The sequence below is a fragment of the Hoeflea marina genome (assembly GCF_003182275.1).
Taxonomy (GTDB): domain Bacteria; phylum Pseudomonadota; class Alphaproteobacteria; order Rhizobiales; family Rhizobiaceae; genus Hoeflea; species Hoeflea marina.
Map to the genome: position 1 here is coordinate 564,347 of NZ_QGTR01000002.1, position 56,218 is coordinate 620,564.

Consider the following 56,218-nt stretch of genomic DNA (forward strand, 5'->3'; position numbering starts at 1 on the left):
CTTGGCCAGCCGCCGGTAGGCGAGCTTGATGTCATTGGGTTCAGCGCCTTGGGGGACGCCCAGAACAGCATAGGGGCTACGCATTACAAGTTCCCGATCAGCTAGGTTCCCCGAGCGTAGCGATGATTTGCTAACCATCAGTGTATGAACGCAAAAGCCGGGAACAAATCGCCGGGTCGGCTCACTCGGACTGGGGCACCAGACTGACCAGCCATTCGCCTTCGCGGTCCCGGCAGGCCTGTCCCATGAACAGCGCGATGCCGTCGAAGGCGTGGCGGCTGGTGCGGAACTCCCGGCATGTCCGCCCGGTCGCGGTCTTGTCGACCAGTGTGGTGATGACGCCGGCGGAGCCGGTGGCGGGATTGGACCAGGGCAGGGGCTGGTTGGAGGGTGCGTCGGCAATCACTTCGGCAATCGCCGCCTCGTCGGCCTGCATCTCCGCATCCATGCTCAGCGGCTGGATCGTGCTCGTCGAGATCGGATCGACCGAGAGGGCCGACAACGGATCGGCGCCCGTGCGCATGCAGCCGGTCGAGGCGAGACATGCCATCACCCAGAGGCCGCGGGCGAGGGCACCGCTGCGCCACCCCTTTCCGGCTTTGTCGGGTTCTGGTAGGCCGTGAATCGACATATCTATCCGTGCGGAACTGGGACTCGAGGCTCACTATGACAGAAGCGTGGTTAACGACTGGTGACTTCACGACGGCGGAGGAGCCCTTTGCCCTCTTCGCGGACTGGCTGCAGGACGCAACCAAGTCTGAAGTCAACGATCCCAATGCATTGGCTCTGGCAACGGTCGACGGCGACGGGCTGCCGGATGTCCGCATGGTGTTGCTCAAGGGCTTCGATGCACGCGGCTTCGTCTTCTACACCAATCTGGAAAGCGCCAAGGGCGTCGAGATCCTCGGTTCGATGAAGGCGGCGATGTGCTTCCACTGGAAGTCGCTGCGCCGCCAGGTGCGCGTGCGCGGCACGGTGGAGCAGGTCAGCGACGCCGAAGCCGATGCCTATTATGCATCGCGGCCGCGCGGCAGCCGCATCGGCGCCTGGGCGTCGAAGCAGTCGCGGCCGCTCGAAAGCCGCTTCGCGCTGGAAAAAGCCGTCGCCGAATTCACCGCCAAGCATCCGATCGGGGAGATCCCGCGTCCGGCGCACTGGTCGGGCTTCCGCATCGTGCCGCGGCAGATCGAGTTCTGGCACGACCGCCCGTTCCGGCTGCATGACCGGCTGCTGTTCAGCCGCGGATCGGAAGCCGAAGAGTGGGGAAAGACCAGGCTCTATCCGTGACAGGCCCCGATCCATTCCCGACGGCGGAGCGCCTCGCTCAGGCGGCGGCGTTGCGCATGAACGGAATCCCCGACGCCAGCGCCTCCACATATCGGGTCTTCTGATAATAGCCGTTGAGCGATGTCCGGTTGAGCGAGAGCAGATTGCCGAGGCTCGAGCGTTGCAGAACACCCGGTACGGTGGTGACGGCGATCTTGAAGCCCAGCTCTCGCGCCGCCTCGAATTCGCGTGTGCCTGCCGCCGACCTGTCGCCATAGGGATAGGCCAGCGTCACCGGCCGCTCGCCGGTGATTCTTGCCACCCGGTCGGCGGAACGGTCGAGTTCGTCGCGAAGCCTTGCCGGGTCGGTCTGAGCCAGGTTGGCATGGCTGATGGTGTGGGCGCCAAGCCGCGCCAGCGGGCTGCCGATGAGGTCCCTCAGTTCGCCGTCATCCATGACTTCCTCCCGGACAATGGCCTCGGGGCTGACGCCGCTGCTGCGCGCCAGCTCGTCGAGCCGGGTGGCGATTGCGTCCTGGTCGGGACCGGCCATCGCCAGGGCAAGCGCGTCATAGGCGGTGTATTTTTCACCGAAATTGCGCGCCGGCAGCGACACCGGGCCGCCTCCGAAGTCGAAATCGAAGCGGTCGACCTTGTTGAGCAGCGCCTCCGCGGTCTCCCACCAGATCGTGTGGGTGCGATCGACGAAGCCGCCGGCCACGAAGATCGTGTAGGGCACGCCATGCTTCTCGAACACCGGCCGGGCATGGACGGCGTTGTCGCGATAGCCGTCATCGAGCGTGAACACCATCGCCGGCGCTGCATCCTTGCCGAGCGCCAGATGCCCGGGCAGATCCTCCAGCGCCACAGCCACATGGCCGGCGGCTTTCAGAGTGGTGATGGCGGCATCGAGAAAGTCCGGCGTGATCGACAGATGCTCGGACGGGTAAAAGCTCTTTTCCACCGCCGGGCGCACATGATGCAGGGTGAAGATCGAGCCGCGGCCGCGGGCGCCGGAAAACAATCCGGCCGAGGCGGCAAGTGACACCGCTTCAAGCCCGCTCTGGATGATGGTGCGCTTGATCAGCCGTCTTGCGGTTATCGTTCTCGGACCCTGCATGGTCTTCTCCCCGGATGGTTTCCTGGCCGGAGATATATCATTCAGGGTTTAACCGTTGTTGAATCCGCGCAAACACCATCGGGATGCAGCCGCAAGCTGCAGTCTTCGAGCGGCAGATGGCCAACTCAGGTCTGGGTGCCGCCGACGGTCATCGCATTCATCAGCAGGTGCGGCTGGCCGACGCCGACCGGCACGCTCTGACCGGCCTTGCCGCACATGCCGATGCCGGTGTCCAGCGCTGAATCATTCCCGATCATCGAGATCCGCTGCATCGCCTCGGGTCCGTTGCCGATCAGCATGGCACCCTTGACCGGCGCGCCGATGCGGCCGTTCTCGATCATGTAGGCCTCGGTGCAGCCGAAGACGAACTTGCCCGAGGTGATGTCGACCTGGCCGCCGCCGAAGGATACGGCGTAGAGACCCTTCCTGACCGAGGCGATCATCTCTGCCGGGGTCTTGTCGCCCGACAGCATGTAGGTGTTGGTCATCCGCGGCATCGGCTGGTGCGCGTAACCCTGGCGGCGGCCGTTGCCCGTGGGCTTCATGCCCATCAGCCGCGCGTTCTGCCTGTCCTGCATGTAGCCGACCAGAATTCCGTCCTCGATGAGCACGTTGTTGCCCGAAGGCGTGCCTTCGTCGTCGACCGACAACGAGCCGCGGCGACCCTCGAGCGTGCCGTCATCGACCACTGTCACACCCTTGGAGGCCACCCGCTGGCCCATCAGTCCGGCAAAGGCCGAGGTCTTCTTGCGGTTGAAATCGCCTTCCAGGCCGTGGCCGACGGCTTCGTGCAGCATGACGCCGGGCCAGCCGGCGCCCAGCACCACGTCCATAGTGCCGGCGGGAGCGGCGACTGCGTCGAGATTGACCAGCGCCTGACGCAGCGCCTCGTCGGCGCCGTGCTGCCAGCTTTCGGTGGTGAGGAAGTCGCCGAACAGCTTGCGCCCGCCGATGCCGTAGGAGCCTGATTCCTGACGGTCGCCTTCGCCGACCATCACGCTGAGGCTCAGCCGGGTCAACGGCCTCACGTCGCGAACCCTGTGGCCGTCGGCGCGAAGGATCTCCACCACCTGCCAGCTGGCACCCAGCGAGACCGAGACCTGGCGGACCCGGGCATCCTTGCCGCGCACATAGGCGTCGATGTCCTGCAGCATCTTCACCTTCGCCTCGAAGCCCGGCGCGGCGATCGGGTTATCGGCGGTGTAGAGCACGCGGTTGGTCCGCTGCGGCGCCTCCGAATAGATGCCGGACGCGCCCCGGGTGACGGCCGAGACCGCATCGGCGGCGCGCCGCAGCGCTGCCTCCGAAAGATCTCCGGCATGGGCATAGCCGGATGCCTCGCCCGCCACGACCCGCAGGCCGAAGCCGCGATCGGTGGAATAGTTGCCGGCCTTGAGCTTGCCGTTGTCGAAGACCAGCGATTCGGTCTCCTCGAATTCAAGAAACAGCTCGCCGTCATCGGCGCCATGCAGGGCATCGGCAACGATGCGCTGGATCCGGGTTTCGTCGATGTCGAAGGATGAAAGCAGATCGTGGGACATGGGATTTCCAATGATTGAGGGCCAGTCGGTCATGGCCGGTAATTCAGGGGTTGCCAAACTTGGGCACCGGAAGGCTGTGGGCTCGACCCACTATGTAATAGGTCTCGACGTCAAATCCAGCCGTGCCGCACCTGCCGCCTGCGAACAACCGGTGTCCGTGCCGGCCGGACAGGCAGGCCTGGCCGGGCCTGCCGCGAGATGCGTTGCCGCTGTCTGGTTTCAAGGCGGCCCTGCGGCATGGAATGACGGAGCGATGGTGACTGCGTGCATCCGGATGGCCGTCGGCATGGTTTCCGGCGCAGTCACAGGTCTTCCGCTCGGGACAGAGGCGATGATCGTCACACTGTTGGCCGGCGCATTCGGCGGCTATCTGCTCGGTCGATCGGGCAAGCGGAAATAGACGCGGGGCGCCCGACGGCGCAGACGGTCCGGGTCACGGCAGAGCGGCATAGCCCTCGGTGAAGCCGTTGAGGTCGACCGGAATGCCGATGCCTTCCTCGGGCGTCTGGAAGACGATGAACGTTGCCTGGGTGCCCGACCGCAGCGTGACCAGAAGCGTCTCGTCGAGAATCACTTCCGCATAGCAGCCATCGGCAAAGCAGCGCACGAAATAGGCGCGGCCAATATCCTTGCCGTCGACATTGAGCCCCAGGCCCGACGGCAGCAGCACGCCGAGCGGTGCCAGCACCCGCAGGATCTTGGCCTTCTGGTCGGCAGTCTTGATCACCACCACCGACAGCCCGACCTCGGGCCGGTCATCGGCGACGACGTTCTGCATGAGCGCGCATTGCTCGCCCGGCGCTCCTGCCGGCGTGTCGCAGACGATCGACCAGGCGCCGTGGGTGGACTGCACCTTGCCCTTCTGCTGCGCGGCAACCGGCACGGCCGAAGAGACGAATGCCGCGACAACAGCCGTCATTGCAGCGAGCAACTTGCGATGTGAAAATGTCATAGTGTCTCCGCAAAACGGCGAATCATTGTTCTAGTTTGTAGATGGCTCTGGCCGAATTGTAACCCACCGACCGCACACTCTGCCCGGGAGTGCGGCAAAATTGCGTCCCGGCGGATGCGTGAAAGCCCGGATGCAAGGCCCGGAGGCGGCAGCCGGCCGTTTGATCGCCAAACCGCGTGATATTGCCCAAAACCGATGCGCGGGTGACCGCCGCGCAAAAATGCCGCATGATGTTGTGCTTCCGACAGTTGCGGGCGGTGCTAAACTGTGGTTTGAAGCGGCCATCAAATTGAGGGATTCCGCCTTTTCGAAGGCGCGGCTAAACGCTCGAGGGAGACACACACGTGACAAACAAGCTTTTGGCAGGGCTGGCCGCGACGGCGCTGACGGGTTTCGCGGCCCCGGCGATGGCGGCACAGCCTGTTGCATGGCAGACGGCCTTCCAGCCTGCCGCCACGCAGATGATGGAGCAGATCACCAGCTTCGAACACTACACATTGTGGTTCATCGTTCCGATCACACTGTTTGTCCTCGTCCTGCTCATCTATGTGATGGTCAAGTTCAGGGCAGGCGCCAACCCGGTTCCCTCCAGGACCAGCCACAACACCGCCATTGAAGTGGTGTGGACGCTCGGGCCCGTGATCATTCTTCTCGCCATCGCCATTCCGTCCTTCGGCCTGCTGACCGCGCAGTACTCGCCGCCGGCCACCGACCTTACCGTCAAGGCCACCGGCTATCAGTGGTATTGGGGCTACGAGTATCAGGGCGACACGGAAGTTTCGTTCGACTCGCTGCTGATGCAGGACGGCGAACGCGCCGCCGCCGGCAAGGAAGACCGCGCCGTGTATCCCCGCCTTCTGACCGTCGACAACGAACTGGTCGTGCCCGTCGGCAAGACCGTTCGCGTTCTGGTCACCGCCGCCGATGTGCTGCACGCCTACGCCATGCCGTCCTTCGGCATCAAGATCGATGCCGTGCCTGGCCGACTCAACGAGACCTGGTTCAAGGCCGAGCAGGAAGGCCTGTTCTACGGTCAGTGCTCGGAACTGTGCGGCAAGGATCACGCCTACATGCCGATCGCCATCCGCGTCGTCTCGGAAGACAAGTTCAACACCTGGCTGACCGCCGCCGCCGAGAATCTCGGCGACGCCAACCGCAATCTGCTGGCCTCGATCGATGCCGACCGCAAGGTCGTTGACGTCGCCGCCAACGCCGCACAATAACACGAGGGAGTGGGAAATATGGCCGGTTCCGCCGCAGCTCACGACGACCACGACCACAAGCCCAAGGGTTTTGTGCGTCGCTGGATGTATTCGACCAACCACAAGGACATCGGCACGCTCTACCTGATATTCGCGATCATCGCGGGCGTCATCGGCGGCGCGCTGTCGATCGCCATGCGCATGGAGCTCCAGGAGCCCGGCATCCAGATCTTCCATGGCCTTGCGGCCATCGTGTACGGTTTTGAGGGCGATGCGGCCATCGACGGCGGCAAGCACATGTACAATGTGTTCACCACCGCCCACGGTCTGATCATGATCTTCTTCATGGTCATGCCCGCGCTCATCGGCGGCTTTGCCAACTGGATGGTCCCGATCATGATCGGCGCGCCGGACATGGCGTTCCCGCGCATGAACAACATCTCGTTCTGGCTGCTGCCTCCTGCGTTCATCCTGCTGCTGCTGTCGATGTTCGTGGAAGGTCCCACGGGCGGCTTCGGCACCGGCGGCGGCTGGACCATCTACCCGCCGCTCTCGACCACCGGCCAGCCCGGACCCGCAATGGATTTCGCCATCCTGTCGCTGCACATTGCCGGCGCCTCGTCGATCCTCGGCGCCATCAACTTCATCACCACCATCCTGAACATGCGCGCGCCGGGCATGACCCTGCACAAGATGCCGCTGTTTGCCTGGTCGGTGCTGATCACCGCCTTCCTGCTGCTTCTGTCCCTGCCTGTGCTCGCCGGCGGCATCACCATGCTGCTCACCGACCGCAACTTCGGCACGGCGTTCTTTGCGCCTGACGCCGGCGGCGACCCGATCCTGTTCCAGCACCTGTTCTGGTTCTTCGGCCACCCGGAAGTGTACATCCTGATCCTGCCGGGCTTCGGCATCATCAGCCACATCATCTCGACGTTCTCGCGCAAGCCGGTCTTCGGCTACCTGGGAATGGCCTATGCGATGGTCGCCATCGGCGCGGTGGGCTTCATCGTCTGGGCTCACCACATGTATACGGTCGGCCTGTCGCTCAACACGCAGCGCTACTTCGTCTTCGCCACCATGGTGATCGCGGTGCCGACCGGCGTGAAGATCTTCTCCTGGATCGCGACGATGTGGGGCGGCTCGATCTCGTTCCGCGCCCCGATGCTCTGGGCCATCGGCTTCATCTTCCTGTTCACCGTCGGCGGTGTGACCGGGGTGCAGCTCGCCAATGCCGGTCTCGACCGGTCGATGCACGACACCTACTACGTGGTGGCGCATTTCCACTACGTGCTCTCGCTGGGCGCCGTGTTCGCGATCTTCGCCGGCTGGTACTACTGGTTCCCGAAGATGACCGGCTACATGTACAACTCGTTCGTCGCCCGGCTGCATTTCTGGATCACCTTCGTCGGCGTCAACGTGATCTTCTTCCCGCAGCATTTCCTCGGCCTCGCCGGCATGCCGCGCCGCTACATCGATTATCCCGATGCCTTCGCAGGCTGGAACTACGTCTCTTCGATGGGTTCCTACATCTCCGGCGTCGGCGTGCTGGTGTTCCTGTACGGCGTCTGGGAAGCCTTCCGCGTCAAGCGCGTGGCCGGCGACAATCCCTGGGGCGAGGGTGCGACCACGCTGGAGTGGCAGCTGACTTCGCCGCCGCCGTACCATCAGTGGGAAAAGCTGCCGCGCATCAAGTAAGCGCCGCATCATCAACCACAGGCCGCCGGATCCACCGGCGGTCTGTCCTACTGTCCGGGAGATCAATCCGGACGCAAGCGAAAGTGGACCGCCTGAATGGCCATGACTGCTGAACACGATATGGGAGCGGCGCCGACCGAAGCCCTGTTCTCCGAAGGCAATGCGAGCGATTATTTCGCCCTGCTCAAGCCGCGGGTGATGTCGCTGGTCGTCTTCACGGCATTTGTCGGCCTGCTGCTCGCTCCCGGTTCCATCCATCCGGTCCTCGGCTTCATCTCGATTCTCTGCATCGCGGTGGGCGGCGGCGCCTCGGGCGCGCTGAACATGTGGTACGACGCCGATATCGACGCGGTCATGACCCGCACGGCCAACCGTCCGGTTCCCGCCGGCCGCATCGACGCCAGCTCCGCGTTCGGATTCGGCCTGTTCCTGGCCATCTTCTCCAGCGTCATGCTCGGTCTGATGGTCAACTGGGCAGCCGGCGCCCTTCTGGCCTTCACCATCTTCTTCTACGCCGTGGTCTACACGATCTGGCTCAAGCGCTCGACGCCGCAGAACATTGTCATCGGCGGCGCCGCCGGCGCCTTTCCTCCGATGATCGGCTGGGCCTGCGTCACCGGCACGGTGTCGGTCGAAAGCATCATCCTGTTCCTGATCATCTTCCTGTGGACGCCCGCCCATTTCTGGGCACTGGCGCTGTTCAAGTCGGGCGACTACGGCAAGGCCGGAATCCCGATGCTGCCCAACGTATCGGGTGAAAGCGTCACCAAGACCAACATCGTCGTCTATGCGGTGCTGACCGCCATCGCCGCCGTGCTTCCGACCGTGGCGGGATTTGCGAGCCTCGGCTATGGCGCCGTCGCCGCCGCTCTCGGGCTGGCCTTCATCTGGTACGCGGTGCAGGTGCGCCGCATGCCCGAGGGCGATGTCGCCATGATCGCCGCCAAGAAGATGTTCCGTTATTCGCTGGTCTATCTCTTCGTCATTTTCACGGCCCTGCTTGCGGACAATCTGCTGGCCCGCCTTTTCGCATGGGTGGCCTGAATGATCGATCGCGTTGAAATGACCGAAGCCCAGAAGAAGGCCCGCCGCAGCCGATCGGCCGCCATCGGAATCGCGCTCGCCATCCTGGTGGTGCTGTTTTACGTCGTGACCATCGTCAAGGTCGGTCCGGGCATCCTCAATCGGCCGCTGTGAGAGGGACCGGCATGACAGAGCAGAATCACCCCAATGAGCAGAAGCCCGGTCGCGGCCAGATGGGCATCGTCGTCGTCTGCTGCGCGTTCGTGGTCGGCATGGTCGGCATGAGCTATGCGGCCGTGCCGCTCTACAAGGCGTTCTGCCAGGCCACCGGCTACGGAGGAACCACCCAGCGGGTGGAGCAGGCGTCGGACCGCATTCTCGAACAGACGATCAATGTCCGTTTTGATTCCAATGTCGCGCCGGGCCTCGACTGGTCGTTCAAGCCGGACCAGCGGCAGGTCAAGCTGCGCATCGGCGAGACGACGCAGATTTCCTACACGGCCACCAACAATTCCGGCACCGCCGTCACCGGCCAGGCGACATACAATGTCACCCCGCAGGCGGCCGGTGCCTACTTCAACAAGATCCAGTGTTTCTGCTTTACGGAAACCACGCTGCAGCCGGGCGAGACGCTCGACATGCCGGTGGTGTTCTTCGTCGATCCGGCGATCGTCGATGAGGCGGAGACCAGGGACATCGGCACAATTACGCTTTCCTACACCTTCTATGCCCATGAGACGGAGAAACCCGTTGCAGCCTTGGCGGAGCCGGTGCAAGAGAAAGACAGTCTTTGAAACCTTGCAGCGCCGGGCGCCGTGCGCCCAGCTGGAAATGATGACTATCGGGGATGAGTGACATGGCAGACGCACACGAGACGCACCACGACTACCACATTATCGACCCGAGCCCGTGGCCGTTCATCGGCTCGGTCGGCGCGCTGATCATGGCCTTTGGCGGCATCACCTACATGCGCTATCTGTCCGATGACCAGATGCGGATGTTCGGCGTCAACATGGCGCAGCCGTGGATCTTCTACATCGGGCTCGCCGTCGTGCTCTACACGATGTTCGCCTGGTGGGCGGACACGATCAAGGAAGCCCATCAGGGCCACCACACCCGGGTCGTGTCGCTGCATCTGCGCTACGGCATGATCATGTTCATCGCCTCGGAAGTGATGTTCTTCGTCGCCTGGTTCTGGGCCTTCTTCGATGCAAGCCTGTTCCCGAACGAGGTTCACCAGGTCGCCCGAGCTGCCTTCACCGGCGGCCAGTGGCCGCCGGCCGGCATCGAGGTGCTCGATCCGCTGCACCTGCCGCTCTACAACACGGTGATCCTGCTGCTGTCGGGCACCACCGTGACCTGGGCGCACCACGCGCTGCTGCACAACGACCGCAAGGGCCTCGTCAACGGTCTCGTCCTGACCGTTCTGCTCGGCCTGTTTTTCTCGTCCGTGCAGGCCTACGAATACATCCACGCACCGTTTGCCTTCAAGGATTCGATCTACGGCGCGACCTTCTTCATGGCCACCGGCTTTCACGGTTTCCATGTCATCATCGGCACGATCTTCCTGATTGTCTGCCTTGTCCGCGCGATGAAGGGTGATTTCACCCCGAAGCAGCATTTCGGCTTCGAGGCGGCCGCCTGGTACTGGCACTTCGTCGACGTGGTCTGGCTGTTCCTGTTCTTCTCGATCTATGTCTGGGGTTCGTGGGGCGCGGCGCTGCACGTCGAATGACACCGGCCTCGGCCGATTGAAAATGCGGGGGGCGGCCGGGTGACCGGCCGCCTTCTTTTTTCACGGCCGCCGATGCGGTCAAATCTGGGAGTGCCGGATGTCCGAAGATGAAGCCCGTTTCCCGCCGGTGGATGCTGTCTCGGTGGGACTTCGCGGAATGTGCCCCCGCTGCGGTCAGGGCAAGTTGTTTGACGGGCTGCTCAAGCCCAAGGACCACTGTGCCAATTGCGGGCTGGATTACAACTTCGAGGATGCCGGCGACGGACCCGCGGTGTTCGTGATCCTGATCATGGGTTTCGTCATCGTCGGAATGGCGCTCTGGCTGGAGGTCAACTACGGTCCGCCGCTGTGGCTCCATATGCTGCTGTGGGTTCCCCTTGCCACCGTGCTGTGCCTTGGTCTGCTGCGCATGCTCAAGGGCCTGATGATCGCCCTGCAGTACCGCAACAAGGCAGCCGAGGGAAAGATCGACCATGGCTGACCGCGTCGTCCGGACTGGCCCCCGGAGGCCGGGACCCGTTGCCGTCATCGTTGTGCTCGCGCTCTTTGGCGTGCTCGTAACGCTCGGCACGTGGCAGGTCCAGCGGCTTGCATGGAAGGAAGGCCTGCTTGCCACGATTGCCGAACGGATGGCAGCCGGCCCGGTGCCCCTGGATGATGTCATCGCCATCCGGGAAGAAGGGGGCGATATCGAGTACCGCCCGACCCGCGTCAAAGGTCGGTTCCTCCACGAGCGCGAGCAGTTCTTCTTTGCCACGCTCGATGGCGCCACCGGCTATCACGTCTACACGCCGCTGGAGCGCGCCGACGGCTCGGTCATCTTCGTCAATCGGGGCTTCGTCGGCGTCGATTCCAAGGATCCCGCCAGCCGACAGGACGGGGAGATGGAAGGTGAGGTCACCGTGACCGGCCTGGCACGGAACCGTCTGGACGGAAGGCCGTCCATGATGGTCCCCGACAACGATCCGGCCAAGAATATCTTCTTCTGGAAGGATCTCGACGCGATGGCGAAGAATGCCGGCATCGACCGGTCCGACGGCAAGTTGATCGACTTCTTCGTCGACGCAGATGCGACACCCAATCCCGGCGGCCTGCCTGTCGGCGGCGTCACCATCATCAACATGCCCAACAGTCACCTGCAATACGCCGTCACATGGTACGGCCTCGCCCTGGCGCTGCTGGCGGTCTCGGCCGTCGTCCTGTTCCGCAAGCCCGGCGTACCGGACGCCGATTGAGCACGCGTCCTGCCGGCTCTTGACACGCACCCACCGGGCTCTGTCTAAAGGCAACCGTTGCAACCCCCGGAGCAATCATGAGCAAGCAAAAGCTGACGATCCGTCTGTGCGCGCCGCGCGGCTTCTGCGCCGGAGTGGACCGGGCCATCCAGATGGTGGTGCTGGCGCTGAAGAAATACGGCGCGCCGGTCTATGTCCGCCACGAGATCGTCCACAACCGTTTCGTGGTCGAGGGACTGGAGGCGATGGGCGCCATCTTCGTCGAGGAGCTCGACGAGATTCCGCCCGCCCATCAGGCCCAGCCGGTGATCTTTTCCGCCCACGGTGTGCCGAAGTCGGTGCCTGCCGACGCCGAAGTGCGCAAGCTGTTCTATCTCGACGCCACCTGTCCGCTGGTCTCCAAGGTGCACAAGCAGGCCATGCGCCACGAGCGGCTTGGCCGCCATGTCGTGCTCATCGGCCACAAGGGTCATCCCGAGGTGATCGGTACCATGGGACAGTTGCCCGACGGCGCGGTGACGCTGGTGGAAACCGTGGCGGACGTCGATGCACTGCCGGCCATGGATGTGGGCAATCTCGGCTTCGTCACCCAGACAACGCTGTCGGTCGATGACACCGCAGACGTCATCGCGCGACTGCACGAGCGGTTTCCCGGCATCACTGCGCCGGCCGCCGAATCGATCTGCTATGCCACGACAAACCGCCAGGAGGCGGTCAAGCAGTCCGCCCCGGGTTGCGACCTGTTCGTCGTCGTCGGCGCGCCCAATTCATCGAATTCCAAGCGCCTGGTGGAGGTGGCCGCCCGCGCGGGCGCCCGCAACGCCATCCTGCTGCAGCGCGCCCACGAGATCGACTGGGACGTCATCGGCGAGATTTCCGTGCTCGGCGTCTCCGCCGGGGCATCTGCGCCGGAGGTGGTGGTCGACGAGATCATCGAGGCCTTCCGCTCCCGCTATGACACCACGATCGAGATCGCCGAAACCGTGCGCGAGACCGAGAATTTCCTCGTCAACCGCGAGCTCCGCGATGTAGAGCTGACCGCGGCCGACATGGCCTTCGTCAACGGAGTCCGCTGAGCATGGCCGTCTACACCGATGTCAACGAGGAGCAGCTGCGCGCCTTTCTCGGCGAGTATTCCATCGGCTCGCTGTTGTCCTACAAGGGCATCGCGGAAGGGGTGGAGAACACCAACTTCCTGCTTCGCAGCTCCGGTGGCACCTATATCCTGACGCTCTATGAAAAGCGGGTCAATCGCGACGACCTGCCGTTCTTCCTCGGCCTGATGGATCACCTGGCAGCCAAGGGCCTGACCTGCCCGGTCCCGGTCCCGCGCCGGGACGGCGAGTTGCTCGGCTCGCTTGCCGGCAGGCCCGCGGCCCTCGTCTCGTTCCTCGACGGCACCTGGCTGCGTCGGCCAGCGCCGATCCATTGCGGAGAGGTCGGGCGCGCGCTGGCAACCCTGCATGTCGCCGGCAACGACTTCCCGCTCGTCCGCCCCAATGCGCTGTCGGTGGCGAGCTGGCGGCCGCTTTGGGACAAATCGCGCGAGCGCGCCGACGAGGTCGAACCGGGCCTCGCCGACGAGATCGACGCCGATCTCAGGGCGCTCGAGGCCGGCTGGCCCGATGATCTGCCAGCGGGCGTCATCCACGGCGACCTGTTCCCGGACAATGTCTTCTTCATCGGCGACCGGTTGTCCGGGCTGATCGATTTCTATTTCGCCTGCAACGATCACTTCGCCTATGACGTGGCCGTCTGCCTCAATGCCTGGTGTTTCGAGGGCGATGGGTCCTTCAACCTGACCAAGGGCATGGCGCTGCTCGACGGCTATGCCTCGGTGCGCTCGCTGGAACCGCGCGAGACGGCGATCCTGCCGCTGCTCGCCCGTGGTGCGGCGCTTCGCTTCTTCCTGACCCGGCTGCATGACTGGCTGACAACGCCCGAAGGAGCGCTGGTGGTCAAGAAGGATCCGCTCGAATATCTGCGCAAGGTCCGCTTCCACCGCCGCATAACCAGCGGCTACGACTACGGCTTGCGCCAGGAGATCCCATCGTGAAACAGGTCGAAATCTACACCGACGGTGCCTGTTCGGGCAATCCCGGGCCCGGCGGCTGGGGCGCCGTCCTGCGCCACGGCGAGACGGAGAAGGAACTCTTCGGCGGCGAGGCCAACACCACCAACAACCGCATGGAACTGCTGGCGGCGATTTCCGCCCTGCAGGCGATGAAGAGCCCGTGCGAGATCGATCTCTACACCGATTCCAAATATGTCATGGACGGGCTCGGCAAATGGATCTTCGGCTGGAAGAAGAACGGCTGGAAGACCGCCGACAAGAAGCCGGTCAAGAATGTCGAGCTGTGGCAGGCGCTCGATGCGGCGCGCCAGATCCACAAGCTGACGCTGCACTGGGTCAAGGGCCACGCCGGCCATCCCGAGAACGAGCGCGCCGACGAGCTGGCCAGAAAAGGCATGGCGCCGTTCAAGAAATGAACGACGCCATGGACTGCGCGAAACCGGCGGTGCGGGATCGGCTACGGCTCAGAGCTGTTCCAGCAGCGCTGCCGCGCCCGATGTGACGGCGGAGCCCGGCGTGTCCTCGATGTTGAGCGCCGTGACCTTGCCGTCCTCGACGATCATCGAATAGCGCTGCGAGCGGATCCCGCCGAGCGCACCGGCGGAAGCGTCCAGTTCGAGACCGACGGCCTTGGTGAAGACGGCTGCCTGGTCGGAAAGATAGCGGATCTTGCCTTCGCCGCCGGTGGCCTTGGCCCATGCGCCCATCACGAAGGCGTCGTTGACCGCGATGACCGCAATCTCATCCACGCCCTTGGCGAGGATGGCGTCGCGGTTTTCAAGATATCCCGGCAGATGGTTGAGATGGCAGGTCGGCGTGAAAGCGCCGGGGAGGGCGAAGACAACCACCTTCCGACCAGCGAAGAAATCGCTGCTGGCCACGTCGGCAATGCCGTCAGGACCCTTCTCCTTGAATGTCGATGCGGGCAAAGCGTCCCCAACTGAAATCGTCACGTGGCACTCCTGGGTTGGTGGTTGGCGGATGTCGGTGCGCCATAGATATGGTTTCCCGTGGCCGTGTCGAGGGGCAGGGCGCAAAAAGCCTGTGAACGGCCGCCGACCGGCGATCGGGATCCGGCGGCTTCGGGCCCTTTCAGACGAGAGCGGCATCGCCGGTCCAGGACCATGTGGCGAAGCGTCAGCATGCAGCGCCGCCGCGATCTGGGAAAACGAGAAGCGCTCAGCGCAACTCCGCCCGGGTGGCGATGGCGCGCTGTCCAAGCGTGACCACCAGATCAACGGGCACCGCCGTGCCGGCATCCGCCGATTTCGGCCTGCCCACGACGGGCACCGAATAGCGGGCGGTGCCATCTTCCGACGCGAGAAGCTGCGGCGGCGCGAAGGCCCAGCCTTCGGGACCGGCCACGAACAGCGCCGGAGCCAGGCCGGCCGGGCGGAACCCGGGTAGACTGACGCTGACTTCGAGCGCGGAGCGGTCGGCGGCGAAAGCCGCAGCGGTGACTGCGAAATCCTCTGCCGGCGGTTCCGCAAGCGCCTGGAAGGCGGACGCCACCTCCCGCGCGGCGACGCTGTCGGCGTCTGCCGCAGCGGGAACCGCAATCGACAGGCTGGCCTGGAACGGGACGCAGATGTCCGAACAGATGCCGATGAAGACCTCCGCGTTCAGCTCGGCGTCTCCGCTGCCGGTGCGCTCGAGCACAAGCGGGAACTTGACCGGGTGCTTGTAGCCCGACCAGACCGAATAGCCATCATCGACGCGTACCGGCGGCGGATAATCGACGCGTCTCAGCGAAAGGCCCTTGCTCGCGGAGAGGTCTATGCTGGGGGGAATGCCGCTGCCGCCCGGATCGATCCAGTAGGTTTTCCAGCCCGGCGCCAGGTCGATGTCGAGCGCGCCCGCGAGGCTGCCGTCGGCTTGCGGAGAAGGATCGACGACCAGCCGCATGCGGCCGCCCTCGGTCTCCGCCCAGCCGCTGTCGAGGGCCAGCGCCGGAAGCGGCACCAGCCCCGCGATGGCAAGTGTGGCAGCGGCGAAAATCGGGGCGGATGGAGCGAAGCGTGCGGTTTTCATGCCCGACAATAGCCGCCGATTGCGGCGGAATCCATCCGGGGTTAATCGCGCCGGGTCATATTAACGTGAGCGGTCAAGTGCATGCGGGCCGACGCGCGCCTCGTGACAAATCGCCCTTTCCAAATGGCCCAAACTTGCTAGGCTTGTCGAATGGGAACCAACATACCCAAGTCTGCCGATCGCAAGAGAGGGTGCCTTGACGGGCATTTCCTCATTGCCATGCCGGGCATGAACGACGAGCGGTTCATCCGCACGGTCATCTTCATCTGTGCCCATTCCGAGGATGGCGCCATGGGTTTCGTGCTCAACCGGGCTCAGCAGATCAGCTTCCCGGAGCTGGTGCAGACGCTGGGTCTTGACGACCGTCCGGCGCGCAAGGGCGTTTCCGACCGCCAGGGCATCTGCCAGGGATCGATCGATTTTCCAGTGCTTTCGGGAGGCCCCGTCGATCCGGGCCGGGGCTTCGTGCTGCATTCCGACGACTACATCAGCCCGGCGACGATGCCGGTCAACGACGATTTGTGCCTGACGGCGACGGTGGACATCCTGCGCGCCATCAAGGACGGCGAAGGCCCGTTGCGGGGCATCCTGATGCTCGGCTATGCCGGCTGGGGCCCTGGGCAGCTGGAAAGCGAGATCGCCGCCAACAGCTGGCTGAGCTGTCCTGCCCGCGACGACCTGGTCTTCGACCAGGAGCTCGACGGCAAGTATGACCGTGTGCTGGCGATGATGGGCGTGGCGCCTGCCATGCTGTCGATGCAGTCCGGCCACGCCTGACCACACCCTGGTGCGGACGGAAAGCTAGCCAGACGCAGACATGTCGAACTGGGAGCGGAAGCGCGCAACCCAATCCTCACTCGTGGCATCGGCGAGCTTCCTCACACCCGGCGTCACGCTGCTGGCTGCGTGGGGATCGAGCCCGAGCCGCCCGAGTAGATCGCGCAATGTTGCGACCGGGTTTTCGGAAAGCGCATCATAGGTGATGCGCAGCGGTTCGATGTCTTGGGCCTCGAACCAGTCCATCCAGTCGCGGTCGTAGTCCTGCATCGTCTTCACGCACGCCTGGATTTCTCCGGCATCGTAGATGGGGTCCCTGTGTGGAGAGAGCCGCTCCAGCTCGGTGCCGTCGGGCGCCAGGTGCCACAGGCCGCTCTGCTCCGCCTTCACCCAGGAGACGGCCTGTCCGATCTTGTCGCGCCGCGTCAGATGCACGAACAGCGTCCGCCCGAAGGCCGCCTGAAACCGCAGGGCATCTGTTGCCGGCGATGGATAAAGCACAGCCAGCTTTTCGGTGAAGAAATCGAAACTGTGTCGCTGCAGGCGCAGCCCGAAAAGACCTGTCTCAAGGCTTCCTTTCGCGATCACGGCTTTGAAGATTGCTGCAAGAAGCTCGCGCTCCGAGGCGCCGGGCACGGCGCCGACCTCGAGATCCTCACGCCAAGCCTCGATCGACAGCCGGTGAAAATAGGACTCCGGATTTCCGGCGACGCCGGTTGCTGCCATAAGCCTGCACAGCAGCGTGCTGCCGCTGCGCGGCGAGGTGCAGATCACGCACGAATCGTATTTCGCCATTGTCTCACCGGGAACCGCGTTGCATCGCCTGTCGCCTTAGGCCGGAGATATGGCAGTTCCATGTCAGCGGCGCGCGAAAGCAGCCTGCCGGCCGGCTTCGGGCTTGGGGAATGCGCCTCCGCATGCTTGCCACTAAAGCACATCGCGTGAATTCAGATTCACGCGATGTGCTTTAGCTCTTTGTGATTATGCATGCCGTCATCCCGAAACCGCTGCACACTTTCGGGCGACATGCATTAAGCATAGGAATTCGCGCAGGGATTCGAAAAGGCGTCAACCACATCAAACTTCAAGCTGAGACACTATCCAATTTCGTTCGGCACCTGCACAGAGAGAGACTGCAGCTTTTCCGCCACCCAATGCTTGTAACCCGAAAATGTGCGGCGATTTAGGGAGCAGGGCAGGCACATCGCACAGCGCTGAAGCACATTGCATGCATCCGAACTGACACGATCTGCCTTAATGCCTGCTGGCGAGCGGAAACCGCTCCTTGAGCAGTTTCTGCACCGATTCCGAGCCGATCGGCGGGCCGAACAGGAAGCTCTGGCCGTAGTCGCAGCCCATGGCCGAGAGCGCCACCGCGTCCTCTTCCGTGGCAATGCCTTCGGCCACCACCGACATGCCCAGCTCCTTGGCGAGGCCGACGATCGACCGCAGCAGCACGCTGCGCTTTTCCGACGGGTCGCAGACCAGCGACTTGTCGATCTTGATGGTGCCGAAGGGAAAGCGGGTGAGGTAGGACAGCGACGAATGGCCGGTGCCGAAATCATCGAGCGACAGGCCGATGCCGGCCTCGCGCAGCCGCGACAGGGTCAGCAGTGCCTGCTGCGGATTGTGCATGACCAGCGATTCGGTCAGTTCCAGCCGGAAGCAGGACGGGTCGCAGCGGGAATCAGAAATGGCGGCGATGACGTCGTTGCACAGGTCGCTCTTGAGCAATTGCGCGCTCGACAGGTTGACCGACATGAACACCGGCACGTCTCCGACCGCGCGCTGCCATTGCGCCAGGTCGTCGGCGGCGCATTTGAGCGAATACATGCCCAGCTGCAGGATCAGATCGGAGCTTTCGGCCACCGGAATGAACTCGGATGGCGGCACGGTGCCGCGCTTGGGGTCCTCCCAGCGCAGAAGCGCCTCGAAACCGGCGATCTCGGCGTCTTCGAGCCGCACGATCGGCTGATAGGCAAGCGTCAGGTCGCCGCGTTCGAGCGCCCGCTTGAGGTCGGATTCGAGCCGGTGGCGGTCGGTGCCGACGGTGCGGAACGCCGGCCGGAAAGGCTCGATCCGGTTGCCGCCGAACCGTTTGGCCTGGTACATGGCCAGTTCGGCGTCCTTCACCAGTTCGTCGGGAATGGCATTGTCGTCCACCCAGGTGACAAGGCCGATCGACGCCGACAGCTTGATCTCCTGGTTGGCGAAATCGATCGGCACGGAGATGGCCTTTCCCAGCGCCTCGGCAAGGGCGGCAACCTTCGCGGCGTCCTGTTCGGACACCAGCAGCAGGCCGAACTGGTCTCCGGAGATCCGCGCCAGCGTGTCCTGCGGCTGCAGCAGGCGCTTGAGGCGCCGCGTGACCGCCAGGAGAATGGTGTCGCCCACCGACATGCCGAGCCGGTCGTTGACCAGCTTGAAGCGGTCGAGATCGATCATGAACACCGTGGGCCGGACATTCGGGCTCTGCGCGGCCAGCCCGATGACGGTCGCCAGCCGGTCCAGGAACAGCTGGCGGTTGGGCAGGCCGGTCAGATTGTCATAGACGGCGTCGTGCAGCAGCCGGTCCTCCGACGTGCGCTGTTCGGTGACGTCGATGATGGTGCCGACACAGCGGATGACTTCGCCGTTGGAGCCCAGTACGGGGCGGGCCCGCAGCGCCATCCAGTGATAGTGGCCGTCCTCGGCGCGCATCCGGAACTGGTGGTTAAGCCGGCCGCGGCGATGCTCGATCATCACGTCGAGCGTGGTGCGGAAGCGGTCCCGGTCGTCGGCGTGGATGCGCGGCAGCCAGTTGCGGGCCGGACCGCTGAGCGAATTGGGTGACAGGCCCAGCTGCGAGGACATGTCCGGGATGGTGACGATGCGGTCGCGCGCCACGTCCCAGTCCCAGACCGTGTCGCCGGAGCCCGCCAGCGCCATCGCCTGGCGCTCCATGTCGGTGAACAGGCCCTGCTGGTAGGCGCCGCCTGCGAAGGCATGCTGCATGACCGTAAATCCCATCAGCAGCACGATCAGCACCAGGCCGCCGCCAAGCGCCGGCTGGACGATGTCGTTGGACAACTGCCCTGTCACCGTCAGCCAGGCGGCAAAGAGCCAGCACAGGATCAGTGCCCAGGTCGGGATCAGCATGATCGCGCGGTCGTAGCGGTTGATGCCCAGATAGGCGATGAGACCGACACCGAGGATCGTGGTCGCCGAAAACGATATGCGCGCGATACCGGCAGCCACCGCCGGATCATAGACGGCGACGGCGAACAGGCCGCCGAGGCCGAGGATCCAGGCGAACGTGACGTAGGTCAGGTTGGAATGCCAGCGATTGAGATTGAGATAGGCAAACAGGAACACCACCAGACCGGTGGCGAGAAACACCTCGGTGGAGGCGCGCCATATTCGCTCGTCGCCGGGCGTGACGCTGATCAGCTTCGAGAGAAAGCCGAAATCGACGCTGACATAGGCCAGCACCGCCCAGGCCAGTGCCGCCGTCGCAGGCAGCATCGAGGTGCCCTTGACCACGAAGAGGATGGTGAGGAACACGGCAAGCAGTCCGGCGATGCCGAGCACGATGCCGCGATAGAGGGTGAATGCGTTGACCGTGTCCTTGTAGGCCTCCGGCTCCCAGAGGTAAATCTGCGGCAGTTCGGGCGATGCCAGTTCCGCCACGAAGGTGATGACGGTGCCCGGATTGAGCGTGATGCGGAAGACGTCGTCCTCGTCATTGGGCACCTGATCAAGGGCGAAGCCCTCGCTCGGGGTGATGCCGAGAATGCGCTGCGAGCCCAGATCGGGCCAGATCAGTCCCGACTTCACCAGGCGAAAATGCGGAGCCACGATCAGCCGGTCGATCTGTTCGTCACTGACATTGGCAAGCGCGAACACCGCCCAGTCGCCGCTGTGTTCGGGGGAACTCGAGCGCACCTCGATGCGGCGGACAATGCCATCGGTGCCGGCCGCGGTCGATACCTGGAAGGCTTCTCCGCGGCGCGAGTAGATCTCCGTCGTCGCGGTCAGGTCGAGAGCCGTGTCCTCGCGGCTGATCTTGATGGGTTCCACCGCATGGGCCAGACCGGAGCAGAGCAGGATCATGACCAGCGCCGTCAGCGCAACCAGCAACCGCACGGGCAGGATGGTCCGGGCGGGCGAGGCCGGCCACTGGGTCTGCTCTGTAATTGAAGTCATCCGGTCGCCTTGGTGGGCTTGGCATGGCGGTCACGCCAATCCTCGGCGATCAGCGCATACAGCAGGTGGTCGCGCCAGGCCCCGTTGATTTTCAGATAGCCGTTCAAGTAACCCTCGCGCCGGAAGCCGACTTTTTCAAGGAGATGCATGCTGCGTTCGTTATCGGGAATACAGGCCGCCTCGATCCGGTGCAACCGCATGCGCTCAAACACATGGGGAATGATGCTGCGAAGCGCGTCGTGCATCAGTCCCCGGCCGGCATGGGCCTCACCCATCCAGTATCCGAGCGTGCACGTTTCCGCGGCGCCCCGGCGGATATTGCCGATGGTGAGCCCCCCGACCAGTTGATTGGAACCCTTGAGGAAGATGAACAGCGGCGTGGCAAGCCCGCTTCCGTGATCGGCTTCGTAGCGTCGGATGCGGTACTGGAATGCGCTTCGCGTCAGGTCGTCATCGGGCCAGCGCGGCTCCCACGGCTCGAGGAACGCCCGGCTTCTGGTCCTCAGCGTGCTCCATTCGCCAAAATCCGCCAGCCGCGGAAGCCGCAGGAAGATCCTGTCGCCCGTAATCTGCAAGTCGTCAGATGCGCGGCTGCGAAAGCGGAAGGCCGGGCGGGGCATCTGCGATGCTGTCCCGCCTGCCTATTCGGCGGCGGCCGGACGCGGTGCGCCGGTCAGGCCGGAGGCCATGGTCTCGGTGTTCATCAGCTTGTCCACCGGCCCCACCGCCGAGACGGTCATCGGCGTGTTGAAGAAGATGCGGTGCGCCAGGTCGGTCAGACGTTCCGGAGTGATGGCATCGAGGCGTTCCATCAGTTCGGAATTCGGCACCGGACGACCGAACAGCAGCATCTGCCGGGCGATCTGGCTGGCGCGCGCCGCGGGGCTTTCCTGCGCCATCAGCAGGCCGGCGCGGGTCTGGGCCCGCGAGCGGTTGATTTCCGAGACGTCGACATGGTCGGCGACCTTGCCGAGTTCCGTCAGGATCACCGGCACCAGTTCGGCGAGATCATCCACTCCCGTGGCGGCATGAATGCCGAAGACGCCGGAATCCGAGAATCCCCAGTGAAACGCGTAGACCGAATAGCACAGCCCGCGCTTTTCGCGCACCTCTTGGAACAACCGCGACGACATGCCGCCGCCCAGGATGTTGGCGAGCAGTTGCGAGCAATAGAAATCGCGCACCTGGTAGGCACGGCCCTCGAAGCCGATGACCACCTGGGCGTCCATAAGGTCGCGCTTTTCCCGATAGTCACCGCCGGTATAGACGGCCTTCGGGATCGAGCGCAGCTGGGTGCCCGTGGGGGCGATGGTCGAGCCGAAGCGGTCCTCGACCATGCGCACAAAGGCGTCGTGCTCGATCGCGCCCGCTGCGACGACGACGATGCGGTCGCCTGTGTAGTGGCGGGCAAGATAGGCGCGCAGCTGCGCGGCGCTGAAGGAGCGGACGGTCTCGGGGGTGCCGAGAATCGGCCGGCCGATGGTCTGGTTGCGGAAGGCGGCCTCGGTGAAGCGGTCGAACACCACATCGTCGGGCGTGTCGTCGGCGGCGCCGATTTCCTGCAGGATGACGTGCTTCTCGCGCTCGAGTTCCGCCTCGTCGAAGGCAGAGCCGGTCAGGATGTCGGCGAGGATGTCGACCGCCAGGCCGACATCGGCCTTGAGCACGCGGGCATAGTAGGAGGTGGTCTCGGTCGATGTGGCGGCGTTGACCTCGCCGCCGACATTCTCGATCTCCTCGGCGATCTGCCGCGCGGATCGACGCAGGGTGCCCTTGAAGGCCATGTGCTCGAGCAGATGCGCCATGCCGTGTTCGTTGTCGGTCTCGTCGCGGGAACCGGCTTTGACCCACACGCCGAGGGCCACGCTCTCAAGATGGGCCATGGTCTCGGTTACGACGGTGATGCCATTGCCAAGACGGGTACTCTGCACAGTCATTCGTTCACTTTCCCCGGTCAGCGCACGGCCCTCGCGATGGCCAGAATATGGGCTTCCACCCGATCCTGTGTCGCAGGCAATACGTCGAACCGTTCCTCCCGTTGCATCAGATCAGAGAGCCACGCCGGAAGCGCCGGGTCAATACCGCAGGCGGATTTAACCGCAGCGGGAAATTTCGCCGGGTGCGCGGTCGACAGCGTGACCATCGCCGCCGCCGGGCGTTCCGCCTTCGCCGCCACCTGCAGCGCCACCGCGGTGTGCGGATCGACCACATAGCCGGTTTCGGCCTGCATCATCCGGATGATTTCCTTGACCTGGCGCTCGGTGGCGCGGCCGGCCGAAAACTCCTTGCGGATCGCCTTCAGGGCCGCCGCGCCGATCTCGAAGGCGCCCGATTGCTTGAGACCTGCCATGGCCTGCCGCACCTGGCCGGCGTCGCGGCCATGGGCATCAAACAGCAGCCGCTCGAAATTCGAGGAGATCTGGATGTCCATAGACGGCGAGGTGGTGGCCGAGACGCCGCGCATCTCGTAGCGGCCGGTCTTGAGCGTGCGGGCGAGAATGTCGTTCTCATTGGTGGCGATCACCAGCCTGGCGATCGGCAGGCCCATGCGCTTGGCGGCGTAACCCGCGAAGATGTCGCCGAAATTGCCTGTCGGCACGGTGAACGAGATCTTGCGGTCGGGGGCGCCGAGCGACACCGAGGCGGTGAAGTAATAGACGATCTGGGCCATGATGCGGGCCCAGTTGATGGAGTTGATGCCCGACAGCCGCACCCGGTCGCGGAAGGCGGTGTGATTGAACATCGCCTTGACCAGGTCCTGGCAGTCATCGAAATTCCCCTCGATGGCAAGCGCATGCACATTGGCCGCAGTCGACGTGGTCATCTGCCGCTGCTGCACGGGCGAGACGAGGCCCTTCGGGAACAGGATGACGATGTCGGTGCGGTCGCGACCGGCAAAGGCGTCGACGGCTGCCCCGCCGGTGTCGCCCGAGGTGGCGCCGACGATGGTGGCGCGCTCGTCGCGCTCCTCAAGCACATGGTCCATGAGCCGGGCGATGAGTTGCATCGCCACGTCCTTGAACGCCAGGGTCGGGCCGTGAAACAGCTCGAGGACGAAGGAATTGGCGCCCGTCTGCCTGAGCGGCGCGACTGCCGGGTGACGGAATGTCGCATAGGCCGCATCGATGAGTTCGCGCAGTTTTTCCGGCCGGATGTCGCCCTCGGTGAACGGCGACAGCACCCGATAGGCGATTTCCTGGTAGCTTTGCCCGCGCATGGCGCGGATGTCCTTGCGGGAAAATTGCGGCCATTCGCGTGGAACATACAGGCCGCCGTCGCGGGCAAGTCCCGCCAGCAGTGCATCGCTGAAGCCAAGTGATGGGGCTTCGCCCCGTGTCGAAATATAGTCCACAGGCAAATTCCCCGATGGTGGACGCGGATCGCGCGAGATGAGATAACGCCGGTCGATTTTTCGCCGCGCGGCTGGTATAGACCAAGCCAGTTCGTCATGCAAAGGTCCAATTCCGGCGTCATCCGGTCCTTGCATTCACCTGTTTGAAGGTAGGTTCATCGTGTCAGACAAGTTCCCGCGTTTTCTTCCGGCCATCTTCGCCGTCGCTCTGGTTGCCGGCTGCACATCGACGGACACTGAAAATGTGCTCAATCCGCGCGGCCAGACCGCCGTCGATGCGGCGACCCAGTCGCAGGTCGTGCAGGGCAAGTGCCCGGCCGTGGCGCTGCGCGAGGGGACTGCCTATTTCTCCACCTATGCCAAGGGCGGCGAGAAGGACAAGGACCCTTCCAAGGTCATGCAGCAGGCCTCGATCGCCGACACGACGCGCCAGTGCCGGGTGTCGGGCGACCAGATGATCATGACAGTCGTGGCCTCCGGCAGGCTGGTCGCCGGTCCGGCCGGTGGCGCCGGCTCGGTGGAGCTGCCGGTCCGCGTGGTCGTGCTCGAGGGCGAGACGGTGCTCTATTCGGAACTTCAGCGCCAGGCCGTGACGCTGCCCGAGGGCACGCTCACCACCCAGTTCGTCGTCACCAATTCCGAGGTGACCTTCCCGGCGGCCTCCGCCGGCAGCGCCCGGGTGTTCATCGGCTTCGACCCGGGTCCCTACAACACAAAGTAAGACGCTGAGGCGGTTTCGCCGCCGGTCGGGCCGGTGCGCACGGCAGGCGATGCGTGGAATATGGCCGCTCGCGGATTCCGTGGGCTGCTTTTCTGTCGGCTGACCGCTGCCGGATCTGGCGATGGCGGATTGGGTGGCTTCACCCCGCCCTTCGAGGGTGGCTGACGCGGCCGCCTCGGGATGAGGGTGAAGGGCGGCGCAGCCCTTCCGCCGTCATGCCGGACTTGATCCGGCATCCAGCGGGCTCGCGTCCGCGAGCCGGGGGGACTTTTTGATGCGTGTGCGGGATGAGTCTCGCACCGCTCACGCACGGCGCGCGACAGCGGACGCGGGGGACAGGGAGGGCTTCATCTTCCATCACCCTCGCCCCGTCTCCGGGTGTCGCGCCGATGCGGCTCAGATCAGCTCCGACCAGGCGCCGAGCGCCGCGATGGTGTCGGGCAGGTCGGCCATGCGGCGGATGACGGTCTCGGCGCCGGCGTCGGTGAGCTGGTCGGCGTGGCTGGGATAGCTGTGGGAGCCGCCGGTGAAGCCGATCACCCGCATGCCGGCGGCGCGCGCCGCATGCACGCCATGCACAGAATCCTCGATGACGATGGTCGATTTCGGATCGGCGCCCATCTGGGCCGCGCCATGCAGGAAGATGTCCGGCTTGGGCTTGGTGCGGCCTTCGCCCAGATCCCGGGCGGAATAGACATGCTCGCCGAACAGCGGCGCCAGACCGGTCTTGGCCAGCATCATCTTCAGCCGGCCGGACTTGGAATTCGAGCAGACGCAGCGCGGACCGCTGAGCCGGGCGATGGCATCGGCTGCGCCGTCGATGGCCTCGACTTCGCGCTCCAGCCTGGCATCGAGCAACTCCTCGGACTTGTCGATCAGGCTCGCCTGCAGCGGAATGCTGGAGTCGGCTTCGACCGCAAACAGGATGTCCTTCCAGGTCAGGCCCGAAAAGCGCTCGCCGAGTTCTTCCGCGGAGATCGGGTAGCCGGCCTCGGTCAGCAGTGCCGATTCGAGGTCGGCGGCGATGACTTCGCTGTCGACGAGCACGCCATCGCAATCGAATATGATCAGTTCAAAGCCGGACATCTCTAAATTCCTAGGGGAGGGGATTGTCGTGAGCTACAGGATGGCAGGGGCGCGTGCAAGCCGATATGTTGCCATCCGCCGCCGCTGGCGCCGGCGGGAATCGGAAGGAGCCGCCATGACAGTCATCCTGATGACGGCGATCGCCGCGTTGCTCGGCCTCTGCCTCTACGCCATCGCCGGCATGTACCGGCTGCAGCGGCCGACCCGGGGGCCGCGCATCGACAAGGACGCGCGGCCCGGCGAGGCGCTGCTGATCATCGACATGCAGTCCGATTTCACCGGCAGGGGCGGAGGCTACCCGGCGGATGATGTCGAGGCGGTGATTTCGCTGATCAACGAGCACGCCTCCGACGCCTATGGGCGCGATTGTCCGGTCATCACCGTGCGCCACAGCTTTCTCGCGCGCTACGTCAATGTCTTCCTCCGTCTGCTGGCGAGGGGACGCGGCGCGGCCGGTTCCGCCGGCCTGGGTCTCGATCCGCGCCTCGAGACCGGGGTCGCGGCGGATTTCATGAAGCACCAGGCGGATGCCTTCTCGGCTCCGGAGTTCGAAGCCTGGCTCGATGCGCATCGCATCGGCCGGCTCAGCATTGCCGGTCGCGATGGCAACACCGGCATCAGGGCCACCGCGCAGGCGGCGCTCAACCGCGGCTACGAGGTGGAAATCCTCGCCCCGGCTGTGCTCGCCAGGGCCGAGCCGCAATGGCGCCTGCAGCAGCGCCGGCTGTCGCGCCGCGGCGCCAGGATCAGCATGTGACAGCGGATTGGCTGCCCGTGGCACAGTGCCGGCAAACATATTTTCGGATGCATTCACCGGTTGTTTACCCTGTTCGGTAACCATGGGGACAGTTTCCTGTTGCGTCTGTTGTGTGTGAGTATCCCATGTCCCCACGAGTATCGCTTTGTGACGTTCCTTCCGTCAGCGCGGCCCCGGCCTCCTGGCTCGACACCATCATAAAGGGTGATTGCGTCGCGGCGCTGGAAGCGCTGCCGGCCCATTCGGTCGACGTGATCTTCGCCGATCCTCCCTACAACCTGCAGCTCGGCGGCGACCTGATGCGCCCGGACCAGTCGATGGTCAACGCGGTCGACGACCACTGGGACCAGTTCGCCAGCTTCGAGGCCTACGATGCCTTCACCCGCGCCTGGCTGCTCGCCTGCCGCCGCGTGCTCAAGCCCAACGGCACCATCTGGGTGATCGGCTCCTACCACAACATTTTCCGGGTCGGTTCATCGCTGCAGGACATCGGCTACTGGCTGCTCAACGACATCGTCTGGCGCAAGACCAATCCGATGCCGAATTTCCGCGGCCGCCGCTTCCAGAATGCCCACGAGACCATGATCTGGGCCTCCCGCGACCAGAACGCCAAGGGTTACACCTTCAATTACGAGGCGTTGAAAGCCGCCAACGACGACGTGCAGATGCGCTCCGACTGGCTGTTTCCGATCTGCACCGGCGGCGAGCGGCTCAAGGGTGACGACGGCAAGAAGGTGCATCCGACGCAGAAGCCGGAAGCGCTGCTGGCCCGCATCCTGATGGCGTCGTCGAAGCCCGGCGACGTGATCCTCGATCCGTTCTTCGGCTCGGGCACCACCGGCGCCGTCGCCCGCCGCCTCGGCCGCCATTTTGTCGGCATCGAGCGCGAGCAGGAGTATATCGACGCCGCCCGCGCCCGCATCGACGCGGTCGAGCCGCTGGGCAAGGCGGAACTGACGGTGATGACCGGCAAGCGCGCCGAGCCGCGCGTCGCCTTCAACGTGCTGATGGAATCGGGTCACATCAAGCCCGGCGAAGTGCTCCACGACGCCAGGCGCCGCCACAAGGCAATCGTCCGCGCCGACGGCACAATCTTCGCCAACGGCCAGGCCGGATCGATCCACAAGATCGGCGCGCTGGTGCAGGGTTTTGATGCCTGCAATGGCTGGACCTTCTGGCACACCGACCGCAGCGAGGGTCTCAAGCCCATCGACGATCTGCGCTCGATCGTCCGCGCCGACATGGCCCGCGCCAGCTAGTCCGGCCGCGCCGCAGCAGCTTGCACCGGGTGTTTGTATACTCCAGTCCCCGGTGAAAGACGAAACGCCCGGGATCAGGTCCCGGGCGTTTCTGCGTTTTCGCGGAGACTTGCCACGTCTTGAACCACAGCCCCGTTCATGTTACATGTAACGGTGTTCAGGGAGAGCTGGCATGGTCAATCCGGTCAATGAGCGCGTTAAAAAGCGGCGGGATGCCATGCGTGCGGCGGGCCTGCGGCCGATCCAGATCTGGGTCCCTGATACCCGCAGGAAGGGGTTTGCGGAGGAATGCCGCCGCCAGGCGCGTATCGTCGCCGTGGCTGACGCCGCGGACGCCGACCTGATCGGATTTCTTGACGCCGCGTTGCAAGATATTGTCAGCATCGACGAATGAGACGCGGGGACATGATCACCGTAGCTCTGCAGGGCGCTTTTGGTAAGCCGCGTCCCGCACTGATTGTTCAGGCCGATCAGTTTCAAGACGCCGCGACGCTGACGGTAGCGCTTGTGTCGAGTGATCTCATCGAGGCGCCGCTCATGCGATTGTCCGTGATGCCGACACCGGAGAACGGGTTGCGCCTGCCGTCTCAGATAATGATCGACAAGCTGATGACAGTGAGCCGAGACAAAGTGGGAAAGCCTTTCGGCCGGCTTGATGACACATCCATGTTGGCAGTAGACCGCCTGTTGGCGCTGTTTCTGGGATTTGGTTAGAGCCATCCCAACAACAAAACAGCCCGACGCCGTGGGCATCGGGCTGTGATCCTGGCTAGCCGTCTTGCGGCTTCGCCTGTCCCATGTCTCAGGCGGCTTCGTTGACTTCCGAGACTGCGAGGTTGGTGAGCTTGGAGTTGGCGGCCTTTTCCTGGTCGAGGATGCTCGACAGCAGATCATGCGCCTCGGTGTGGCCCAGAACCTTTGCCCATTCCCGCAGCGTGCCGTAGCGGGCGATCTCGTAGTGCTCGACGGCCTGGCAGGCGCCGATCAGCATGGCGTTGAGCGCTTCGCCCTCGGCTTCCTCGATCAGGCCGTCGGTTTCCTTGATCAGGCCCTCGATGGCATCGCACTTCTCGCCTTCGGCCTTCTTGCCGATCGATTTGAACACCTTGTCGAGTGTCTTGATCTGTTCCTTGGTCTCGGCGAGGTGGGCTTCGACCGCATCCTTGAGCTTCTGGCTGGTGGCGGCCTTGGCGACCTTCGGCAGCGCCTTGGTCAGCGCGTTCTCGGCATAGTAGATATCCTTGAGGGTGTGTTCGAAGGCGTCGGACAGGGTTTTCATGGTGAACTCCGATTGGTTGGTGGCTGTCCTCAAACGTGCCAGACCCGGGGTCGTTCCACGGCCATGGCGTCAGAAGGCCTTTTTGCGGCATTCGGCGCCGGCGTCGGGAACGAAAGCCGACGCCACTTGTTAAGCGATGCTGAAACAAAGGGGCGCCCCATGGACACGACAACACGCAAGCGCGATCTGCGCGATTCGATGCCGCTCTGGGCGGCGACGCCCTCGATCAGCGTCATCACATCGAAATCCGCCGCCAGCCGCTCCTACGACGTCGTCATCGTCGGCGCCGGAATTTCCGGGGCGCTGGTGGCAGAGGCGCTCGCCGACGGCAGGCGCTCGATTCTGGTCATCGATCGCCGCAAGCCGGTGACCGGTTCGACCATGGCCTCCACTGCGATGATCCAGCACGAGATCGACGTGCCGCTGAGCGATCTGTCGCGGATGATCGGCGAGGAGAAGGCCGCCCGCGCCTGGCGCCGCTCGGCGGCCTCCGTCAAGGCGTTGAGCCAAAAGGTGAAGTCTCTGGACCTCGTCTGCAGCTGGCGCGACAAGCAGACGCTCTATCTCGCCGGCGAGGGCGGCGGCGCCCGAAAGCTGTCCGCTGAGTTCCGCGCCCGCCAGTCGGCAGGCCTCGAGGTCGGCTATGTCGATGGCGACACGGTGAAAGCCGATTATGGCATCGATCGCGAGGCGGCGCTCCTCAGCCAGGCATCCGCATCGGGAAATCCGGCGCAGCTTGCCGCCGGCCTGCTGCGCGCGGCGCGTGCACGCGGCGTCGAGATCGTCGAGGGCGTCGAGATCACTGACCTTTCGGAGTTCGGCGACCGGGCCGTGCTCGCCACGTCATCGGGTTCGCTGATCGACGCCGGCCACGTGGTCTTCTGCACCGGCTACGAGTTTCTCGAGCGCGTGCAGCAGAAGGGCCATTCCATCGCCTCGACCTGGGCACTGGCAACGCCGCCGGGCCTGGACCTGCCGGGCTGGCTGTCGGATACCCTGGTCTGGGAGGCCGCCGATCCCTACCTCTATTTCCGCATGACCCGTGACGGCCGGCTGATCGCCGGAGGCGAGGACGAGGGGGACCCGGAATCCTACCATTCCGAGGCCAAGATGCTTTCCAAGCCGAAGCGGATTCTCGAAAAGCTGTCAGATCTGCTCGGCGTCAAGCTGCCGGATCCGGAGTTCACCTGGTCGGCCGGCTTCGGCCTGACGCCCACCGGGCTTCCCTATATCGACCGCGTTCCCGGCATGAGCCGCGTCTTCGCCGTGATGGGCTTCGGCGGCAACGGCATCACCTTCAGCCAGATCGCCTCCGAGCTCATTGCAGGCGAGATCGGCGGCAAGCCGGACCCGGACCGGGACCTGTTCCGCATTCCCGCCTGAATGCGCGGCAAAACACTGGAGGAACCGAGCCGGGTGCAATACGTTGCTTTTTTTGGCCAACAATGGCCAGGCCCGACGCGGAACCGGGGAACCTCATGAACGCTTCGTATGCCCAGGACCTCGACATCATCGCCCGGATCGAGGCGATACCCAACATTCTCGATGTGGTGTGCAACGCCACCGGCATGGGATATGCGGCAGTCGCGCGAGTCACCGCCGACCGCTGGATCGCCATGAGCGTGCTTGATCGCATCAATTTCGGACTTGCAGCCGGTGGCGAACTGCAGGTCGAAACGACCCTATGCAACGACGTGCGTGAAAACCGCGGGCTTGTGGTCATCAACCACGTCTCGAAGGACGAGGTCTATTGCGGCCATCCGACGCCGGCGATGTACGGCTTCGAGAGCTATATTTCCGTCCCCGTGCGGCTTGCCGACGGCAGTTTCTTCGGCACGCTCTGCGCCATCGATCCGAAGCCCGCGCAACTGGCAAACCCGCAGATCGTCGGCATGTTCACGCTATTTGCCGAACTGATCGGCTTCCACATCGATGCCCAGCGCAAGCTGATGTCGGCCGAGGAAGCGCTTCTAGAGGAGCGCCAGGCCGCGCAGATGCGCGAGCAGTTCATCGCCGTTCTCGGCCACGACATCCGCAGCCCGATGGCCTCGATTTCCGCCGGAATCCAGATGCTCAAGCGCATGGCGCTCGAGCCCAAGGCCGACATGATCCTTCAGCGCATGGAGGCCAGCGTCGATCGCTCCATCACGCTGATCGGCAATGTCATGGATTTCGCCCGTGCCAGGCTCGCCGGCGGCATCGGCCTGCAGCGTTCCCGCGACGGCGAGACCTTGCTGCCCTACCTGCAGCAGGTGGTGGCGGAAGTGAAATCGGTCCATCCCGAACGCGATATCCGCTCCGAGCTCGATGTTCCGGAAGGGCTCGTCTGCGACCGGTCGCGCGTTTCCCAGTTGCTCTCCAACCTGCTCGGCAACGCGGTCAGTCACGGCAATCCGGACGGGCCCATCCTCGTCGTTGCCAGCCGGGACGGGACATGGTTCGAACTCGCGGTCACGAACCATGGCGATCCGATCCCCGCCGATGTGCGGGCCAGGCTGTTCCAGCCCTTCGCCCGCCGGGCCGGGGACGTGTCGCAGGGACTGGGTCTGGGGCTGTTCATCGCCTCGGAGATCGCCAAGGCGCATCAGGGCACGCTGCAGACTGAGTCCGGAGACGACCGCACGACCTTCACCTTGCGGATGCCGATCGGAGGCCGTTGAAGTCTGCTCTGCTGTTTCAGCGCCGCAGGCGCTCCATTTCGTAGCCGGCGAGATCCTTGCGCAGCTGCTCGGCATTGACGAAGCGGATCGCGTGCCAGCCGGCGTCGCGGGCGCCCTGCACGTTTTTCTCCACGTCGTCGATGAACAGGCAGAACCCCGGATCGAGATCGAAATCCGTTGTGTGGCGTTCATAGATGGCAGGCTCGGGCTTGAGCAGTTTCACGTCGCCGGAGACGGTGACGCCGCGCGGCACCTTCAGGAACGGATACATCTCCTGCGCCTGGCGGAACGTATCCGACGCGAAATTGGTCAGCATCGTCACGTCATGGCCGCTGTCGATCAGGTCGAGCATGATGGCGACGCTGTCGTCATAGGCGTGGCTGACCATCCGGTGCCAGTTCTCGCGGAAGGCGCGGATCAGCGGCGCCTTGTCGGGATGCTCGGCAATGAGGATCGCCTCGGCCTCTTCCCAGGTCCGGCCGCGGTCCTGCTCCATGTTCCACGCCGAGGTGCAGACGGTCTCGAGGAACTCGTGTCGCGCCGCGTCATCGGGGATCAGCGGCCGGTAGGCAATGTGTGGATCGTAGTGGATCAGGACAGAGCCGATGTCGAAGACGATGTGGCGGATCGGTGTGCGGGTCTCGATCATGGCTTGTCCTTGCTTGGCTTGCTTGCCGGCCGGTCCGGCGGAAAGGCTCCGGGCAGCGCGGCGGCGATGGCCTTTTTCATCAGCGTCGGCAGAGCCTCGCCGCCGATTTCCGCGGGCGAGCTCCACCAGCCGGGATGATTGCCGCGGTGTGCGACATCGGCGTGAAAGACGTCAAGCCGGAGCTCGAAATGGGTGAAGACATGGCTGACGGTTCCCGCGGGGGTCCATTCGGCCGGAAAGGGAGCTGCCTCGACGCCGGTCTCGCCGTCGCCGCGCACCGTCCAGTTGCTGGTCGGCACGCCGCTCATGCCCCCGAGCATGCCCTTGTCGGGCCGCCGCACCAGCAGCACGCCGCCGTCCGCGTCCACCGCAATGAAGGCGGCGCCGCGCCGCACCGGCTTGGCCTTTTTCGGCGCCTTGACGGGGAACTCCTCCTGCCGCCCGGACTTGCGCGCCGCGCAGCCGGTCGCCAGCGGGCAGAGCACGCAGGCGGGACGTCGCGGCGTGCAGATGGCGGTGCCGAGATCCATCAGTCCCTGGGCAAAATCGCCGGGGCGGGTGACGGGCGTGGCGTCTGCCACGTGTCGCCGGATGTCCGGCTTGGCCGCGGGAAGCGGCGTGGCGATCTCGAACAGGCGGGTGAACACCCGCTCGATGTTGCCGTCCACCACCGCCGCCGGCCGGTCGAAGGCGATCGCCGCGATTGCCGCGGCCGTGTAGGGACCGATGCCGGGCAGGGCGCGCAGCCCGGCCTCGCTGTCCGGGAACCGGCCGCCGTGATCGCGGACGATGGCCTCGGCGCAGGCCTTCAGGTTGCGGGCCCGGGAATAGTAGCCGAGCCCGGCCCAGGCCTTCATCACCTCCTCGGTCGGCGCGGCCGCCAGCGCCGCGACCGTCGGCCATTGCCGGACGAAGCTTTCGAAATAGGCCATGACCGCCGGAACCGTGGTCTGCTGCAGCATGATTTCCGACAGCCAGACCCGGTAGGGATCGTTGACGACGCCATGCGCCCGGTCCGGCGGACTGACCCGCCAGGGCAGGCTGCGGTGGTGCCGGTCGTACCAGTCAAGCAGGGGTGCGGCGATGCGGTTGGTCACGAGGTCAGGAATGATTGGTGTCTGCTTCGGGAATGCGGGATGCGTCAGTCCCCATGTAGTCGAATTCGGGGCTCAGGCAAGTGCCGCGTGGAAGCCATCGCCGGGCCTCTCCGCTATAGGCGGCGCACATCGCCGGTGGCGCTGCCCCGTGCCAAATTGCCAAGGACCGGCGTCCATGAGGGCGCCGGTCCGAAGTGTCGGGCAATTCGTGGTCCGGTGACTAGACCCGGCGACCTGCCAGCAGCCAGATCAGCAGGCCGATAACGGGCAGGATGATGATGAGCAGGATCCACAACAGCTTCGAGCCCGTCGATCCACCGCCCTGCACAATCTTGATGATCGCCCAGATATCTGCAATCAGCACGATAAGACCCAAAATGCCGCCGTATTCAAATCCCATGTCAAAATCTCCTGATGAAACCGGTTGTATCGCGCACGAGATCGTGCGTTCTGCATATCCAACTAATATGTGGCGGAATGGTTCCGCTCAGCCGTTGGGATATCGTCGACTGTCCGCACCACAGGGGGCGGCAGGGCGCAAGGGTGCTGTTCGCCGCGCCCTCGCACGGGTGACACCAGGCGGATTCAGGGATAGAAGGCTGCATCCGACAGGCATCCCGCCCGGATGCTGAAATCCGCAGGACCACGCATGATCACGCCCGCACTGGTTATCAATCTGGACCGGTCAACCGATCGCTGGGATCTGTTTTCCGCCCGGGCCGCTGAAGTCGGTCAGCCCGTCGTCCGCGTTTGCGCCGTAGATGGCAACGCCATCCCTGCCGATCAACGTTTCGGTCTGAGCGTTGCCATGTTCAAGCTTTGCCATGGCCGGATTCCGCTGCCGGCGGAGTATGGCTGCTACATGAGCCACATCGCGGCGCTCAATCGGTTCTTGCAGATGAACATCCCGCATGGGGTGATCCTGGAGGACGACGCCGGGCTGCCGGACGATTTTGTCGAGCGCATTGCTGCCATCGTGGCGCTCGGACCGGAAACAGGTGTGGTCAAGCTGTACAATCACCGTGTGTCCGGCTTCATCGTCAAGGAGATCAGTGCCCTTGGCGATGAACTGGGGCGCTGCATCCACGGCCCGCTGGGCTCATCCATGGGCTATCTGGTCGACCGCGCCAGCGCCGAAAGGCTGCTTGCCGGCCTGCTGCCGATGTTCCTGCCTTTCGACATTGCGCTCGAGCGCTCCTGGCGCTACGGCAACAGGTTCAGGCTCGCCAGGCGCAACATTCTCGTGCCGCTGTCCTCCACGCTCATCTCCACCTTGACGGCCCCCGGCCTAAACTACAGAAGCACGAAGCTGCCGCTGCCCATGCGCACGCCGACCGCTTTTTTTCGGGGATCGGAGTATGCAAGGCGGGCGCTCTCAGTGCTGATCGGCCGGTGAAGTCCGCTCCGGGCGATCCCTGGCAGGTTGGCTCCGGATCGGTGGTGATGCCCATCATGTCGCCTCGTTGAAACGGGAAGGGTTCCATGTCGCTTCGCAGTCCAGGTCTTCGAGTTGCGTACTACATCGATGCGGTCGGACGGGACATGCTGCCGTCGAGTTGGCACAGGGCGCGCGCAAGGCGCCTGCTGGCGACGCTTGACAGCAATCCGCTCGATGAGTTCGAGCAGCGGCGGCTCGATCACTACATCAAGCTTGATCAGCCATTCCGCCTGATGGCGGGAGAGACGGTCGGCACCATTCCGAGGGGCAGATCCTATTACTACTATGACCTCCGGCGAAGCGCTGCGGCATTCAATCCGCACATGCGGTTGTTCTGCCGCTTCGGCGACATCACCACGGTGGCCGCCGAGCCGAGCATCGTCAAGAGCCGGCCGATTGACGGCGACAACGCGAATTCGGTCCTGATGAAGCTCGATGCCCTCAGGCATTTCAGTGTCCTGAGCGATCCTGTCCCGTTCGACGCCAAGCGTCCGGCCGCCGTGTGGCGCGGCGATGGCAAGAATCCCCTGCGGCGGGCGCTGGTGAGAGCCCATGGCCGCTCCCCCCGGCATGACATCGCCTATGTCGGCAAGCCGTTGGATGGTCTGGGAGAGCCGGGGCAATTCCTGTCCAAGCCCGATCACATGCGGTTCCGATATATCATCTCGCTGGAAGGCAATGACGTGGCGACCAACTTGAAATGGATCATGGCGTCGAACTCTCTCTGCCTGATGCCGAAGCCGAAATATGAGACCTGGTTTGCCGAGGGGCTGCTCATGCCGGGCTTGCATTATGCCGAAATGCGGCCCGATTTCGCAGATCTCGATGAGGTGGTCGATCACTATGAGCGCCACCCCGAGGAAGCCCGCGCTGTCATAGCCAACGCCCAAGCCCATGTGGCGCTGTTTCAGCGCCGGCAGAGGGAGGACATCCTTTCCCTGCTGGTGCTTTCGCGCTATCTCGAACTGGCAAATTCCGCCTGACTGCAATCGACCCCGCCGGCAACCGAGCAAAGGCAAGCATTTGGCCAAGCCGACCCATCCGGGAATGACACGGCAGATCGCCGAGATCGCCAACGGATTGATTGATCCGATCCTGGCCAAGCGCGCCGGCATCAACACGCTGCTGCTTGCGTCCTGGGGCGAAATCGTCGGCCAGCAGTTCGCCGACTGCTCGAGACCGGAGCGCATCCGCTGGCCGCGGCAGGATGGTCCCGACGAGCGCGGCGGCGGCTTCGCGCCGGGGGTGCTGACGGTCGCCTGCGAGGGGTCGCGGGCGCTGTTCCTGATGCATCAGGAGGCGGAGCTGATCGGCCGCGTCAACGGCTTCTTCGGCTTTCCGGCCATCACCCAGATCCGCATCGTCCAGAAGGCGATCAGCCAGCCATCGGCAAAGCCGGGGCTGCGGCCGCTCGACAGTCTGGAGCGGAAGCGCCTCGCCGACCTGCTGGCGGACGTGGAGGACCCCCGGCTCAGGGAGTCGCTGGAGCGATTGGGGAAGGGCGTCATCGGACGGCGACCGAAGCGCGGCTGACGGCAGAGCAGGACCACTGCTCTGCATTATCACTTCACTTTGATGCCCCGCCCACTTGTTTGACCACAATTGCGGCTATAGGAGTCCTTCAGCGCCCGGCGGCGACTGCTGTGCCGCCTGGCAAATCCAACGGATTTCCGAAACGGGAATCGGGCCAGCGCCTCTGTCGGCGCCACCGGCCCATACGATCAAAGGGATGCAACACATGGTTCGTCTGACGTCACGCCTGGCCACTTCGCTTGCAGTTTCACTGCTGGCCCTGACACTTGCCGCCTGCAGCGATTCCGACGACAAGGCCGAAGCGCCGGCAGCCGCTCCGACGGAGACCGCCGCCCCCGCCGTTCCCGCTGCCGATGTGGCTGCTGCGCCGGCGACCGACACGGCCGCCGCGACATCGCCGGAAACCACTGGCGCGACCCCGGCCGCCGTCGAGGCGCCGAAGCCGGACGGAGACGTCGACATGGCCAAGGTGCTCGAACCCGGGCCGCTCAAGGAGATGGCAATCGGCAAGGAGGACGCCCCGGTCACCATCGTCGAATACATGTCGATGACCTGCCCGCACTGCGCGCGCTTCCATGAGGGCACGTTTCACGCGCTGGTCGACAAATACGTCGATACCGGCAAGGTTCGCTTCATCCTGCGCGAGTTTCCGTTCGATCCGCGCGCCGCGGCCGCCATCATGCTGGCCCGTTGCGCACCCGAGAGCCAATATTTCCCCATGGTCGATGTGCTGTTCAAGCAGCAGCAGACGTGGGCCACCGCGGAAGATGCGCGCACGGCCCTGCTGCAGATCGCCCGTTTGGCCGGTTTTACACAGGAGTCGTTCGAGGCTTGCTTGACGAACCAGAAACTTCTCGATGATGTCAATGCGGTTCGCACCAAGGGCGCCGAACAGTTCGGGGTCAATTCCACGCCGACCTTCCTGATCAACGGGAAGCGTTATTCGGGGGAAATGTCGATTGAGAAAATGTCGGCGATCATCGACCCGCTGCTCTGATCGGGCAGACAGGCATCGGTCGCGGGGCGTCATGCCCCGCGCAGCCGTGCGCGGGTCGATGCGCCCGGCCGTGCCGGCCGGCGCCATGATCGGGTGCAGGTCATGAGATTCACCAAGCTCCGCCTGCTCGGCTTCAAGTCCTTCGTCGAACCGGTGGAGTTCGTCATCGAGCGCGGGCTGACCGGCGTCGTCGGCCCCAACGGCTGCGGCAAGTCCAATCTCGTCGAAGCCATGCGCTGGGTGATGGGCGAGAACTCCTACAAGAACATGCGCGCTTCCGGCATGGATGACGTGATCTTTTCCGGTTCCGGCCACCGGCCGGCGCGCAACACCGCGGAAGTCGGGCTCTTTCTCGACAACTCAGACCGCACCGCGCCCGCAGCCTTCAACGACAGCGACGAGATCCAGGTCACCCGCCGCATCGAGCGCGAATCCGGCTCGGTCTATCGGATCAACGGCAAGGAAGCCCGCGCCAAGGATGTGCAGCTGCTTTTTGCCGATGCCTCCACCGGCGCACGGTCGCCGTCGATGGTCGGCCAGGGCCGCATCGGCGAACTGATCCAGGCCAAGCCGCAGGCCCGCCGGCAGTTGCTCGAAGAAGCCGCCGGCATTTCCGGTCTGCACTCCCGCCGCCACGAAGCGGAATTGCGGCTGCGCGCGGCCGAGACCAATCTCGAGCGCCTTGATGACGTCACGTCCGAACTGGAGAGCCAGATCGAGAGTCTCAAGCGCCAGGCCCGCCAGGCCAGCCGCTTCAAGACCCTGTCGGCCGACATTCGCCAGGGCGAAGCGGTTCTCCTGCATCTGCGCTGGTCGCAGGCGAGATCGCAGGAGGCCGAGGCGGATTCGGCGCTGACCAAGGCCACGTCGCTGGTTGCGGAAATGGCCCAGGCGCAGATGGAAGCAGCCAAGCACCAGGCGATTGCCGCCCACAAGCTTCCGGAGCTGCGCGAGAACGAGGCCAAAGCCGCCGCCGCCCTGCAGCGGCTGCAGATCGCCCGCACCCAGATCGACGAGGAAGCCGAACGCGTCACCCGTCGCAAGCTGGAGCTTGAACGGCGCATCGAACAGCTGGCCGCCGACATCGCCCGGGAAGAGCGCATGATGGCCGACAATGCCGGGGCCATGGAGCGGCTTGCGCTGGAGGAAACCGGCATCCGTCAGGCTCTTGCAGAAAGCGGCAGTCGCGGCGTCGAACTCAAGGCCGGCTTTGAAACCGCTCGCGCCAAGCTCGGCGAAAGCGAGGTCGGACTCGGCGTCATCACCGCCGAACGGGCCGAGGCGGCCGCCGAGCGCAGCCAGCTTGAGCGCCGCATCCGCGATCTCGGCGAGCGCCACGGCCACCTGCAGCGCCAGATGCAGCGCCACGATGCCGATCTGGCCGAGCTTGCCGAGCGCATCGCCGGGCTGCCCGATCCTGCCGTCAAGCGGATCGAGGCGGACAAGGCGGCTGCGCAACTGGCCGAAGCCGAGGCCGCGCTTGCCCGCATCGAGCAGGCCCTGGAAGCGGCCCGCGCCGCCGACATCGCCGCCCGGGCTCCGGTGGCCGAGGCCCGCGCCAGTCTCAACGCGATTGAAACCGAGGCCAGGACCATCGCCCGTATGCTCAGCGCCGGCGCGGGCTCGGACCAGTTCCCCGCCGTGGTGGAGAAGATCAAGGTCGATCGCGGCTACGAGACCGCACTCGGCGCCGCCATCGGCGACGATCTCGATCTGCCGCTGGATGCGGCCGCGCCAGCCCACTGGCTGCTGGTTCCGGGAAGCGGCGATGATCCGGCCCTGCCCGAAGGCGTCACGCCGCTGAGCGCCCATGTCAGGGCTCCCGCCGAGCTCGCCCGCCGCCTGGCGCAGATCGGCCTGGTCGCCGATTTCGGCCATGCCAAGAGCCTGCAGCCGACATTGCGTCCTGGACAGCGCCTGGTGACCCGGGATGGAGCGCTGCTGCGCTGGGACGGCTATGTCGCCTCCGCCGATGCGCCGACTGCCGCGGCGATGCGGCTCGAGCAGAAGAACCGTCTGGCCGAACTCGAATCCGAAGTCACGGCCGCCACCGCCGTGCTCAGGCAGGCCGAACAGGGACAGGCGGCCGCCGAAGGCCTGCTGGCGGCAAGGAACAGCGAGCAGCGGCTGTCGCGTGACCTGATCCGCGATCTCGGCCGCGCGGTCACCAAATCGCGCGACGACCTGGCGAGCGCGGAACGTGCCTCGGGCGAACTCGCGAGCCGCCGCGCGGTGCTGGCCGAAACCCGCGCCCAGGTCGGCGCCCAGGCCCGGGAGGCGGCAGAGGCGCTCGATGAAGCCAATGCGGCGCTGGCCCGTTGTCCGGACCTCTCGTCACTCGATGCATCGCTTGCCAGGGTCACCGCCGAAGTCGCCACCGATCGCGGCCGCCTTGCCGAGGCGCGCGCCATGCATGAGGGACTGGAGCGCGAGAACGCCGCGCGCGCCCAGCGGCTTGCCGCCATCGGGGTGGAGCGCAAGGGGTGGGTCGAGCGCGCCGCCAATGCCGAAAGCCATGTCGTTGCCCTGCGCGAGCGCGCCCGGGAGGCCGGCGAAGAGGCCGCGACGATCACCGATGCGCCCGACGAGATCGCCGCCCGGCGCCGGCAGCTCATGAACCAGCTTGCGGAATCCGAGAAGCTGCGCTCGGCGGCGGCGGATTCCCTCGCCGCCGCCGAGACTGCTTCGCGTGAAGCCGACAAGCGGGCCACGGAGGCGATCGGCTCGCTCTCCCAGACCCGCGAGGCGCGCGGCCGCGCCGAAGAGCGGCTGATGGCGGCACGCGAGCGTCGCGAGGAGAGCGAGGCCAGAATCCGGGAGGCGCTCGATTGCGCTCCGCATGAGGCGATGCGGCATGCGGGCCTGACGCCCGGTTCCGATCTGCCGGACGCAGCAGTGGTCGAGCGCAATCTCGACCGGCTGAAGGTGGAACGCGAGCGGCTCGGGGCGGTCAATCTGCGCGCCGAGGAGGAGCAGGCCGAGCTGTCGGCCAGGCTGGAATCGATCATCGCCGACCGCGAGGACATCATCGAGGCGATCCGCAAGCTGCGCGCCGGGATCCAGAGCCTCAACCGCGAGGGTCGCGAGCGGTTGCTGGTGGCGTTCGAAATCGTCAATGCGCAGTTCCAGCGATTGTTCAGCCATCTCTTTGGCGGCGGGACCGCCGAGCTGCAGCTCATCGAATCCGACGACCCGCTGGAGGCCGGGCTCGAGATCCTGGCTCGTCCGCCCGGCAAGAAGCCTCAGACCATGACGCTGCTTTCCGGCGGCGAGCAGGCACTCACAGCGATGGCGCTGATCTTCGCGGTTTTTCTCACCAACCCGGCGCCGATCTGCGTTCTCGACGAGGTCGACGCGCCGCTCGACGACCACAATGTCGAGCGCTTCTGCAACCTGATGGACGAGATGGCGACGTCGACCGAGACGCGCTTCGTCATCATCACCCACAACCCGATCACCATGGCCCGGATGAACCGTCTCTTCGGCGTCACGATGGCCGAGCAGGGCGTGAGCCAGTTGGTCTCCGTCGACCTGCAGACCGCCGAGCAGCTGCGTGAGGCGAGCTGAGCCGACTTGCGCCTGCTCGCTGTCATCCCCGCGCACGCCCTCGCACGAATGACCATCCCAAATTCTAACAGGTTGCATGTTTCCCGGTATCGGCTCAGTTAGGGGAAGGACGCCCATCTGAATATCCTGCAGTTGCAGTTTGCATTGCCTGGAACGTCGGCATAAGGTCTGCCAGGGCAGCGCGAGCCGCAATTCATCGGACCCGATTGGTCAACGAAATGCCGCTGAAGAAACTTGAAACACTGGTTCATTTCTTGGGACTGCGTCCCGACCGGCGGGCAAAGCAGATCATTGCCGTTTTGTTTGATTGTTCGGCGGCAATGCTGGCCCTGTGGGTAGCGGCTTCTCTGCCGGCCAACCATGTGGTTTGGCCCGATCTCCGCAACATTGGCCTCTACGCGCTCTCACCGTTGATCTTCCTGCCGATTTTCGTGCGCTACGGTCTCTATCGCGCTGTCTTCCGCTACTCGGGGGCTGCCACCATCAAGACGCTGCTGGTCGCCCTCGGCCTCCATCTGCTGCTGTTTGTGCCGCTCATGCTGCTGAGCTGGTCCTATGTCGGCCTCACTCATCCCCGCACCGCGGCCTTCATCTACGCCATCCTCTTTCCGGCGCTCGTCGTGCTCTCCCGCTTCACCGTCCGCTTCGCGCTGACGAGTTCGAATCGGCGCGCGCCGGTCAAGCTGATGATCTACGGCGCCGGCCAGGCGGGGATCCAGACCGCCGATGCCCTGGAACGATCGCTTGTCTACCGCGTGGTGGGATTTCTCGACGACGATCCGCGCAAGGTTGGCCAGGTCATCAACAACCGTCGCGTCTACGACATGGCGGACCTCGATTCCCTCGTCAATCTGCAGGCGCTCGACGAGATCCTCATCGCCATGCCGTCGCTGGCGCGCCGCAAGCAGCTCTCGCTGCTGGCAGAACTGAAGCAGTGGCCGATCAAGGCGCGGATCCTGCCGTCGATGGATGATCTCACCTCGGGGCTGGTGACATTCTCCAACACCCGCAAGGTCAATTCGATCGACCTGCTGTCGCGCGCGCCCATCGTTCCGGAACACGGCCTGATGAAGGCGGCGGTCGAGGGACGCACGCTGCTGGTGACCGGGGCTGCCGGGACCATAGGGTCGGAAATCTGCCGTCAGGCGCTGGAATTCAGGCCGTCACGGCTGGTGCTCGTCGATCACAGCGAGTTCGGCCTCTACCAGATCGCGGCCGAACTCACGGAACTGGCCGGGTCCAGGCAGATCGACCTGGTCATCAAGCCCGTTCTCGGCAGCGTCCGGCATTACAAGCGCATGCGCTCGATCATCGCGGAGGCACGGCCCCACACCATCTTCCACGCCGCCGCCTACAAGCATGTGCCGCTGGTCGAACAGCATCCCTCCGAGGGGCTCGACGCAAATGCCTTCGGCACACTCAACGTGGCGCGCGCCGCCATCGAGCTGCAGGTGCCGTCCTTCGTGCTGGTTTCCACCGACAAGGCCGTTTACCCGCATTCGATCATGGGCGCCTCCAAGCGCCTGGCGGAGATGGTGGTGCAGGCGCTTGCCGACGATCCCGCTCCGCAGTTCGACGGCAATATCGAGATCATCCGCAAGTCCACCCATCTCTCGATCGTCCGCTTCGGCAATGTGCTAGACAGTTCCGGGTCGGTCATTCCGCTGTTTCGCCAGCAGATCGCGTCGGGCAAGGCCGTCACCATCACCCATCCCGATGTCACGCGCTATTTCATGACCATCGCGGAAGCCTCGCAACTGGTCATCCAGTCCTCGGTGATGACATCGGGCGGCGACATCTTCGTGCTCAAGATGGGCGATCCGGTCCGGATCCAGGATCTGGCTCGCCGCATGATCGAGTTGTCCGGAAACACGATCCGCGACGAGAAGAATCCGGGTGGTGACGTCGCCATCGAATATATCGGACTTCGCCGCGGCGAGAAGCTGCACGAGGAATTGTTCCATGGACCCGATGTCAGCGGCACGGAGCATTCCCACATTCTCTCCACCCGCGAACCGTTTCCGCGCTGGGCGGATCTGTCGATCGACATGCAGACCCTTGCCGTGCATCTCGGCCGCGATGACGTCGACGCCATCCGGGCCGAACTCACCCGGCTTGTGGGCTATCGCAGCCTGCCTGACCGCTCGCTCGCAGGCGAGAGGGCAGGGCCGCCCGAAAGGCCGGACAGTCCGCGCACACCGCCCTTCCAGGCCATCCTGCGCCAGCGCGAGACAGGCGCAGATTGACCGGCTTGCTGTGGCGTGCCTGCGCCACCGGCCATGCCGCGTCACCTTTTGCCATCCGGCGGGCCGGGGGCCTGCTCTGAACTGAATTGCGAACGGGGTCCCCATGGCTGGTATCTGGATTGCGGCAGCTGTCGCGTGCGCCGCAACTGCTGCTCTGCTCCTGATCCTGGACCGCTGTGCCGCGCCGACGTTTCTGGTCGCAGCGATAACACCGCGCTCGAACCACGCCCACCGTCCGCGCCAGCTTGGCGGGCTTGGCCTGTCCGCGGCATGGCTCGTGGCGGCAGCCGCGGTTGGCCTTGCAGGCGGCGTCAGTGGCGGTGCCGCCGGATGGATCGGGGCGGCAATTGCCCTGCTGGTCGTGGTCGGCTTTCTGGACGATGTCAGGCACCGGCCGGCCCTGTTCCGGCTAGCCGTGCATGCCGCCGCTGCAGCACTGGCCCTGTCTGCCTTCCCGCGCCTCATTCCCGACCTTGGACCCGTGCTGCCCTCCGCTTCGGGCACGGTCCTGGCCATGCTGGTGCTGGTCGCAAGCATCAACATCGTCAATTTCATGGACGGGCTCGACCTGATGAGTGTCGCCGGCGCCGGGATCCCGCTGGCCTTCGCGGCCATGGCGCTCTCCGGGCAGGGCGATGCGGGCATGATCGCCCTGCTGGCCGCCGGTGCCGCGGGCGGTCTTCTGGCTTTTGCCGGCTTCAACCGGCCGCCGGCTCGGATGTTCCTGGGCGACAGCGGCAGTCTTCCGCTGGGCCTCGTCTGCGGCCTGGCGATTCTCGCGCTGCACGATCTTCACGGCGGCCTGGCCGGGCTGGTGCCCTTTGCCTATTACGCGGTCGATTCACTCTCCACCCTGGCTCTCAGGGCAGCGCGGCTGCAGCCGTTCTGGCAGGCCCACTCGCAGCACGCCTACCAGAAGGCCTACCGTGCCGGGCTGTCGGCCTGGCGGATCTCCGGACTGGTGGCGCTGCTTTCGCTCGCCTGCGGACTTGGCCTGCTGTCCGCGGAGCCTGCCGGCATCTGGGCAGGCTGGTATCTGCCGGTGGCCGCCACGCTGCTCGCGGCGGTCCTGACACTCCACTTTCGGCTGGCCGCGCCCGGACGGGCAAAGACTTGATCTATTGGATCGATTAAACCGTTGCCTGCCACCTTTTGCGGATTGTAATTCGCCTGCCATGCGTTAATCCCGTGCTCAAGGGCGGATTTGTGCAGTGCGCAATCCAGTGGGTGAAGCGCCGCGGCAGCGGACGATGATCCAGGTTTCCCCAGCCGGGAACTGCGATCCGGGAAGGTTTGTCATGACAAAATGGGTCTACACATTCGGCGACGGTCAGGCGGAAGGGTCCGCGAAGGACCGCAATCTGCTCGGCGGCAAGGGCGCCAACCTCGCGGAAATGTGCCATCTCGGCCTGCCGGTGCCGCCCGGCATGACCATCACCACCGAGGCCTGTGTCTGGTACTACGACAATGGCCGCAAGCTGCCCGACGGTCTGGAGGCAGAGGTCGCCGCCGCGATGGACGCGGTGGGGGCGACTGCGGGCCGGCGTTTCGGTGACCGGGAGCGTCCGCTGTTGCTGTCGGTGCGCTCGGGCGCCCGCGCCTCGATGCCCGGCATGATGGACACGGTGCTCAATCTCGGTCTCAACGACGAGACGGTGCATGCGGTCGCCCGCGATTCCGGCGACGAGCGTTTCGCCTTCGACAGCTACCGCCGCTTCATCCAGATGTATGCCGATGTGGTCATGGGCCTCGACCATGACGTCTTCGAGGAGATTCTCGAGGACGAGAAGGCCAGGTTCGGCCGGGAGCTCGACACCGACGTGACCGCCGAGGAATGGCGCGTCATCATCGGCCGCTACATGTCGACCATCGAGCAGGAACTGGGCCGTCCCTTCCCGCAGGATCCGCACGAGCAGCTCTGGGGCGCCATCGGCGCCGTGTTTGCCAGCTGGATGAACGCCCGCGCCATAACCTACCGGCAGCTGCACGACATTCCCGCCTCCTGGGGTACGGCTGTCAGCGTCCAGGCGATGGTGTTCGGCAATCTGGGCGACACGTCGGCAACCGGTGTGGCCTTCACCCGCAATCCGTCGACCGGCGAAAATGCGCTCTACGGCGAGTTCCTGGTCAATGCCCAGGGCGAGGACGTGGTCGCCGGAATCCGCACCCCGCAGTCGATCTCGGAGCTCGCCCGCATCGAGTCCGGCTCCGACCGGCCGTCGCTCGAAAAGCTGATGCCCGAGGCCTATGCCGAATTCCTGGCCATCTGCGACCGGCTTGAAGCCCACTATCGCGACATGCAGGACCTGGAGTTCACCATCGAGCGCGGCAAGCTGTGGATGCTGCAGACCCGTTCGGGCAAGCGCACGGCAAAGGCGGCGCTGAAGATCGCCGTCGAAATGGCAGAAGCCGGGCTCATCACCAAGGCCGAAGCCGTCAGCCGCATCGATCCCGCCTCGCTCGACCAGCTTCTGCACCCGACGATTGATCCGCACGCCGTCCGCAATGTCATCGTCACCGGTCTCCCGGCCTCGCCGGGCGCGGCCACGGGCGAGATTGTCTTCACCTCCGACGAGGCGGTCGAGGCGGCGAAGACCGGACGCAAGGTCATCCTCGTGCGCGTCGAGACCAGCCCGGAAGACATCCACGGCATGCACGCCGCCGAGGGCATTCTCACCAGCCGCGGCGGCATGACCAGCCACGCCGCCGTCGTCGCCCGCGGAATGGGAATCCCGTGCGTTTCCGGTGCCGGCGGCATGCGCATCGACGGTCGCAACCAGACCCTCACCGCCCTTGGCGTCACGCTGAAGGCCGGCGATGTCATCACGCTCGACGGCTCCACCGGCCAGGTGCTGACCGGTGTCGTGGCGATGCTGCAGCCCGAACTGTCGGGCGATTTCGGCCGCATCATGGCATGGGCGGATTCGGCGCGCCGCATGACGGTGCGCACCAACGCGGAGACGCCGGCCGATGCGCGCGCGGCGCGTTCTTTCGGCGCCGAGGGCATCGGGCTCTGCCGCACCGAGCACATGTTCTTCGAAGGCGACCGCATCACCGCCATGCGCGAGATGATCCTCGCCGACGCCGAGGACGGCCGCCGCGCCGCGCTCGCCAAGCTGCTGCCGATGCAGCGCTCCGACTTCGTCGAGCTGTTCGAGATCATGAAGGGCATGCCGGTGACCATCCGCCTGCTCGACCCGCCGCTGCACGAATTCCTTCCCAAGACCGCCGAGGAGATCGCCGAAGTCGCCGCCGTCATCGGCGTATCGGCCGAGAAGCTGACGCAGCGCGTCGACGAACTGCACGAGTTCAACCCGATGCTCGGCCACCGCGGCTGCCGCCTTGCCGTCTCCTATCCGGAGATCGCCGAGATGCAGGCCCGCGCCATCTTCGAGGCGGCGGTCGAGGCGGCCCGGCTGACCGGGGCTCCGGTGGAGCCGGAGATCATGGTGCCGCTGGTCAGCCTTCGCGAGGAACTCGACTTCGTCAAGGCACGCATCGACGCCGTGGCGAGGGAGGTGATCGGTGAATCGGGCGTCGACATCACCTATCTCGTCGGCACCATGATCGAGCTGCCGCGGGCCGCCATCAGGGCCCATGCCATCGCCGAGGTGGCCGAGTTCTTCTCCTTCGGCACCAACGACCTGACCCAAACCACCTTCGGCATCTCCCGCGACGATTCAGCCTCGTTCCTGATGACCTATCGCCAGAAGGGCATCATCGAGCACGACCCCTTCGTCACTCTCGACATCGACGGGGTCGGCGAACTGGTGCGGATTGCGAGCGAGAAGGGCAGGGCGACGCGCCCCGGCATCAAGCTCGGCATCTGCGGCGAGCACGGCGGCGACCCCGCCTCGGTGCATTTCTGCGAAACCCTGGGGCTCGACTATGTCAGCTGTTCGCCCTTCCGGGTGCCCATTGCCCGACTGGCCGCTGCCCAGGCGGCAATCAAGGCCGGCGCCAGCGTGGACTGACAGCGGTCTGCGGCCTGACGCATCAGCCGCCGCGGCAGGCCTCGTTCCAGATCAGCGTGTGGTCCGAACCGGTCGAGACCTCGATCATGTGGTAGGTTTCGTCGCGGAAGCGAACCTCGCGGGTGCCCGGGCTGGCGGCATTGCCGTTGTCGATGCTGAACAGATACTCGCCGATGAAGGGTGGACTGTCGGCGGTCACGGTGGTTCCGGCCTTGACCGCGAAATACTTCATGACGGTTCCGTCGGGGCTGGCGAAGTGGAACCGCACATCCTTGCCGCAGGTATTGGCGAGCGTCAGCGCGGGCCGCCTGTCCACAACCTGGAACTCGCGCGCCAGGAATCCCGCCGGCATCTGCCCTTTCGCCGCGGCGTCCAGCAGGTCGAAATCCCGGTCGCCGAACAGGCGGGCAGTCACCCTTTAGTAGAAGCCGTCCGCGCCCGGCGCGGTCGAGGTGGCGAAGAAGCCGGTGAAATAGGCTTTGCCCTCGGCCGGTTCGCGCACCACGCCGAGCTGCCTGCTGGCAAGGCAGTTCTCGACCTCCACGGAAAGGGGAAGCCGGTTTCCCGCTGCGTCGGACCTGGGCGCGCTGCTTGCCCAGAACCTGCAGCCGTAGCTCGATCGCATGTCTCCGGGCTCGCCTTCGACCTCATCGACCAGCAGATAGGCCGGCGGCTTGCTGCGGCCGATCACGGAAAAGCCGGAGCGGCCCGTGTCAGCCCGCACCGTTCGGCCCGGCGCGGGCCGGAGCACCGCGAGAGCAACGCTCTGCGACTTGTCTTCGCCCTCCGGAGCGCGCCAGTAGCGCAGTTCCCGGACAGGGAAGCTCAACGTCTTCAGGCGACCGGTTGCCAGCACGCTTGTCCGGAAGTAGGCCACCGGCAGGCGGCCGGTCTCAAGCTCCGGATAGGCGGCCGAGGCGCAGTCATCGGGCACGGCGGCGATGTTGTCGCCGACCAGCACGGCCGGACAGCTGACGTAGCTGTCGTCGCCCTCCGTGGCGAAGACCTGCAGGATGCCCTGGCCATTGGCGAACGCTTCCATGCTCTGGGTCCATGCGGCCCTGGCGCCGCCTGAATCGCCCGCCATCATCCGGGCCTGGCTCAGCGGTCCGTCGTAGATCTTGCCGGTCTCGTCGGCGCTCTCCCACCATTGATGGCCTCCGACGGCGAGGAGCAGCAGCACACAGGCTATCAGTCCCCTTTCCGACCAGCTCCAGGGTTGCCGGTCCGGCACCGTGATGCCGCTGGCTTCGAAGTGCTGGTCGATTTCCTCGTCCAGTGTCATGTTCCGCTTTCGGGATTGCTCCGTCCCGGCCTCCGGCCCGGTGCGAACGAGGCGCAGCAGCGCCATCCGTTGCTTCAGCCGATCGCCCCGCCGATGGTTGGCGGCATCGATGCGCCCGTCGAACGGCGCGGCGAGGCGGACTTCGCCGCCTGGCGTGTCGAGCACTGCAATGACGTCGCCGGCTTTCACCGCGATATTCGTGCGCTCCTCGATCCACAAGAGCGTCATCGGGTAGGACGCCGTGTCCCGCGGCGGATAGATGTCGACTTTCTTCACGGCCATTGGTTTGCTGCTCGGACTTTGCCGGTTCCTGTCGATGGAGCGGGGGGCCGGGCGCGGCCGCGTTGGAACTTGCGGGCGCGATAGGTCGCGCCTGGGCGAACTGGCGAGCCTTGGCGAAGGTCAGCCTGACGCCGGCCAGATTGCCGAAGCGCCAAAAGCCAGTCAATGCCAAATCCATGGTTCGGCGATGTGCTTTAGCCTTTGTAATTATGCATGTCGTGATCCCGAAACCGCTGCACACTTTCGGGCGACATGCACCAGGGAGCTTGGCTCCCGCAGCATGACGGGCAAGCCATTCCACGATGTCCTCTCCGCTTGGAAAATTCTTCCGGTTGTGTATATGCAGGCGCAATCTCGGACCAAGCTGCGCCGCCGCGCATCATATATGGTTGTGTGAATATTATCGGAGCGCGAAAAGCATGGACCTGGTGCCACTCATTGACATGGTCGGCGAGGCCAACACGGCCCTGATCGGCGGCGCCGTGCTCGGCCTGGTGTTCGGCTTCTTCGCCCAGCGCACCGCCTTCTGCACCCGCTCGGCGGTGCTCGACCTGACCCGCGGCCGCGATCTGAAGGCGCTCGCGACCTGGGCCGCCGGCTTCGCCGTGGCCGTTCTCGGCGTGCAGCTGCTGTTGCTCACCGACACCATCAATGTCGCCGACACCCGCTTCTTCTCCACCGCGCAGAGCCTCTCGGGCGCCATCGTCGGCGGGCTGGTCTTCGGCGCCGGGATGGTGCTGGCGCGCGGCTGCGTTTCGCGCCTGCTGGTGTTGAGCGCCTCGGGAAATCTCCGCGCCGTCTTCTCGATCCTGGTGGTCGCGGCGGTCGCCTATGCCACCTATACCGGCGTGCTGGTGCCGCTCCGCGACGGCATCGGCGGCCTGTGGAGCACCGCCCGGATCGGCGGCAACGATCTCCTGGCGCAGGCAGGTCTGGGCCGGGGCTACGGCGTGGCCCTGGGTGTCGTGCTCGCCGCCATTGCCGTCGTGCTCGCCTTCAGGGCGCGGCTGTCCCCGCTCCGGATGGTCGGCGGCGCGCTCGTCGGCGCCACCATCGTCGGCGGCTGGTACTTCACCTACATGCTCTCGACCCAGGTCTTCGAGCCGATCCAGGCCGAAAGCCTCTCCTTCATCCGGCCGCTCGCCACCACGGCCGTGCTGGCGACGGCCACCGACGCCGTTGCCGGGCTAGACCAGGGCATCCTGGCGGGGATTCTCGCCGGCGCCCTGATCGCGTCGCTGCTGTTCGGCCAGTTCCGCATCGCCACCTTCTCCGAAGCCGGCACGCCTTCGATCCTCCGCTATACGGTCGGTGCGGTGCTGATGGGCTTCGGCGGCATTCTCGCCGTCGGCTGCACCATCGGCGCGGGCTTCACCGGTGGCTCGGTGCTGGCGATCTCGTCGCTGACGGGCCTCGCCGCGATGGTGCTGGGCGCCGCCGTCACCGATCGGGTGCTCGACGCCGCGCCGCTCCGCGCCAACCGCGGTTCGGTCTCCGTGGTCGCCGCCGAATAGACCCGTCGGGCCTGTCTCTCAGATGCCGGCCGCCGCGGCGGCCGTCACGCTCGGAGCCGCAGCGCTTTCGGCCTTGACCGTCACCCGCGCCGACCCGGCCAGCGCCAGCCAGTCGCCACGATCGCCGATCACCACCACCGGACATTGCTTGCCGTAGAGCATCATCGCCACCAGTGCGCCGGTGGCGATGATGGCGTCGTCGTGGACGAGGCAGATGGCCGCCGGCGCCGTGCCGAGCCGGATCGCCTCGGCCAGCACCGAGGCGCCCGAGGACGAGCCGCGGCCGCGCTCCATGAACAGGATCCGGCCGCTGAGACAGGCGCCGTGCTGCGGATGGAACCGGTCGATGACCGCGCCCGTGGCGCTGTCGAAGCCGCCCCAGAAGCTCAAGGGTTCATCGAGCAGCAGGGGCTCGCCGCTCGCCGATCCCGCCACCTGCGTCCGCATCCCGGTCATGCCCGCACCACCTGTCCGGCCCGCGCCGATGCCATGCAGTCGGCCAGCGTGCCGAAGCCGACGTCGACGCCGAGATTGCCCGGCGCGTAATAGGCCCATTTGCCGGAATTGGTCATCACCGCGCCCGAGAGATCGCGCATGATCGAGGTCACATAGGTGCAGGTGTCGACCACGACGGTGACGCCGGCCCGCTCGAGCTGCCGGTCCCAGCCGCGCGCCTGGAGCTGTCCCCATTCGTGCCGTCCGGTGTTGACATAGACGTCGACGGTGAAGCGTTCGCCGCACATCGGCATCAGCCGCTCGAACTCGCGCATCGAGAAATGCGGCGTCCCGAGCGCCACGGCGCTGAGCGCCGCGCCGTCATGGACGGTGGCAAGCCGGCTCAGGATGAGGGCGATGTCGGCGGCGTCGAGCCGGCCTGCGAGCGGCACCTCGACGCCGCCGGTGGCGGTCATCAGATCCGGCGCTTCCGGCGTCAGTCCGACGGCATGGAACATCGCCACCGCGCCTGAGGAGGCGGCCGCCGCACCCAGCGCCTTGAGATCGTCCTCCGAGGTGACGCGCGGCAGACCGGTGATGGCGGCGATGGTGGCGCCGCATTCCCGGCCGACGAACAGCCCGGCCGCCACCGCGATCTGTCCGGCCTCGTCGGCGGATGCCGCCTCCAGCCCGACGATCTCGACCCGCGTACGGGCCAGCCGGTTCTCGCTCCGGTGCAGGCCGTAGTCCGGCACCCGGCCGGTCAGCGCGCAGGCAAGGTCGATGAAGTCGCCGTAGCGGTTGGTGCGCGCGCCGATGACGGAGTTGGCAAACACGATGGCATTGGATTCGGCCCAGGCGATCTGGTCGCCGAGCTGCGGCCGGAACAGGGTCTGGTAGGGCGCGCAGGTGAAGCTCGGCACGCAGCCGAGCGCACCGTGCGCCTCCATCAGCCGCTTGCCGGCGGAGCCGAGCGCCGGATCGCCGTTGAACAGTTCGGGATGGATGAGATCGACCGAGCCGACATTGAGCGTGGTGGGCACCCGCACGCGGCCGCCCAGCGCGACGAAGCGCTCGGCGAAATCAAGGCTGGCCTGGCCGTGATAGAGGCAGCCGTCGACATGGGCGGAGGCGCAGTCGATGAGGCCTGGCGCGCCCACGGCCTCGGCGAACCTGATCAGCAGCGTCAGCGCATCGGCTGCCGCCGCGCCGTCGGCGCCCGCCAGCATGGATCTGTCGGCATCGGAAAGGTCGAGCATGGTGTCTCCGATTCTGTGGGGCGGAGACTACAGCATTTCCGGAGGAAGTGAATTTCCCTGCGCCGCGGCACCGTGCGGCAGACCTGCAGGCCGGAGCTCCCCTGCGTGCCTGCGAACGGCGGAAGCGCTCCAGGGCTCAGCGGCGACCGGGGGAGCCGCGTTCAGAGCTTTTCGAGGACGTCGATGAAGGCGCGGGCAAAGTCGGCGAGCCCCGCCGTGCGCTCGTCGGGCACCCCGACCTTCAGCTGCTCGCCGTCCTGGTCGAGAGAGACCAGCAGCAGCTGGTCTTCGCCTGGCTGGCCAAGGCGGACGACGGCGATGCGCTGGTCGGTGTCGGACAGGCCGGACGCGGGCAGGTCGAACAGGAACTCGCCGTCGAGCGATTCGATGGCCTGGCGCACCGCGAAGGAAAAGCCGAGCGAACGGATGTCGCCGATGTCGAGCGCGAGCTCAAGTTCCACCATCTCCAGCGACAGCGGCCTGGCCGAAGGGGAAATCGACAGGGCGGCCGAATCGGCGGCTGCCGAAGTCTGCGTGGGGGTGATCATGGTCGCAGGGGTCATGCGGTGCTCCTGATATCGTTCCAGCCTTTCCCCTGCGGGAGAGTTTCCCGGCCAAGAATGGCCGAAGTGTGGCGCTTGCCGAGCCGGAAGCGAACCGGTAAGGGTCAACCGCAATCAGCGTCAATCCCCAGCCTGCGCGTTTTCCATGCCCTTTCGTTATGAGCGTCCCAGTTCGATCGCCGCAGCCTGGTCCCGCGGGCTGGGCCGGTTCGCGCTGGTGCTTGCGCTTGCGGCCGCGCTGCTGCACCGCGCCGGCATGCTCAGCCTGCCCAACGCGGTGGCGGTGATCCTGCTCGCCGCGGGCCTGGCAATCCTGGTTGTCGGCCTGTCGGCGGTGGGCTTCTTCATGCTGTGGAGGATCGGCGCGCGCGGCGGACGCTCCGCCTTTGCCGGACTGGTGATGGCCGGGCTGGTGCTTGGCCCCGTCGGCATTGCCGCCAGCCGCTATGTGCTGCTGCCGGCGCTGCACGACCTCTCCACCGATCCCGTCGACCCGCCGCAATGGCTCGAGGAGCCGGCGATCGCGCCGTCCTGGCTGCCGCGCACAGCCGGGTCGGGTCCGGAGCGGCGCGGGGCGCAGGTTCTCGCCTATCCGGAATTGACGGGACGCCGCTATGAAGGCGCCATAGACCGGGTGCTCCTGGCCGTGCAGGCGATCGTGGTGGCGCGCAAGTGGACGCTGGTGGCAAGCCGGGGCGCCGAAGAGCTGGCGCAGGGGCTGGAGCTGGCGCCGGAAGCCGGCGACGAAGAGACCGCGGTGCCGGCGGCGACCACCGGCGAGGCCGACCCGGCGCGCGCGCCGATTCCCGAGCCGCGGCCGCAACTCGAGACCCTGCCGCTTGCGCCGCTGCCCACCGACGTGCGGCTGCAATATGCCTTCCGCTCGAGGATTCTGGGACTCGACCACGATGTGCTCATCCGCCTGGTCGAGGAGGAGGAGACGACCTTCGTCGACCTGCGCGCGGCCACCCGTGACGGCGACCACGATCTCGGCCTCAATGCCGAACTGATCAAGGATTTCCTGCGCGAACTCGATGTGAGCCTGCTCGGCATCGCCGGCGGCTGAGCCGCAGGCATGGATCCCGGATGGCTTGCGTCCGACAAACGCGCCCGGATCAGCCCGGCCGGTATTCGCCGGCCAGCGCCGGCGGTCCGTCGGTGACGATCTGGCCGCGGCCGACGAGATCCTCGAGATGCGCCAGCACCGACAGCGCCGCCGCGCCATGCAGCCGCGGGTCGGTGTCGCGATACATGGCCGCCACGATTTCGGCAATGCGCCTGTCGCCCTGGTTGACCCGCTCGATGATTGCCCGCTCGCGCAGGCGCCTGTGCGTCTTGAGCGCCCGCACGAAGGGCAGCGGGTCGTTGACAGGTCCGCCGTGGCCGGGGAAGTACATGGTGTCGCGGCGCTGGGCGAGCATGTCGAGCGAGGCCATGTAGTCGCTCATGGCACCGTCGGGCGGCGCGATGATCGAGGTCGCCCAGGCCATCACATGGTCGCCGGAAAACACGATTCCGCTGCCGTCGAGCGCGAAGGCCGCGTGATTGGCGGTGTGGCCTGGCGTGTGCAGCACCTCGATGCGCCAGCCGTCGCCATCGATCATCTGGCCGTGGGCGGCGGCGATGTCGGGCCGGAAGTCCATGTCGGAGCTCTCGGCCAGCGGATTGATCTCGCCCACATGCAGCTGCCGGGCGGCGCGGTGCGGGCCTTCCGCCACCGTCACCGCTCCGGTCTCGGCCTTCAGCCTGGCCGCCAGTGGCGAGTGGTCGCGGTGGGTGTGGGTGACGAAGATGTGGCTGACCGGACGGCCGCCGATGGCAGCGAGCAGCGTGGCCCAGTGCGCCTCGTCGATCGGGCCGGGATCGATGACGGCGAGCGTGTCGCGGCCCAGGATGTAGCTGTTGGTGCCGTGAAAGGTCATCGGCCCTGAATTGTTCGCCGTCACCCGCACAATCGCCTCGGCGACAGGCACCGACTGGCCGTGGGCGGGATCGAAGTCGCGGACGAAATTGGGATCTGACACGGCAAGCTCCGGATGGGGCGGGCAGGGGCGCCGCCCGCGCGCCCTGGGCGCAGGTCTGGCCTGGTTCGGCCGCACCCTGCCTAGCCTGCATCGGCAGCGAATTCAATCTCGCGTGGCCGGCCCCGGGCGCCTCCCCGCCGGCTGGCCGCGCGCTGTGCCCCGGGCTGTGGAGGGTGGGGCAAGAGTGGCCGTGGCCGCTTGCCGTCACCGGGGGAAACCAATATAGAAACGGTAAGAGGCAACGGGAAAATCCGTTGCCTGCCATCAATTTGGAGGTCGATGACCATGGCTTTTGCTCCCGCCCGCTCGTTTGCTCAAACCCACATGCCCTCGGGCCAGGCGGCGCGTCTTGCCACCTATGCCGGCCTGGTCATTGCCGGTTCGATGCTGATCGCACTCGCCGGCAAGATCACCGTGCCGTTCTTTCCGGTGCCCGCCACGCTGCAGACGCTGGCGATCTTCACCATCGCGGCCGCCTATGGCCGCAACCTGGCGGTCGCGACCTTGGCGGCCTTCCTGGTCGAGGGCGCTCTCGGCCTGCCGGTCTTCACCAATGGCGGCGGCCTGGCCTATTTCGCCGGTCCCACCACCGGCTATCTGGCGGGCTTCGTGCTTGCCGCCGGCCTGACCGGCTATGCCGCCGACCGCGGCCTTGACCGCAACCCGCTCAAGCTCTTCGGCGTCAATCTCGCCGGCTCGGCCATCATTCTCGCTCTGGGCGCTGCCTGGATCGCGCTCGTCTTCGGCGCCGACAAGGCCATTGCCTGGGGCGTCGGCCCGTTCATCTACACCGACGTGATCAAGGCGGCGCTGGCCGCGGCGATCGTGCCGGCCGGCTGGCAGCTCGCCAGCCTGTTCCGCCGCTGAGACTGTCCGGCACGACGCAATCCGTCTGGCCGGCACCGCGACGACACCATCATGAACCGCGGGGCGCCCCAGGCACCCCGCGGTTTTTCTTTGGGGCGAATTTGTCGGCCCGGCCGCACGACAATGCTTGTGGACGGCCGCGCATTTTGCTATCCCCGCCACACTTCGGAGCGAGATCCGGCGTAACCTGCGGGACCGGCCTCCGGACCCTGTTGGGGCGTAGCCAAGCGGTAAGGCAGTGGTTTTTGGTACCGCCATCCCTGGTTCGAATCCAGGCGCCCCAGCCAAGCTTTCATTTTCAAGTCAAGAATCCAGGTTTTCCAGCACTTGTGTTTTAGCTGGGAATCAAGATTCAGGCACTGTGGTACAGGACTGTCTTACACGACTTTCGTACGCCCATGTTCCCAGCCTTGGCTCAGAGCGTATGTCGGCACATCAGCAGTGTTCTCTATCGTCAGCTGGCAAACAGTATGTTCTGCAAACCTGCTGCAATAGCAGGGCGACAATCTATATCGACGCTTAAACGCCTGCAGAAACC

Annotated in this window: 55 protein-coding genes and 1 tRNA gene (1 of these 56 only partly in view); 33 read left to right on the forward strand and 23 right to left on the reverse strand. The window is 65.5% G+C overall.

Going from position 1 to position 56,218, the window contains the following annotated elements; genetic code table 11:
- Positions 1-84: the 5' portion of a DnaJ C-terminal domain-containing protein gene (locus tag DFR52_RS09100; RefSeq protein ID WP_158284913.1), read on the reverse strand. The gene continues 966 nt to the left of window position 1, outside the view; the window shows 84 of its 1,050 coding nt (coding positions 1-84); the start codon lies at positions 82-84; the stop codon falls past the left edge of the window.
- 97 nt (positions 85-181) lie between these two features.
- Entirely contained in the window at positions 182-550 is a 369-nt protein-coding gene (locus tag DFR52_RS09105; protein ID WP_158284914.1) for an RT0821/Lpp0805 family surface protein, read from the reverse strand.
- A gap of 116 nt (positions 551-666) precedes the next feature.
- On the opposite strand from DFR52_RS09105, the gene pdxH reads away from it, so the two are divergent.
- Complete coding sequence (gene pdxH / locus DFR52_RS09110; protein ID WP_110031620.1) at positions 667-1,287, forward strand: pyridoxamine 5'-phosphate oxidase; 621 nt, start codon at positions 667-669, stop codon at positions 1,285-1,287.
- Positions 1,288-1,324: 37 nt separating this feature from the next.
- Here pdxH and DFR52_RS09115 read toward each other — a convergent pair whose 3' ends face one another.
- The 3 genes from DFR52_RS09115 to DFR52_RS09125 all read right to left on the reverse strand — a co-directional run bounded on the left by DFR52_RS09115 (position 1,325) and on the right by DFR52_RS09125 (position 4,879).
- Positions 1,325-2,386 carry a polysaccharide deacetylase family protein gene (locus DFR52_RS09115; protein WP_110031621.1) on the reverse strand — a complete coding sequence of 354 codons (1,062 nt, stop codon included), beginning with the start codon at positions 2,384-2,386 and terminating at the stop codon, positions 1,325-1,327.
- 125 nt (positions 2,387-2,511) lie between these two features.
- Positions 2,512-3,927, reverse strand: coding sequence for a metalloprotease TldD (gene tldD / locus DFR52_RS09120; RefSeq protein ID WP_110031622.1), 1,416 nt, complete (start codon positions 3,925-3,927; stop codon positions 2,512-2,514).
- Between the two features lie 433 nt (positions 3,928-4,360).
- The gene (locus DFR52_RS09125; protein ID WP_110031623.1) at positions 4,361-4,879 is read right to left on the reverse strand and encodes an invasion associated locus B family protein; all 519 of its coding nucleotides are present in this window, start codon (positions 4,877-4,879) and stop codon (positions 4,361-4,363) included.
- A 344-nt stretch (positions 4,880-5,223) separates the two neighbouring features.
- Between DFR52_RS09125 and coxB the strand changes: the two genes are divergently transcribed.
- The 11 genes from coxB (at position 5,224) to rnhA (ending at position 14,259) form a co-directional block, all read left to right on the forward strand.
- A complete protein-coding gene (coxB, locus tag DFR52_RS09130) occupies positions 5,224-6,102 on the forward strand; it encodes a cytochrome c oxidase subunit II (protein ID WP_110031624.1) in 879 nt (292 codons plus the stop codon).
- Positions 6,103-6,120: 18 nt separating this feature from the next.
- Entirely contained in the window at positions 6,121-7,776 is a 1,656-nt protein-coding gene (ctaD, locus tag DFR52_RS09135) for a cytochrome c oxidase subunit I (protein WP_110031625.1), read from the forward strand.
- Between the two features lie 96 nt (positions 7,777-7,872).
- Entirely contained in the window at positions 7,873-8,820 is a 948-nt protein-coding gene (locus DFR52_RS09140; protein WP_110031626.1) for a heme o synthase, read from the forward strand.
- Positions 8,821-8,973 (forward strand): hypothetical protein, encoded by a 153-nt coding sequence (locus tag DFR52_RS24595; RefSeq protein WP_170132243.1) that lies wholly within the window; start codon positions 8,821-8,823, stop codon positions 8,971-8,973. It begins immediately after the preceding gene.
- Between the two features lie 11 nt (positions 8,974-8,984).
- Complete coding sequence (locus tag DFR52_RS09145) at positions 8,985-9,593, forward strand: cytochrome c oxidase assembly protein (RefSeq protein WP_110031627.1); 609 nt, start codon at positions 8,985-8,987, stop codon at positions 9,591-9,593.
- A gap of 62 nt (positions 9,594-9,655) precedes the next feature.
- Positions 9,656-10,534 (forward strand): cytochrome c oxidase subunit 3, encoded by an 879-nt coding sequence (locus tag DFR52_RS09150; protein ID WP_110031628.1) that lies wholly within the window; start codon positions 9,656-9,658, stop codon positions 10,532-10,534.
- A gap of 97 nt (positions 10,535-10,631) precedes the next feature.
- Positions 10,632-11,015 carry a DUF983 domain-containing protein gene (locus tag DFR52_RS09155; protein ID WP_110031629.1) on the forward strand — a complete coding sequence of 128 codons (384 nt, stop codon included), beginning with the start codon at positions 10,632-10,634 and terminating at the stop codon, positions 11,013-11,015.
- Positions 11,008-11,769, forward strand: coding sequence for an SURF1 family protein (locus DFR52_RS09160; RefSeq protein ID WP_110031630.1), 762 nt, complete (start codon positions 11,008-11,010; stop codon positions 11,767-11,769). Before DFR52_RS09155 ends, DFR52_RS09160 begins: the two co-directional genes overlap by 8 nt.
- 77 nt (positions 11,770-11,846) lie before the next feature.
- Positions 11,847-12,845, forward strand: coding sequence for a 4-hydroxy-3-methylbut-2-enyl diphosphate reductase (ispH, locus tag DFR52_RS09165; protein ID WP_110031631.1), 999 nt, complete (start codon positions 11,847-11,849; stop codon positions 12,843-12,845).
- Between the two features lie 2 nt (positions 12,846-12,847).
- A complete protein-coding gene (locus DFR52_RS09170; protein WP_110031632.1) occupies positions 12,848-13,825 on the forward strand; it encodes a homoserine kinase in 978 nt (325 codons plus the stop codon).
- A complete protein-coding gene (rnhA, locus tag DFR52_RS09175) occupies positions 13,822-14,259 on the forward strand; it encodes a ribonuclease HI (RefSeq protein ID WP_110031633.1) in 438 nt (145 codons plus the stop codon). Before DFR52_RS09170 ends, rnhA begins: the two co-directional genes overlap by 4 nt.
- Before the next feature lie 48 nt (positions 14,260-14,307).
- On the opposite strand, the gene DFR52_RS09180 is transcribed toward rnhA, so the two are convergent.
- Together DFR52_RS09180 and DFR52_RS09185 are read right to left on the reverse strand one after the other, a co-directional pair.
- On the reverse strand, positions 14,308-14,796 hold the full coding sequence (locus DFR52_RS09180; RefSeq protein ID WP_110031634.1) for a peroxiredoxin: 489 nt from the start codon (positions 14,794-14,796) through the stop codon (positions 14,308-14,310).
- Between the two features lie 226 nt (positions 14,797-15,022).
- A complete protein-coding gene (locus DFR52_RS09185) occupies positions 15,023-15,874 on the reverse strand; it encodes a protein-disulfide reductase DsbD domain-containing protein (protein ID WP_110031635.1) in 852 nt (283 codons plus the stop codon).
- 150 nt (positions 15,875-16,024) lie between these two features.
- Here DFR52_RS09185 and DFR52_RS09190 point away from each other — a divergent pair, with 150 nt between their 5' ends.
- A complete protein-coding gene (locus DFR52_RS09190) occupies positions 16,025-16,651 on the forward strand; it encodes a YqgE/AlgH family protein (protein WP_110031636.1) in 627 nt (208 codons plus the stop codon).
- A gap of 24 nt (positions 16,652-16,675) precedes the next feature.
- Here the strand turns inward: DFR52_RS09190 and DFR52_RS09195 are convergent, their stop codons facing one another.
- The 5 genes from DFR52_RS09195 to thrC all read right to left on the reverse strand — a co-directional run bounded on the left by DFR52_RS09195 (position 16,676) and on the right by thrC (position 24,188).
- Entirely contained in the window at positions 16,676-17,446 is a 771-nt protein-coding gene (locus DFR52_RS09195; RefSeq protein WP_110031637.1) for a Stf0 family sulfotransferase, read from the reverse strand.
- A 459-nt stretch (positions 17,447-17,905) separates the two neighbouring features.
- Complete coding sequence (locus DFR52_RS09200) at positions 17,906-20,836, reverse strand: sensor domain-containing phosphodiesterase (RefSeq protein ID WP_110031638.1); 2,931 nt, start codon at positions 20,834-20,836, stop codon at positions 17,906-17,908.
- Positions 20,833-21,456, reverse strand: a complete 624-nt coding sequence (locus DFR52_RS09205) for a GNAT family N-acetyltransferase (protein WP_110031639.1) — start codon at positions 21,454-21,456, stop codon at positions 20,833-20,835. The genes DFR52_RS09200 and DFR52_RS09205 overlap by 4 nt, the downstream gene beginning before the upstream one ends.
- A 21-nt stretch (positions 21,457-21,477) precedes the next feature.
- Complete coding sequence (locus DFR52_RS09210; RefSeq protein WP_110031640.1) at positions 21,478-22,773, reverse strand: M16 family metallopeptidase; 1,296 nt, start codon at positions 22,771-22,773, stop codon at positions 21,478-21,480.
- Positions 22,774-22,790: 17 nt separating this feature from the next.
- Complete coding sequence (thrC, locus tag DFR52_RS09215; protein ID WP_110031641.1) at positions 22,791-24,188, reverse strand: threonine synthase; 1,398 nt, start codon at positions 24,186-24,188, stop codon at positions 22,791-22,793.
- A gap of 160 nt (positions 24,189-24,348) precedes the next feature.
- Here thrC and DFR52_RS09220 point away from each other — a divergent pair, with 160 nt between their 5' ends.
- Positions 24,349-24,909 carry a hypothetical protein gene (locus tag DFR52_RS09220; RefSeq protein WP_110031642.1) on the forward strand — a complete coding sequence of 187 codons (561 nt, stop codon included), beginning with the start codon at positions 24,349-24,351 and terminating at the stop codon, positions 24,907-24,909.
- 396 nt (positions 24,910-25,305) lie between these two features.
- Here the strand turns inward: DFR52_RS09220 and DFR52_RS09225 are convergent, their stop codons facing one another.
- Positions 25,306-25,995 carry an HAD family hydrolase gene (locus DFR52_RS09225; RefSeq protein WP_110031643.1) on the reverse strand — a complete coding sequence of 230 codons (690 nt, stop codon included), beginning with the start codon at positions 25,993-25,995 and terminating at the stop codon, positions 25,306-25,308.
- Between the two features lie 115 nt (positions 25,996-26,110).
- Here DFR52_RS09225 and DFR52_RS09230 point away from each other — a divergent pair, with 115 nt between their 5' ends.
- From DFR52_RS09230 to DFR52_RS09245, 4 genes are all read left to right on the forward strand, one after another.
- On the forward strand, positions 26,111-26,752 hold the full coding sequence (locus tag DFR52_RS09230; protein WP_158284915.1) for a cysteine hydrolase family protein: 642 nt from the start codon (positions 26,111-26,113) through the stop codon (positions 26,750-26,752).
- 125 nt (positions 26,753-26,877) lie between these two features.
- A complete protein-coding gene (locus DFR52_RS09235; RefSeq protein WP_110031644.1) occupies positions 26,878-28,011 on the forward strand; it encodes a site-specific DNA-methyltransferase in 1,134 nt (377 codons plus the stop codon).
- A 172-nt stretch (positions 28,012-28,183) separates the two neighbouring features.
- Positions 28,184-28,405 (forward strand): antitoxin MazE family protein, encoded by a 222-nt coding sequence (locus DFR52_RS09240; RefSeq protein ID WP_110031645.1) that lies wholly within the window; start codon positions 28,184-28,186, stop codon positions 28,403-28,405.
- Positions 28,402-28,725 (forward strand): type II toxin-antitoxin system PemK/MazF family toxin, encoded by a 324-nt coding sequence (locus tag DFR52_RS09245; protein ID WP_110031646.1) that lies wholly within the window; start codon positions 28,402-28,404, stop codon positions 28,723-28,725. Before DFR52_RS09240 ends, DFR52_RS09245 begins: the two co-directional genes overlap by 4 nt.
- Before the next feature lie 88 nt (positions 28,726-28,813).
- Here the strand turns inward: DFR52_RS09245 and DFR52_RS09250 are convergent, their stop codons facing one another.
- Complete coding sequence (locus DFR52_RS09250; RefSeq protein WP_110031647.1) at positions 28,814-29,290, reverse strand: YciE/YciF ferroxidase family protein; 477 nt, start codon at positions 29,288-29,290, stop codon at positions 28,814-28,816.
- Between the two features lie 159 nt (positions 29,291-29,449).
- Here DFR52_RS09250 and DFR52_RS09255 point away from each other — a divergent pair, with 159 nt between their 5' ends.
- Positions 29,450-30,673, forward strand: a complete 1,224-nt coding sequence (locus DFR52_RS09255; RefSeq protein ID WP_110031648.1) for an NAD(P)/FAD-dependent oxidoreductase — start codon at positions 29,450-29,452, stop codon at positions 30,671-30,673.
- A gap of 95 nt (positions 30,674-30,768) precedes the next feature.
- Positions 30,769-31,950, forward strand: coding sequence for a sensor histidine kinase (locus DFR52_RS09260; protein WP_110031649.1), 1,182 nt, complete (start codon positions 30,769-30,771; stop codon positions 31,948-31,950).
- 16 nt (positions 31,951-31,966) lie between these two features.
- On the opposite strand, the gene DFR52_RS09265 is transcribed toward DFR52_RS09260, so the two are convergent.
- The 3 genes from DFR52_RS09265 to DFR52_RS09275 form a co-directional block, all read right to left on the reverse strand.
- Positions 31,967-32,599: an HAD family hydrolase gene (locus DFR52_RS09265; protein ID WP_110031650.1), complete on the reverse strand. Its 633-nt coding sequence runs from the start codon at positions 32,597-32,599 to the stop codon at positions 31,967-31,969.
- Positions 32,596-33,696, reverse strand: coding sequence for an A/G-specific adenine glycosylase (gene mutY, locus DFR52_RS09270; RefSeq protein WP_245415263.1), 1,101 nt, complete (start codon positions 33,694-33,696; stop codon positions 32,596-32,598). Before mutY ends, DFR52_RS09265 begins: the two co-directional genes overlap by 4 nt.
- Before the next feature lie 220 nt (positions 33,697-33,916).
- Complete coding sequence (locus DFR52_RS09275) at positions 33,917-34,096, reverse strand: PLDc N-terminal domain-containing protein (protein WP_110031652.1); 180 nt, start codon at positions 34,094-34,096, stop codon at positions 33,917-33,919.
- A gap of 249 nt (positions 34,097-34,345) precedes the next feature.
- Here DFR52_RS09275 and DFR52_RS09280 point away from each other — a divergent pair, with 249 nt between their 5' ends.
- The 8 genes from DFR52_RS09280 (at position 34,346) to ppdK (ending at position 47,451) form a co-directional block, all read left to right on the forward strand.
- Entirely contained in the window at positions 34,346-35,092 is a 747-nt protein-coding gene (locus tag DFR52_RS09280; RefSeq protein WP_158284916.1) for a glycosyltransferase family 25 protein, read from the forward strand.
- Between the two features lie 86 nt (positions 35,093-35,178).
- A complete protein-coding gene (locus tag DFR52_RS09285; RefSeq protein WP_110031654.1) occupies positions 35,179-36,117 on the forward strand; it encodes a glycosyl transferase family 90 in 939 nt (312 codons plus the stop codon).
- A 64-nt stretch (positions 36,118-36,181) separates the two neighbouring features.
- Positions 36,182-36,667 (forward strand): DUF721 domain-containing protein, encoded by a 486-nt coding sequence (locus DFR52_RS09290; protein ID WP_110032042.1) that lies wholly within the window; start codon positions 36,182-36,184, stop codon positions 36,665-36,667.
- Positions 36,668-36,863: 196 nt separating this feature from the next.
- Entirely contained in the window at positions 36,864-37,664 is an 801-nt protein-coding gene (locus DFR52_RS09295) for a DsbA family protein (RefSeq protein ID WP_425351167.1), read from the forward strand.
- Between the two features lie 102 nt (positions 37,665-37,766).
- Positions 37,767-41,231, forward strand: coding sequence for a chromosome segregation SMC family protein (locus DFR52_RS09300; RefSeq protein WP_110031656.1), 3,465 nt, complete (start codon positions 37,767-37,769; stop codon positions 41,229-41,231).
- Between the two features lie 218 nt (positions 41,232-41,449).
- Positions 41,450-43,477, forward strand: coding sequence for a polysaccharide biosynthesis protein (locus DFR52_RS09305; protein WP_146215572.1), 2,028 nt, complete (start codon positions 41,450-41,452; stop codon positions 43,475-43,477).
- A 103-nt stretch (positions 43,478-43,580) separates the two neighbouring features.
- Positions 43,581-44,594, forward strand: a complete 1,014-nt coding sequence (locus tag DFR52_RS09310; RefSeq protein ID WP_110031658.1) for an MraY family glycosyltransferase — start codon at positions 43,581-43,583, stop codon at positions 44,592-44,594.
- A 181-nt stretch (positions 44,595-44,775) separates the two neighbouring features.
- The gene (gene ppdK / locus DFR52_RS09315) at positions 44,776-47,451 is read left to right on the forward strand and encodes a pyruvate, phosphate dikinase (protein ID WP_110031659.1); all 2,676 of its coding nucleotides are present in this window, start codon (positions 44,776-44,778) and stop codon (positions 47,449-47,451) included.
- 22 nt (positions 47,452-47,473) lie between these two features.
- Here ppdK and DFR52_RS09320 read toward each other — a convergent pair whose 3' ends face one another.
- Both DFR52_RS09320 and DFR52_RS09325 read right to left on the reverse strand, forming a co-directional pair.
- On the reverse strand, positions 47,474-47,866 hold the full coding sequence (locus tag DFR52_RS09320; protein ID WP_110031660.1) for a hypothetical protein: 393 nt from the start codon (positions 47,864-47,866) through the stop codon (positions 47,474-47,476).
- A 3-nt stretch (positions 47,867-47,869) separates the two neighbouring features.
- Positions 47,870-49,018 carry a hypothetical protein gene (locus DFR52_RS09325; protein WP_110031661.1) on the reverse strand — a complete coding sequence of 383 codons (1,149 nt, stop codon included), beginning with the start codon at positions 49,016-49,018 and terminating at the stop codon, positions 47,870-47,872.
- Between DFR52_RS09325 and DFR52_RS24215 the strand changes: the two genes are divergently transcribed.
- Together DFR52_RS24215 and DFR52_RS09330 are read left to right on the forward strand one after the other, a co-directional pair.
- Positions 48,996-49,415, forward strand: a complete 420-nt coding sequence (locus DFR52_RS24215; protein ID WP_146215573.1) for a hypothetical protein — start codon at positions 48,996-48,998, stop codon at positions 49,413-49,415. The genes DFR52_RS09325 and DFR52_RS24215 overlap by 23 nt on opposite strands.
- Before the next feature lie 22 nt (positions 49,416-49,437).
- Positions 49,438-50,532 (forward strand): YeeE/YedE family protein, encoded by a 1,095-nt coding sequence (locus DFR52_RS09330; RefSeq protein WP_110031662.1) that lies wholly within the window; start codon positions 49,438-49,440, stop codon positions 50,530-50,532.
- A gap of 18 nt (positions 50,533-50,550) precedes the next feature.
- Here DFR52_RS09330 and DFR52_RS09335 read toward each other — a convergent pair whose 3' ends face one another.
- The 3 genes from DFR52_RS09335 to DFR52_RS09345 all read right to left on the reverse strand — a co-directional run bounded on the left by DFR52_RS09335 (position 50,551) and on the right by DFR52_RS09345 (position 52,789).
- Complete coding sequence (locus DFR52_RS09335) at positions 50,551-50,988, reverse strand: aconitase X swivel domain-containing protein (RefSeq protein WP_110031663.1); 438 nt, start codon at positions 50,986-50,988, stop codon at positions 50,551-50,553.
- On the reverse strand, positions 50,985-52,226 hold the full coding sequence (locus DFR52_RS09340) for an aconitase X (RefSeq protein ID WP_110031664.1): 1,242 nt from the start codon (positions 52,224-52,226) through the stop codon (positions 50,985-50,987). Before DFR52_RS09340 ends, DFR52_RS09335 begins: the two co-directional genes overlap by 4 nt.
- A 161-nt stretch (positions 52,227-52,387) precedes the next feature.
- Entirely contained in the window at positions 52,388-52,789 is a 402-nt protein-coding gene (locus DFR52_RS09345) for a hypothetical protein (RefSeq protein WP_110031665.1), read from the reverse strand.
- Positions 52,790-52,934: 145 nt separating this feature from the next.
- Between DFR52_RS09345 and DFR52_RS09350 the strand changes: the two genes are divergently transcribed.
- Complete coding sequence (locus DFR52_RS09350; RefSeq protein WP_110031666.1) at positions 52,935-53,855, forward strand: DUF1499 domain-containing protein; 921 nt, start codon at positions 52,935-52,937, stop codon at positions 53,853-53,855.
- A 49-nt stretch (positions 53,856-53,904) separates the two neighbouring features.
- Here DFR52_RS09350 and DFR52_RS09355 read toward each other — a convergent pair whose 3' ends face one another.
- Positions 53,905-54,813: an MBL fold metallo-hydrolase gene (locus DFR52_RS09355; protein ID WP_110031667.1), complete on the reverse strand. Its 909-nt coding sequence runs from the start codon at positions 54,811-54,813 to the stop codon at positions 53,905-53,907.
- Positions 54,814-55,098: 285 nt separating this feature from the next.
- On the opposite strand from DFR52_RS09355, the gene DFR52_RS09360 reads away from it, so the two are divergent.
- On the forward strand, positions 55,099-55,680 hold the full coding sequence (locus DFR52_RS09360) for a biotin transporter BioY (RefSeq protein ID WP_110032043.1): 582 nt from the start codon (positions 55,099-55,101) through the stop codon (positions 55,678-55,680).
- A gap of 213 nt (positions 55,681-55,893) precedes the next feature.
- A tRNA-Gln gene (locus DFR52_RS09365) sits at positions 55,894-55,967 on the forward strand.
- Positions 55,968-56,218: the final 251 nt, after the last annotated feature.

Coding starts and splice junctions, on each gene's coding strand:
- DFR52_RS09105 (WP_158284914.1), bottom strand. CDS start 550: ATGGCATGTCTCGCCTCGACCGGCTGCATGCGCACGGGCGCCGATCCG.
- pdxH (WP_110031620.1), top strand. CDS start 667: ATGACAGAAGCGTGGTTAACGACTGGTGACTTCACGACGGCGGAGGAG.
- DFR52_RS09115 (WP_110031621.1), bottom strand. CDS start 2,386: ATGCAGGGTCCGAGAACGATAACCGCAAGACGGCTGATCAAGCGCACC.
- tldD (WP_110031622.1), bottom strand. CDS start 3,927: ATGTCCCACGATCTGCTTTCATCCTTCGACATCGACGAAACCCGGATC.
- DFR52_RS09125 (WP_110031623.1), bottom strand. CDS start 4,879: ATGACATTTTCACATCGCAAGTTGCTCGCTGCAATGACGGCTGTTGTC.
- ctaD (WP_110031625.1), top strand. CDS start 6,121: ATGGCCGGTTCCGCCGCAGCTCACGACGACCACGACCACAAGCCCAAG.
- DFR52_RS09140 (WP_110031626.1), top strand. CDS start 7,873: ATGGCCATGACTGCTGAACACGATATGGGAGCGGCGCCGACCGAAGCC.
- DFR52_RS24595 (WP_170132243.1), top strand. CDS start 8,821: ATGATCGATCGCGTTGAAATGACCGAAGCCCAGAAGAAGGCCCGCCGC.
- DFR52_RS09145 (WP_110031627.1), top strand. CDS start 8,985: ATGACAGAGCAGAATCACCCCAATGAGCAGAAGCCCGGTCGCGGCCAG.
- DFR52_RS09150 (WP_110031628.1), top strand. CDS start 9,656: ATGGCAGACGCACACGAGACGCACCACGACTACCACATTATCGACCCG.
- DFR52_RS09155 (WP_110031629.1), top strand. CDS start 10,632: ATGTCCGAAGATGAAGCCCGTTTCCCGCCGGTGGATGCTGTCTCGGTG.
- DFR52_RS09160 (WP_110031630.1), top strand. CDS start 11,008: ATGGCTGACCGCGTCGTCCGGACTGGCCCCCGGAGGCCGGGACCCGTT.
- ispH (WP_110031631.1), top strand. CDS start 11,847: ATGAGCAAGCAAAAGCTGACGATCCGTCTGTGCGCGCCGCGCGGCTTC.
- DFR52_RS09170 (WP_110031632.1), top strand. CDS start 12,848: ATGGCCGTCTACACCGATGTCAACGAGGAGCAGCTGCGCGCCTTTCTC.
- DFR52_RS09185 (WP_110031635.1), bottom strand. CDS start 15,874: ATGAAAACCGCACGCTTCGCTCCATCCGCCCCGATTTTCGCCGCTGCC.
- DFR52_RS09190 (WP_110031636.1), top strand. CDS start 16,025: ATGGGAACCAACATACCCAAGTCTGCCGATCGCAAGAGAGGGTGCCTT.
- DFR52_RS09195 (WP_110031637.1), bottom strand. CDS start 17,446: ATGGCGAAATACGATTCGTGCGTGATCTGCACCTCGCCGCGCAGCGGC.
- DFR52_RS09200 (WP_110031638.1), bottom strand. CDS start 20,836: ATGACTTCAATTACAGAGCAGACCCAGTGGCCGGCCTCGCCCGCCCGG.
- DFR52_RS09205 (WP_110031639.1), bottom strand. CDS start 21,456: ATGCCCCGCCCGGCCTTCCGCTTTCGCAGCCGCGCATCTGACGACTTG.
- DFR52_RS09210 (WP_110031640.1), bottom strand. CDS start 22,773: ATGACTGTGCAGAGTACCCGTCTTGGCAATGGCATCACCGTCGTAACC.
- DFR52_RS09225 (WP_110031643.1), bottom strand. CDS start 25,995: ATGTCCGGCTTTGAACTGATCATATTCGATTGCGATGGCGTGCTCGTC.
- DFR52_RS09230 (WP_158284915.1), top strand. CDS start 26,111: ATGACAGTCATCCTGATGACGGCGATCGCCGCGTTGCTCGGCCTCTGC.
- DFR52_RS09235 (WP_110031644.1), top strand. CDS start 26,878: ATGTCCCCACGAGTATCGCTTTGTGACGTTCCTTCCGTCAGCGCGGCC.
- DFR52_RS09240 (WP_110031645.1), top strand. CDS start 28,184: ATGGTCAATCCGGTCAATGAGCGCGTTAAAAAGCGGCGGGATGCCATG.
- DFR52_RS09245 (WP_110031646.1), top strand. CDS start 28,402: ATGAGACGCGGGGACATGATCACCGTAGCTCTGCAGGGCGCTTTTGGT.
- DFR52_RS09250 (WP_110031647.1), bottom strand. CDS start 29,290: ATGAAAACCCTGTCCGACGCCTTCGAACACACCCTCAAGGATATCTAC.
- DFR52_RS09255 (WP_110031648.1), top strand. CDS start 29,450: ATGGACACGACAACACGCAAGCGCGATCTGCGCGATTCGATGCCGCTC.
- DFR52_RS09260 (WP_110031649.1), top strand. CDS start 30,769: ATGAACGCTTCGTATGCCCAGGACCTCGACATCATCGCCCGGATCGAG.
- DFR52_RS09265 (WP_110031650.1), bottom strand. CDS start 32,599: ATGATCGAGACCCGCACACCGATCCGCCACATCGTCTTCGACATCGGC.
- DFR52_RS09275 (WP_110031652.1), bottom strand. CDS start 34,096: ATGGGATTTGAATACGGCGGCATTTTGGGTCTTATCGTGCTGATTGCA.
- DFR52_RS09280 (WP_158284916.1), top strand. CDS start 34,346: ATGATCACGCCCGCACTGGTTATCAATCTGGACCGGTCAACCGATCGC.
- DFR52_RS09285 (WP_110031654.1), top strand. CDS start 35,179: ATGTCGCTTCGCAGTCCAGGTCTTCGAGTTGCGTACTACATCGATGCG.
- DFR52_RS09290 (WP_110032042.1), top strand. CDS start 36,182: ATGACACGGCAGATCGCCGAGATCGCCAACGGATTGATTGATCCGATC.
- DFR52_RS09295 (WP_425351167.1), top strand. CDS start 36,864: ATGCAACACATGGTTCGTCTGACGTCACGCCTGGCCACTTCGCTTGCA.
- DFR52_RS09300 (WP_110031656.1), top strand. CDS start 37,767: ATGAGATTCACCAAGCTCCGCCTGCTCGGCTTCAAGTCCTTCGTCGAA.
- DFR52_RS09305 (WP_146215572.1), top strand. CDS start 41,450: ATGCCGCTGAAGAAACTTGAAACACTGGTTCATTTCTTGGGACTGCGT.
- DFR52_RS09310 (WP_110031658.1), top strand. CDS start 43,581: ATGGCTGGTATCTGGATTGCGGCAGCTGTCGCGTGCGCCGCAACTGCT.
- ppdK (WP_110031659.1), top strand. CDS start 44,776: ATGACAAAATGGGTCTACACATTCGGCGACGGTCAGGCGGAAGGGTCC.
- DFR52_RS24215 (WP_146215573.1), top strand. CDS start 48,996: ATGTCGACTTTCTTCACGGCCATTGGTTTGCTGCTCGGACTTTGCCGG.
- DFR52_RS09325 (WP_110031661.1), bottom strand. CDS start 49,018: ATGGCCGTGAAGAAAGTCGACATCTATCCGCCGCGGGACACGGCGTCC.
- DFR52_RS09330 (WP_110031662.1), top strand. CDS start 49,438: ATGGACCTGGTGCCACTCATTGACATGGTCGGCGAGGCCAACACGGCC.
- DFR52_RS09335 (WP_110031663.1), bottom strand. CDS start 50,988: ATGACCGGGATGCGGACGCAGGTGGCGGGATCGGCGAGCGGCGAGCCC.
- DFR52_RS09340 (WP_110031664.1), bottom strand. CDS start 52,226: ATGCTCGACCTTTCCGATGCCGACAGATCCATGCTGGCGGGCGCCGAC.
- DFR52_RS09345 (WP_110031665.1), bottom strand. CDS start 52,789: ATGACCCCTGCGACCATGATCACCCCCACGCAGACTTCGGCAGCCGCC.
- DFR52_RS09350 (WP_110031666.1), top strand. CDS start 52,935: ATGCCCTTTCGTTATGAGCGTCCCAGTTCGATCGCCGCAGCCTGGTCC.
- DFR52_RS09360 (WP_110032043.1), top strand. CDS start 55,099: ATGGCTTTTGCTCCCGCCCGCTCGTTTGCTCAAACCCACATGCCCTCG.